This window comes from Microcoleus sp. B4-C2 (assembly GCF_036705265.1).
GTDB lineage: Bacteria > Cyanobacteriota > Cyanobacteriia > Cyanobacteriales > Microcoleaceae > Microcoleus.
Genome location: NZ_JAUBUB010000039.1, coordinates 1 through 52,748, shown reverse-complemented (window position 1 = coordinate 52,748; position 52,748 = coordinate 1). Strand labels below are relative to the sequence as shown.

General features: G+C 45.9%; 36 protein-coding genes and 1 tRNA gene. 14 read left to right on the top strand and 23 right to left on the bottom strand.

The window, feature by feature from the left end:
* Positions 1-106 precede the first annotated feature (106 nt).
* A complete protein-coding gene (locus QUB20_RS13705) occupies positions 107-724 on the bottom strand; it encodes a helix-turn-helix domain-containing protein (RefSeq protein ID WP_333153396.1) in 618 nt (205 codons plus the stop codon).
* A 311-nt stretch (positions 725-1,035) separates the two neighbouring features.
* Here QUB20_RS13705 and QUB20_RS13700 point away from each other — a divergent pair, with 311 nt between their 5' ends.
* Together QUB20_RS13700 and QUB20_RS13695 are read left to right on the top strand one after the other, a co-directional pair.
* A complete protein-coding gene (locus tag QUB20_RS13700) occupies positions 1,036-2,631 on the top strand; it encodes a pitrilysin family protein (protein ID WP_333246845.1) in 1,596 nt (531 codons plus the stop codon).
* Between the two features lie 308 nt (positions 2,632-2,939).
* Positions 2,940-4,421, top strand: a complete 1,482-nt coding sequence (locus QUB20_RS13695) for a pitrilysin family protein (RefSeq protein WP_333246843.1) — start codon at positions 2,940-2,942, stop codon at positions 4,419-4,421.
* A gap of 80 nt (positions 4,422-4,501) precedes the next feature.
* Here the strand turns inward: QUB20_RS13695 and asnS are convergent, their stop codons facing one another.
* Together asnS and QUB20_RS13685 are read right to left on the bottom strand one after the other, a co-directional pair.
* Positions 4,502-5,893, bottom strand: a complete 1,392-nt coding sequence (gene asnS, locus QUB20_RS13690; RefSeq protein WP_333246841.1) for an asparagine--tRNA ligase — start codon at positions 5,891-5,893, stop codon at positions 4,502-4,504.
* A 107-nt stretch (positions 5,894-6,000) separates the two neighbouring features.
* Entirely contained in the window at positions 6,001-6,366 is a 366-nt protein-coding gene (locus tag QUB20_RS13685) for a DUF2203 domain-containing protein (protein ID WP_333246839.1), read from the bottom strand.
* A 118-nt stretch (positions 6,367-6,484) separates the two neighbouring features.
* Between QUB20_RS13685 and QUB20_RS13680 the strand changes: the two genes are divergently transcribed.
* Positions 6,485-6,760 carry a DUF6439 family protein gene (locus QUB20_RS13680; RefSeq protein ID WP_333056391.1) on the top strand — a complete coding sequence of 92 codons (276 nt, stop codon included), beginning with the start codon at positions 6,485-6,487 and terminating at the stop codon, positions 6,758-6,760.
* 246 nt (positions 6,761-7,006) lie between these two features.
* Here the strand turns inward: QUB20_RS13680 and QUB20_RS13675 are convergent, their stop codons facing one another.
* Complete coding sequence (locus QUB20_RS13675) at positions 7,007-7,495, bottom strand: anti-sigma regulatory factor (protein WP_333056392.1); 489 nt, start codon at positions 7,493-7,495, stop codon at positions 7,007-7,009.
* A gap of 696 nt (positions 7,496-8,191) precedes the next feature.
* Between QUB20_RS13675 and QUB20_RS13670 the strand changes: the two genes are divergently transcribed.
* A complete protein-coding gene (locus QUB20_RS13670; RefSeq protein ID WP_333246837.1) occupies positions 8,192-9,103 on the top strand; it encodes an alpha/beta fold hydrolase in 912 nt (303 codons plus the stop codon).
* A gap of 181 nt (positions 9,104-9,284) precedes the next feature.
* The gene (locus QUB20_RS13665) at positions 9,285-10,271 is read left to right on the top strand and encodes an aldo/keto reductase (protein WP_333246835.1); all 987 of its coding nucleotides are present in this window, start codon (positions 9,285-9,287) and stop codon (positions 10,269-10,271) included.
* A gap of 351 nt (positions 10,272-10,622) precedes the next feature.
* On the opposite strand, the gene QUB20_RS13660 is transcribed toward QUB20_RS13665, so the two are convergent.
* Together QUB20_RS13660 and QUB20_RS13655 are read right to left on the bottom strand one after the other, a co-directional pair.
* On the bottom strand, positions 10,623-10,763 hold the full coding sequence (locus QUB20_RS13660; RefSeq protein ID WP_190736053.1) for a hypothetical protein: 141 nt from the start codon (positions 10,761-10,763) through the stop codon (positions 10,623-10,625).
* A gap of 108 nt (positions 10,764-10,871) precedes the next feature.
* Positions 10,872-12,563 (bottom strand): transglutaminase family protein, encoded by a 1,692-nt coding sequence (locus tag QUB20_RS13655; RefSeq protein ID WP_333246853.1) that lies wholly within the window; start codon positions 12,561-12,563, stop codon positions 10,872-10,874.
* Between the two features lie 407 nt (positions 12,564-12,970).
* Between QUB20_RS13655 and QUB20_RS13650 the strand changes: the two genes are divergently transcribed.
* From QUB20_RS13650 to QUB20_RS13635, 4 genes are all read left to right on the top strand, one after another.
* Positions 12,971-13,837: a DUF928 domain-containing protein gene (locus QUB20_RS13650; RefSeq protein WP_333246833.1), complete on the top strand. Its 867-nt coding sequence runs from the start codon at positions 12,971-12,973 to the stop codon at positions 13,835-13,837.
* A gap of 244 nt (positions 13,838-14,081) precedes the next feature.
* Positions 14,082-14,258 carry a hypothetical protein gene (locus QUB20_RS13645; protein ID WP_333246831.1) on the top strand — a complete coding sequence of 59 codons (177 nt, stop codon included), beginning with the start codon at positions 14,082-14,084 and terminating at the stop codon, positions 14,256-14,258.
* Positions 14,259-14,282: 24 nt separating this feature from the next.
* Positions 14,283-16,442: a ShlB/FhaC/HecB family hemolysin secretion/activation protein gene (locus tag QUB20_RS13640; protein ID WP_333246828.1), complete on the top strand. Its 2,160-nt coding sequence runs from the start codon at positions 14,283-14,285 to the stop codon at positions 16,440-16,442.
* A gap of 447 nt (positions 16,443-16,889) precedes the next feature.
* Positions 16,890-22,706: a CHAT domain-containing protein gene (locus QUB20_RS13635; RefSeq protein WP_333246826.1), complete on the top strand. Its 5,817-nt coding sequence runs from the start codon at positions 16,890-16,892 to the stop codon at positions 22,704-22,706.
* A 110-nt stretch (positions 22,707-22,816) separates the two neighbouring features.
* Here QUB20_RS13635 and QUB20_RS13630 read toward each other — a convergent pair whose 3' ends face one another.
* The 3 genes from QUB20_RS13630 to QUB20_RS13620 form a co-directional block, all read right to left on the bottom strand.
* A complete protein-coding gene (locus tag QUB20_RS13630; RefSeq protein WP_333225423.1) occupies positions 22,817-23,215 on the bottom strand; it encodes an alr0857 family protein in 399 nt (132 codons plus the stop codon).
* A 167-nt stretch (positions 23,216-23,382) separates the two neighbouring features.
* Entirely contained in the window at positions 23,383-23,898 is a 516-nt protein-coding gene (locus QUB20_RS13625) for an HNH endonuclease (RefSeq protein ID WP_333246824.1), read from the bottom strand.
* A 223-nt stretch (positions 23,899-24,121) separates the two neighbouring features.
* A complete protein-coding gene (locus QUB20_RS13620) occupies positions 24,122-24,376 on the bottom strand; it encodes a hypothetical protein (protein WP_333291408.1) in 255 nt (84 codons plus the stop codon).
* Between the two features lie 93 nt (positions 24,377-24,469).
* Between QUB20_RS13620 and QUB20_RS13615 the strand changes: the two genes are divergently transcribed.
* A complete protein-coding gene (locus QUB20_RS13615; RefSeq protein ID WP_039886507.1) occupies positions 24,470-24,805 on the top strand; it encodes a ribbon-helix-helix domain-containing protein in 336 nt (111 codons plus the stop codon).
* A 688-nt stretch (positions 24,806-25,493) separates the two neighbouring features.
* On the top strand, positions 25,494-26,828 hold the full coding sequence (locus QUB20_RS13610; protein ID WP_333246851.1) for a D-alanyl-D-alanine carboxypeptidase: 1,335 nt from the start codon (positions 25,494-25,496) through the stop codon (positions 26,826-26,828).
* 177 nt (positions 26,829-27,005) lie between these two features.
* On the opposite strand, the gene QUB20_RS13605 is transcribed toward QUB20_RS13610, so the two are convergent.
* Complete coding sequence (locus tag QUB20_RS13605) at positions 27,006-28,112, bottom strand: N-acetylmuramoyl-L-alanine amidase-like domain-containing protein (protein ID WP_333246822.1); 1,107 nt, start codon at positions 28,110-28,112, stop codon at positions 27,006-27,008.
* A gap of 179 nt (positions 28,113-28,291) precedes the next feature.
* Between QUB20_RS13605 and QUB20_RS13600 the strand changes: the two genes are divergently transcribed.
* Positions 28,292-29,569: a serine hydrolase gene (locus QUB20_RS13600; RefSeq protein ID WP_333246820.1), complete on the top strand. Its 1,278-nt coding sequence runs from the start codon at positions 28,292-28,294 to the stop codon at positions 29,567-29,569.
* 460 nt (positions 29,570-30,029) lie between these two features.
* Here the strand turns inward: QUB20_RS13600 and QUB20_RS13595 are convergent.
* A tRNA-Gln gene (locus tag QUB20_RS13595) sits at positions 30,030-30,101 on the bottom strand.
* A gap of 101 nt (positions 30,102-30,202) precedes the next feature.
* Positions 30,203-33,010 carry a GAF domain-containing protein gene (locus tag QUB20_RS13590; protein WP_333246818.1) on the bottom strand — a complete coding sequence of 936 codons (2,808 nt, stop codon included), beginning with the start codon at positions 33,008-33,010 and terminating at the stop codon, positions 30,203-30,205.
* A 741-nt stretch (positions 33,011-33,751) separates the two neighbouring features.
* On the opposite strand from QUB20_RS13590, the gene QUB20_RS13585 reads away from it, so the two are divergent.
* Positions 33,752-34,138 carry a response regulator gene (locus QUB20_RS13585; RefSeq protein WP_015175702.1) on the top strand — a complete coding sequence of 129 codons (387 nt, stop codon included), beginning with the start codon at positions 33,752-33,754 and terminating at the stop codon, positions 34,136-34,138.
* Between the two features lie 127 nt (positions 34,139-34,265).
* Here QUB20_RS13585 and cheB read toward each other — a convergent pair whose 3' ends face one another.
* The 11 genes from cheB to QUB20_RS13530 form a co-directional block, all read right to left on the bottom strand.
* The gene (gene cheB / locus QUB20_RS13580; RefSeq protein WP_333246849.1) at positions 34,266-35,351 is read right to left on the bottom strand and encodes a chemotaxis-specific protein-glutamate methyltransferase CheB; all 1,086 of its coding nucleotides are present in this window, start codon (positions 35,349-35,351) and stop codon (positions 34,266-34,268) included.
* A gap of 156 nt (positions 35,352-35,507) precedes the next feature.
* A complete protein-coding gene (locus QUB20_RS13575; protein ID WP_445299398.1) occupies positions 35,508-38,006 on the bottom strand; it encodes a hybrid sensor histidine kinase/response regulator in 2,499 nt (832 codons plus the stop codon).
* Between the two features lie 116 nt (positions 38,007-38,122).
* Complete coding sequence (locus QUB20_RS13570; RefSeq protein WP_333246816.1) at positions 38,123-40,006, bottom strand: methyl-accepting chemotaxis protein; 1,884 nt, start codon at positions 40,004-40,006, stop codon at positions 38,123-38,125.
* 323 nt (positions 40,007-40,329) lie between these two features.
* Complete coding sequence (locus tag QUB20_RS13565; RefSeq protein WP_333207810.1) at positions 40,330-41,790, bottom strand: methyl-accepting chemotaxis protein; 1,461 nt, start codon at positions 41,788-41,790, stop codon at positions 40,330-40,332.
* 445 nt (positions 41,791-42,235) lie between these two features.
* Entirely contained in the window at positions 42,236-43,363 is a 1,128-nt protein-coding gene (locus QUB20_RS13560; protein WP_333246814.1) for a chemotaxis protein CheW, read from the bottom strand.
* Between the two features lie 3 nt (positions 43,364-43,366).
* A complete protein-coding gene (locus QUB20_RS13555) occupies positions 43,367-45,043 on the bottom strand; it encodes a CheR family methyltransferase (RefSeq protein WP_333246813.1) in 1,677 nt (558 codons plus the stop codon).
* A 389-nt stretch (positions 45,044-45,432) separates the two neighbouring features.
* Positions 45,433-47,199: a R3H domain-containing nucleic acid-binding protein gene (locus QUB20_RS13550; RefSeq protein ID WP_333056412.1), complete on the bottom strand. Its 1,767-nt coding sequence runs from the start codon at positions 47,197-47,199 to the stop codon at positions 45,433-45,435.
* Positions 47,200-47,348: 149 nt separating this feature from the next.
* The gene (gene ldpA / locus QUB20_RS13545; RefSeq protein WP_333246810.1) at positions 47,349-48,500 is read right to left on the bottom strand and encodes a circadian clock protein LdpA; all 1,152 of its coding nucleotides are present in this window, start codon (positions 48,498-48,500) and stop codon (positions 47,349-47,351) included.
* 321 nt (positions 48,501-48,821) lie between these two features.
* Entirely contained in the window at positions 48,822-48,962 is a 141-nt protein-coding gene (locus QUB20_RS13540; protein WP_333291407.1) for a hypothetical protein, read from the bottom strand.
* A 106-nt stretch (positions 48,963-49,068) separates the two neighbouring features.
* Positions 49,069-50,391 (bottom strand): four-carbon acid sugar kinase family protein, encoded by a 1,323-nt coding sequence (locus QUB20_RS13535; protein ID WP_333246808.1) that lies wholly within the window; start codon positions 50,389-50,391, stop codon positions 49,069-49,071.
* Between the two features lie 233 nt (positions 50,392-50,624).
* Positions 50,625-51,275: a hypothetical protein gene (locus tag QUB20_RS13530; RefSeq protein ID WP_333246806.1), complete on the bottom strand. Its 651-nt coding sequence runs from the start codon at positions 51,273-51,275 to the stop codon at positions 50,625-50,627.
* A gap of 96 nt (positions 51,276-51,371) precedes the next feature.
* Between QUB20_RS13530 and QUB20_RS13525 the strand changes: the two genes are divergently transcribed.
* On the top strand, positions 51,372-52,541 hold the full coding sequence (locus tag QUB20_RS13525; RefSeq protein ID WP_333246804.1) for an IscS subfamily cysteine desulfurase: 1,170 nt from the start codon (positions 51,372-51,374) through the stop codon (positions 52,539-52,541).
* Positions 52,542-52,748: the final 207 nt, after the last annotated feature.

Here is a 52,748-nt window from a genome sequence, read left to right as displayed (position 1 = left end):
TTTTCCGTTTCAGCGTAAGGGTTCTAGCTGACGCACCCTACTAGCCTCGTTACTGGTTTAAATGCTCCACAGCTTAAATAACCAATAACTAATAACTAATGACTAATTATTGATCTTTCTGCAAAACCCCATTCAGAAAAATATCTGCGAGTCCTTCGGCCATTTCCTGCATTTCCTGGGGCGAAGCATTCGGCTCCATAATCGTATTTTGACTGAAACCCGCGACTGCAAACATTCCCAAAAATACCTGAGCGACAATCTTCGGATTCATCTTCCGATAAACTCCTTTTTCCATCGCCGTTTCAAAAAAAGCCTCAGCCACATCGCTCATTTTTCCGATGACTTCCAACTGAATTCTGTCGCGCAAATCCGGGTGAAATTGTGCCTCCAAAAAACACACCCGCATCATGTCGCTATTCTCGCGGATATTCAGCATCCGTCGCCGCATCACCTGAGCCACTGCTTTGTAACTGCCCATCTCGCTCAATTCTGTCAGCAAATCCGTCAGCAACTCCACCCATCCTTCCGTCGCCACCTCAATCAAAATCGCTTTTTTATTATCAAAATGCCGAAATAGCGTACCCTCGGCCACCCCAGCCGCTGCTGCTAAATCGCGAGTTGTCGTCCCGTCGTATCCGCTGCGGGCAAACAACCGCTGAGCGGCTTGTAAAATCCGCTTCTTGGTTTCTGTTTCAGAAGGAGGAGACTGATTAAAAATTCGCATGGCTTTGCAATGGGTAATTTGCTACTTGGAACTACGGGAGCTGGACTGAGGGACTAATTGATGTTAAGTTTTAAAAAGAATCTCTGGCATTGAGGGCAAACATTTTTTTGTTTGACAATCCAAAATCCAAAATCTAAAATCTAAAATCGAATGACCCTTTTTGAGATTTGCTGTATCAGCCTAACATCTGCGGCGCAACAGATCGCTTATGCCTCAAAAAATCTTTATCCTGAGAAAAGAATCTCTGGCCACCGAGCACAAACATTGTTTGTTTGACAATCCAAAATCTAAAATCTAAAATCTAAAATCGAATGACCCCGCAGTTCCAAAAACCCCGTGAAGCGAAGCTATCCCCTAGAGAATCGCCCGTGAGCCAAACTCGATTCATCGCCTCCCTGCTAGCCGCTGTACTGCTGTGGTGGGGACTTTCCCCCGAAATCGCCCTCGCCCGCCCCAACCCCGCTAGCGGCTCCCAAGCAGTCTCTGTTCAACCGTCGCTCGATCGAGTAATCAGCCAAGTCAGCGAATTTAAGCTCGACAACGGCATGAAATTCATCGTACTCGAAAGGCCCAGAGCGCCCGTAGCATCGTTTCTGATTCACGCCGATGTCGGCGGCGCAAACGAACCCGACGGCCAAACCGGAGTCGCTCACTATCTCGAACATTTAGCCTTCAAAGGCACGCCAAAAATCGGCACTACCGACTACCAAGCCGAAAAGCCGCTGCTAGAAAAACAAGACCAACTCTTCGAGCAAATGCAAGCAGCCAAGGCCAGCGGCAAAACTGAAGAAGTCGCCCAATTAAAAGCAGAATTTGACAAAGTTGAAGCCGAAGCTTCGCAATTTGTCAAGCGCAATGAACTGGGCAAAATAGTGGAACAAGCAGGCGGAGTCGGACTAAATGCCGCTACTTCCACCGACGCCACAATGTATTTTTACAGCCTTCCAGCTAATAAGTTAGAAATGTGGATGTCGCTGGAATCCGAGCGATTTCTAGAACCAGTATTTCGGGAATTTTACAAAGAAAAACAGGTAATTTTAGAAGAGCGCAGGCTACGAACCGAGAATTCTCCGATCGGACAAATGGTTGAAGCTTTTGCCAACAAAGCTTTCTCTGTTCATCCCTACCGTCGCCCCGTAATTGGCTACACTGAAGACATTAAAAACCTCACCCGCAGCGACGTGCAGAAGTTTTTCGATACTCACTATGTCCCCAGCAAGCTGACTGTGGCAGTGGTAGGAGACGTGAAAGCTTCGGAGGTGAAGCGACTCGCTCAAATTTATTTCGGTCGTTACAAGGCTTCACCAGAGCCTCCAGAATTGCAGATTGTCGAACCTCCCCAAACGCAAACTAAGGAAGTGACGCTGCAATTAAAAACTCAACCTTGGTATTTGGAAGGATACCACAAACCGGCGATGAATCATCCCGACAATGCGGTTTATGAAATGATTGGTTCTTTGCTCAGCGATGGCCGCACTTCTCGGCTCTATAAATCTTTGGTAGAACAACAGCAATTGGCGCTGGCTGCTCAAGGTTTCAGCGGTTATCCGGGGGAAAAGTATCCGAATTTGATGTTATTTTACGCTCAAACTGCTCCGGGCCGCACGGTTGATGAAGTAGCCTCCGCTTTGAGGAAGGAAATCGAGCGCCTGAAAACAGAGCCGGTTTCTGCTTTGGAATTGGAGCGCGTGAAAACTCAGGCGAGAGCCGATTTGTTGCGATCGCTCAATTCTAATATGGGCATGGCATTTTCGCTGGTGGACTATCAAGTAAACACCGGTTCGTGGCGAAATTTGTTTAAGGAATTGGATGCGATCGCGGCTGTTACTCCCGCTGACATTCAGCGTGTCGCTCAGGCAACTTTCCGCCCGGAAAATCGCACGATTGGTAAGCTTTTGCCACTGTAAGAAGAAGGAAGAAGGAAGAAAAACTCGTTTTCAGGCTCTGCCCCTTCCTGACAACTTAAGACTAAAACCCATAATAAATGTCGCTTTTAGTCGAATCTAGATCCCCCTAAATCCCCCTTAAGAAGGGGGACTTTGAGAACACTCTTGTCCCCCCCTTAATAAGGGGGGTTAGGGGGGATCTTGCAGTTCGCGACAAACAAGAGAGACGGTAGGTTTAACGTTAAGTTGTCACGCCTTGGGCAGAGCCGGGGAACGCAGATCCAGAGGCTCTGCCTCGCTATGTCACAATAGGAAACTTAGGAGAAAGAATGAAAAGGACTAAATTGAGACTGAAAAAAGTAAAGTTATTTCTGCTATCGCTGTGCTTTTTTACTGTTTCACTGGGCACGTTTAATTTGTTACCTTCCTTTGCTGCTGCACCGAAACACTACGACGAATTAACATTTCCCCCGCTGTCCGAAATTAAACTGCCTAAATATACTCGCTTCGAGCTGAAAAATGGCATCCGGGTGTATCTGATGGAAGACCGGGAACTCCCGTTAGTCGGGGGAACGGCGCTATTTCGCACGGGCGAGCGCTTTGAACCTGCCGATAAAATTGGACTGGGAAGTTTGACGGGAGAAGTGATGCGAACTGGCGGCACGAGCCGGCATACGGCTGATGAACTAAATCAGTTGCTAGAACAGCGAGCAGCTTCGGTAGAAACGGGGATTGATGTTAGTTCTGGTACCGCTAATTTTAGTGCTTTAGCTGAAGATTTGGAACCCGTGTTTGACTTATTTGCAGAAGTGATTCGGGAACCAATATTTGCTAAGGAAAAGTTAGATTTAGCGAAGAACCAAACTCAAGGTGCGATCGCCCGCCGCAATGACGATCCTGACGATATTACCGGCCGCGAGTTTCAAAAGTTAGTTTATGGCGATCGCAGTCCTTACGCGCGCACGGTAGAATACAAAACCCTCGCCAATATTTCCCGCGACGATGTGGTGAGTTTCTACCAGAAATATTTCCATCCCAAGAATATGATTTTGGGTATTGCTGGCGATTTTGATACAGCTAAAATGCTATCGCTCGTCGAGGAAAAATTTGGCAACTGGGAACCGAATCAAAGTGCAGAAGTGCCTGCTCTACCAACCGTATCGCCAGCAAAGGACGGCGGCATATTTTTGGTAAATCAGCCGCAATTAAGTCAAAGTTACGTGCAGATGGGACATTTGGGCGGAATGCTCAGCAGTCCAGATTACGGTGCTTTGGATGTGATGAATGGGGTTCTCAACGGTTTCGGCGGTCGTTTGTTTAATAACGTGCGATCGCGCCAAGGCTTAGCTTATTCAGTATACGCGGCTTGGAGTCCGAGATATGACTATCCGGGGGTGTTTGTCGCTGGAGGCCAAACGCGATCGGACGCAACAGTACCGTTTATCCAGTCAATTCGGGCAGAGATCGATCGTATCCGCACCGAACCAATTACCCAGGAAGAATTAGCTTTTGCTAAAGATTCCACCCTAAATTCATTCATCTTCAAATTTGAAAATCCCAGTCAAACTTTGTCGCGATTAATCCGCTACGAATACTACGGTTATCCCGAAGATTTCATTTTTCGCTACCGCCGCAGCATCGAAGCAGCAACAATTGCCGACGTGCAGCGCGTAGCTCAGACCTACTTGAAACCGGAGAATCTGGTAACATTAGTAGTGGGAAATACCGAGGCAATTCAACCGCCGTTATCGAGTTTGGGAACTTCGGTAAAAGTGCAATCTGTTGATATCACAATTCCCTCGGCGACTTAATTTATTTGTGATTAGGAGTCGCCGATCTGGGTAAGGACACGGCAATGCCGTGTCCCTCCTATTTGCCACACAATCCTACACTAAAAATCAATACTCAAAGGCGCTCTCGGAAACGGAATCACATCCCGAATATTCCCCATTCCAGTCATAAACTGCACTAACCGTTCAAATCCCAAACCAAACCCAGCGTGAGGCACAGTACCGTAGCGGCGCAAATCCAAATACCACCACAATTCCTCCTTATTCATACCCTGGGCTTCCATGCGCCGCTCCAACACATCCAGCCTTTCTTCCCGCTGCGAACCGCCGATAATTTCCCCAATATTAGGAGCCAAAACATCCATTGCTCGCACCGTTTTCTCGTCCTCATTTAAACGCATATAAAATGCTTTAATCCCGACGGGATAGTCGCTGACAATGGTCGGCTTTTTAAACAAATCCTCAGCCAAATAACGCTCGTGTTCCGACTGCAAATCCAAGCCCCAACTTACCGGAAAATCAAACTTTTTGTCGGCTTTTTCCAAAAGTGCGATCGCCTCAGTATAAGTAATCCGCTCGAACTGATTATTAATGATATTTTCAGCCGTAGCCAAAACCGTTTTGTCAATGCGCTCATTGAAAAACTCCATATCTTCCGGGCAATGATCCAAAACGTATTTAAAAATGTACTTTAAAAACGCCTCAGCCAAATCCATATCTCCCTGCAAATCACAGAAAGCCATCTCCGGTTCAATCATCCAAAACTCAGCCAAATGTCGCGAAGTATTAGAATTTTCCGCTCTAAAAGTCGGGCCAAAAGTGTAAACATTGCCGAAAGCCATCGCCATAACTTCCGCTTCCAACTGACCGCTAACTGTTAAATAGGCGCGCTTTCCAAAAAAGTCTTTAGCATAATCAACCTCTTGCGAATCAGTGCGCGGCACATTCTTTAAATCAAAATTAGTAACGGCGAACATTTCCCCCGCACCTTCGCAGTCGCTAGCAGCAATAATCGGAGTATGAACCCACAAAAAACCACGTTCTTGAAAAAATTGGTGTACGGCCGCCGAACAAGCATTGCGGACTCGAAAGACAGCACCGTGAGTGTTTGTGCGCGGCCGCAAATGCGCGATTGTCCGCAAAAATTCAAAGGAATGGCGCTTTTTTTGCAGGGGATAAGTTTGCGGGTCTGCATCGCCGTAAACTTGTACTTGTGAAGCTTTCAACTCAATTCGCTGTCCCTTCGCCGGAGATGCTACCAGCACTCCCGACACTTCTAGAGATGCACCTGTATTCAGTTGTTTCAGTACATTTTCAAAGTCTGGCAAATCTGAATTTATGACTACTTGCAAGTTAGCCATCGCCGAACCATCGTTGACTTCGACAAAGGCAAATTCTTTCAATTCGCGCTTAGTGCGAACCCAGCCTTGAACAGTTACAGTTTCGTCGGGTTCACCAGCGCGCAAAATTGCTGCTATTCGTTGAGTTGTCATATCCACTCCTGTTTATTTAATATTTTGCACCATATTTCTCTCTTTTCTCTTCCTCTGCGCCCTCTGCGCCCTCTGCGGTAAAAAAAAATCAAAAATCATAACATAATTCAACCGACATAGGATTTCAAAATCCAACCGATCAAAATGCCAAGCCCCCCAAACCGAACTGCTTGCCAAAAAGGTTGTTTTATGCTTCCCCACGAAAACAGGCTGCTTTCTAAATTCAACTCGATAGTTTCCAATTCTTGCTCAATTTCCCGCAATTCTTTTTTGAGTTGCGGCAATGGATTTTGGCGCTTGGACTGGCGGATTTCTTCGCGCCGATGACCGAGTTCGACTTGGCGCTGTCGATCGACCTGAATTTGAGTGTACCGTTCTTTGACTGCTGCGAGCGATCGCTCAACGGCTGCGATCGCTTGAACAAACTCACTTTCTTGCTCTTCGGGATTTAACTCTGACGGCTGTTGAGGCATTTCGATCTGCAAACCTGACAATAATAATAAAAAAAACCGATTTCCAATTAAGTTGTTATTATATGCAGTATATTTTTAAAATTCTGAAACGGCAGCCAAATCCGTATAATTGCCAATTATGCTTGAAACTACACAAACAACCCAAACTGTCAACCTCAACGAGCTGAGTACGGTAGAACTAGCCCAAGCTCTCGCCGCGCGCCTCGCCATCCCCGAAAAAGATTGGCATCGCCTCAAAGCCAACCGTTCCGCGCGCGCCTGCGAGCAAGCTGCGGCTGCTTTGGTCTTTTTGCTCAAAAAACAGCCCGAAGAAGCTCTCCCGCGCTTAAACCAAGCAGCAGGATGGCTGGATCGATCGATATCTGCTCCTCCCTGTCCCACCCACGGCAAATGATTTTGAGTTTTGATTCTGGAGTTTTGGCTTGAGTAGTTGCTCAAAACTTAGACAATCGCGCCGCTCGATCGAGCAGCGCGATTGTGAGTTCAAAAGATTTATACTTTTTTAACTCAAAACTCACATTTTGCATTATGATCAGCTATCAATAGCCATAGCGTTCAAATTCTCACTGCCAACTTCAGTCCGGGAACGAAAAAATTTCCAGGTCTAGCTGAGGTGAAAACTGCTGCTTTCATAGCGGTGCTAGCGCAACCCCGGCAGCCGATAGCGACTGGGAAGTTCTTTGCACAGCCGTAACTCGGTACCTTGAGAATTCCACTCTACCCGATCGAATATTTGGTAAAGAATAAACAACCCCCTACCACATTCCTGTTCCACATGGGGTAGTGCAGAGTTATCTGCAACCTCCTCTGCGAGGAGATTGTCGCAATCATCGGTATAAAGGTTGCAACTGCAAGGGGCCTTAAAGCCAGAACCTTCATCCGATATCACCCACCAATATTGGTTTTGGACGATCGAAAAACGGACTCCAACAGTTTTACCGGGATCTAATTTGTTTCCATGCTTAGCAGCATTTACCAAAGCTTCTTGAAGCCCCAACCGCAATTGGGCTTGCCAGATTTCTGGCACCTCTGCTAGGAGCAGATCCAAAATAGGACAAAGGTATAGAGTAGAAGCGAAGCTAATAGTAATCCAATTGCGTCCGACGGGACGAGGTGAAATAGCAATCACTCAGAAAACTCCCTAACTTTCAGGTGGATAAAGTTCACACCCTGCATAGTTGGCTCCCTAGTATTCAAAATGCTAATTAATTGAGCGGCGCAGCTCTACTTATATCTTAGAGTATCCAAGCAATTAAGAACAGCAAACCACGTCACAAAATATTCAGCGATTCTGAGAAACTTCTGCAGAGAACCATCAGTAATTTTACTTATAAGTTCTCCCAGCAGCGAAATTTTGAGCTCAGCTTTTGCCAGCTAGCAACCAAACCACTAGCTGCATCCTCGAAGCCGTCAACACCTCTTGAACAAACGATCCCCACCTAGAAAAGCTCTCCAATAACTATAAAAAAGTCGATCCCTTAACCCTCGCCAATCAGGTTCGACCCTCGCAGCCCCTAGGCAAGCGCCATCGCCCAGAACTTGATTTTGCCGCCAAACAGCAAAATCATCATACCTAGGTATGTTGCAGCCAAAACCCAATTTATTATCCAAAATGCGATCGGGTCAAATATCTCCCATTGCTGCGCCCCTCACAAAATCAATATTTGTTACAAAACTTATTAATTATGAGTGCGTGAGATCCCGATATCTCAACTCGCCCAAATTGACCAATCCTTTGCTGGCGCAACTCCGGCTCCTTGGTAAAACTATATAAATCTGAATGTCGCGATACAATAGTTAAAGTAAATAATTATTTCTTTACATTATGCAAGCAACCCCAGCCATAACCACAGCCCCCATAGCTGGAACTTACTGGCAGTGGCGAGGGCATTCAGTATACTACGTTCGATCCAGCGATCGGCATCCAGAACGCCCTCCCCTGCTGTTAATTCACGGTTTTGGAGCATCCACAGACCACTGGCGCAAAAATATAAGCGGCCTGAGCAAAGACTTTGAAGTGTGGGCGATCGACCTTTTGGGATTCGGGCGATCGGCAAAACCCGAATTACAGTACAGCGGCGACCTCTGGCGCGACCAACTCCACGACTTTATCACCAACATCATCGGCCGGCCCGCCGTACTAGCAGGCAACTCCCTCGGAGGCTACGCCGCCTTGTGTGTAGCAGCAGGGCGCCCCGAATCAGCAGCCGGACTCATATTAATCAACAGCGCCGGCCCCTTCAGCGAACCGCAGCCCGCACCCGAAGCCCCGCCCTTGCAAAAAGCCATATCTGCAGTAGCTAAAACCTTATTTCAGCAAGATTGGGCAAGTTTTCTGCTGTTCCAGTACGTGCGCCAGCGATCGACAATTCGGAAAACCCTAGAAAAAGTATATCTCGACCAAAGCGCCGTCACAGACCAATTAGTAGAAGAAATATACCTTCCCTCCTGCGATCCCGGTGCCCCCAAAGTATTCGCCTCCGTATTCCGAACACCCCAAGGCGAAAAAATTGACGTATTACTTAGTCAATTAACCTGCCCATTGCTAATGCTTTGGGGAGAAGGCGATCCGTGGATGAATTCCACAGAAAGAAGCGCCAAATTTCGCAAACACTATCCGCAGTTAACAGAACACTTTATCAAAGCCGGTCACTGTCCCCACGACGAAGTACCAGAACAGATAAACGAACTGATTCGCGCATGGATAATTGACAAGGGCATGGGGCATGGGGCATAGGGCATAGGGCATGGGGCATCGGGCATAGGGCATGGGTTACTGGTTATTGGTTATTAGAACGAATAACTAACAAGAAACATAGGACAAATAACCAATGACTAATGACTAATGACTAATGACTAATGACTTCATTTAACTTTCAGGTTAAATTATACTTACATATTCTGAGGAGACGGAAACAATGACCCGCAAAAAGACTCGCCGCCATTTTATATTGAGCAGTATAGCTGTTGCCAGCGGCATTGCAGGTGCTAAGGCGATCGAACAGCAGGATCGGGAAATCATAGCCGCACCCAATAACCAGGCGGCCGCCACAGTAAAAATGCCAGAACGACTTTTAGGCAACACCGGCGTGAAAGTGCCGATTTTCGGTTTGGGGGGGGCCGGACAAACACCGCTGTCGCAGCCGGGAAGAGAAGCAGAAGCAGCGGCGCAAATTGAACGGGCGATCGAACTAGGCATTCGCTATTTTGACACGGCGGCCGACTACGGGCCCAGCGAAGAAAACTTAGGCAAAGTTTTGCCACCATATCGAGATCGCCTATTCCTAGCCTCAAAAACCGCCGCCAGAGACAGAGACGGTGCGTGGAGAGACTTAGAGCAATCGCTCAAAAGATTGAAAACCGATCGGCTAGACTTGTGGCAACTCCACCACGTCTCATTCCAAACAGAATTAGACCAAATTTTCAGTACCAAAGGAGCAATAAAAGCGATCGAAGAAGCCAAACAGCAAAAAATAATTCGTTTTTCCGGCATCACCGGACACCACGAACCAGCCATCATTGCTGCAGGCTTGGAACGCTATCCTTTTGACACAACATTAATCTGCCTCAACGCCGCCGAAAAACATCACCCGCGCTCCTTTGTTACCAGCGCTTTACCAGTGGCCAAAGCCAAAAACATCGGCGTCATAGCCATGAAAATACCAGCTTACGGCAAATTATTTCAGAACGGTGTTTTAGATGGAATGCACCAAGCAATGGGCTACACGCTTTCACTTCCCGGCGTGCACTGCTGCGTCATCGCCGCCGAGTCAGTAAAGCAATTAGAAGAAAACTTAAAAGTCGCCCAAGCATTCAAACCCCTGAACCCAACAGAAATGGCAGCACTTGAAAAACGCACCGCCGCCGCTTGGCAAGAAAATACATTTTTCCGACAGTGGACTTAAGATATCAACTCCAAAATTCCCTTTTTCATCTGTGTTTATTTTAGTGTTTTTATTGTGTCGCGGGCGTCCCGCCCGCGGTCTCAACTCCACGCTTCATCAGAATTATTCATCTCTCTTATCTCCCTCTGTGTTCTCTGCGTTCTCTGTGGTTAAATCCTTCCGATCCAACCGGAAACGATATGAATCATAGTTTTGTATGAAAACTCAAGTCCTCACTACGAACCTACAACGTTTATGTTACCAAACTTGATATCATCTGCGGTGAAAATACCTCAAATCACAAAACAAGGCGAGCCAACCCGCTCGCCTTGCTTGTTATCATAAAAAATGCACTTTGTCAACAGCAAAGAGCTACTTTTTTTTCCGTTTAGCCTTATCTAACCGCCTACGATCGCGCCACTCAACAGAAGTCAAATAAGCCACCCCGCCAGTCACTGTCACTAGCAGTACAAAGGCCACTAAAACGAGAAAATTAGCAATCGAAAATTCCACAACCCCTCTTCCTCTGATTTTACATTTTCTACTTTCGATTTTAGATGAAAAATGTTAACAATTAACAGTTGAATTTAGACGGCTAACTGTTAACTGTTAACACTCCCTTCAAACTGCTGGCAACTCTGACAAAATGGTAAACCTAACATGATTAATTGCCAGACTTCCCACGGAAACCTCCTCCTTATTTAAAGGAAGACCGCCGCTAGTGAGACTTTGAAACCGAATTCCCTTGCCAATTTCTACGTGATACCAAGCCAAACCCATAAAAAATCGCAACGGATAAGGGCCTCTGTCTTGAATATCATCAGGATTAGATTCCATCGGCACCCAGCCAAAACCTGGAATGTAAAATTCCAGCCAAACGTGATTGAAATCCGGTTCCAGCGACACACCTTTTCTGTCACCAAAAGCGGGGCACTTGTAGCGGCCGATCGTGCGGCAAGCAATCCCGTTTAACCTAGCCAAAGCTAACAAAAGTCCCACGTATTCGCCGCAGGAACCGATACCACGGCGCAGCACAATATCGGGAGTGTCAATGTGAGGTCTAATTCCGTAAGAAAGTTGATCGTAAACAAAATTACGAATGCTCAGCAATTGCCTGAGAATGTTAGTTTCCGAGCCAATGGCAGCCACAGCAGCCGATCGCACAATTTCCGTATCCATCGCCAAGTTGTCATTATCCACCAAATACTTAGCTGCAAACTCCGGCGACAGCTTCGGAATCTTTTCCACATCCCTCGGTGACAACTGATACTTAATCGATCGAACTTCTAACAAAGCCTTCCAGCCAAAAATTCGGCGTTCCCCAGGGTGCAGCCGATCGAACTTAAACACCGCCACCCGTTCCCCTTCCTGAATTTCCTCAGTAAAAGGCATTCCAATCGGCGTAATTTTCCTAACCTTTTGCCGGTGAGTTTGCGAAGGCAAAGCAATCCGCCACTCCAAATTTTCGATGTCTACCTCATCGAGAGGAGACAGTTCCTCCACATAAGACATTTCCATCAAAAAACCGTTTGACAAAGCGTAGCGATCGGCTTCATTGTAGTGAAAAGACAAAGGCTGAATAAAAGTGCGATCGCGCTTCGTCAACTGAAAAGGATCTTCCGAATTCGGGTCATCCCGGATGTAAAGTTCATCCCCGGCATAAGCCACGTACAGAACCTCCTCCCCCGTTTCGGAATCCTTGTGAAAAGCCAAACCCGAAGGCGACTCAAAGGGAGTCAAAACACTAAATTTAATCTCCCCAGTTCCCCGTTCCAAACAGTAAACAGTTTGCTCAGTCTTGTCGCAAACCCAAATTTCCTCATCCCGGACTGTGATATTTTCTACCCCAATACCGGGGGCGTAAAACCGAGTAATTTCCCGACCACTTTTCAGGTCAAAAACCAGAATATAGCCCAATCTCTGGCAAGTCACATAAAGCGTAGATTTCCACACAGCAATCCCGTCAGCAGGATAAGAAAGCGAAACAAAATGTTCCGGTTTGAGTTCAGCGATCGCCCCGTCCAGAATTGCGCCCCGACAGCAACAAATATCCTCATCCCGCGCAAACCAGAGAGTATCTTCCGAAATAGCCAGCCCCGTTGCGCCGGCAAACTTAGCCGTTTGATAAGGATTCAAAACCGTAGTGTTGTCACTTTCTCGATCGATCTCCAATAGCAGCCCTTCGGCGCGATCGACAGCGAACAACCTATTTCCTAAAAAAGCAATGCCGTGCAGTGCCAAGACTCCGATGGGTCTGACCATCCGCAGCCCCGAAGGCTGTTTGTCCGAGAGAACAGGTGAATCGAGATTCATGCTAAATTTCTTGCCGGTATTGTACACAAAAACTGATTTGTAACTTGTAGCCGATCGCTTGAGGTTCACCAGCAAAATTGCCGAGTTTCCTGATATCCAGGACTGACGCATCAACCAGGTGTTTTTACCAAAAGACGCGTTGTAGCCTCTTGCTAGAGTTAAAACACCCCGAATATTAGGGTTTAACAAGCTCAACCCAACCTGCTGCAGTGAATGGAAGTAAGTATAACTACTAAGCTACCACTGACAAACGCGACAGAGAATTCTATGTTGAGCAGAGCGACCCAAATAATCGTATCTGCCTGAAGATATAAATTAAGTACAACAGATTACTATATCGGTCAAAACCTTGGATAGAATAAAACCGTGCGATAAAGTTCCTAGGTTCATCAGAAGGCAGGTTCGTCATGGCTTTGAAGTCTGCTCTAAATATCGGTGCTCTTTCCTTAATTCTGTCTTTAAAGGCACTGGCCGCCGGTAGTTTTTTAATACCAGCAGAGGCTCTCAACAGCCCCGCAAACATTGTCCAGCGCGCATCACCACCGCAGCTACCCCTCAACTGGCAAACAGTTCAACCCGCCCAAGCAAGCGGAAGTAGACCCAACGGCGAGCAATTGGGAGCCGCCTGGAATAGCTTTCAACCGCCACAGGACGGAGTACCCGGAAGGCGGGAAGGGGGAGGAACCCGCGGCTTAGAATGCCCCACGGCCACCACTGCCTTAACTGCCTTGATTCCCCAATCAACTATGGGGCAAACCATATCAGCAAAGCCAACATTTTTCTACTACCTTCCCGTAGCCCTAGACAAAACAGTTCAGTTTGAGTTAGCAGACGAAAGGGACAAAACACTATACAAAAAAAGTTTTCGCATGGTAACTAGCCGTGCAGGTGTAGTTAGCGTCAGCCTCGACTCCGACGACAACTCGCCAGCCTTGGAAGTTGGCAAAAACTATCAATGGTACTTTACTATCAAATGCAACCCCAAAAATACAACAGATGATGTTCTCGTTTCCGGGTGGATCAACCGCACCGCACTCCCCCCAACCGTGAAAACAGAGTTGGATCGATCGTCCGATCTCACCAAGCTCAGCATCTTCGCCCAACAAAATCTCTGGTACGAGTACCTGGCAACTCTAGCTCAATTGCGTATCCAGTCTCCCAGCGATGCCAGTTTAGCGAGCCAGTGGTCAGCAGTGCTCAACTCAGTCGAACTCGGCAAAATAGCCCAAGAACCCTTAGTCGCAAGTGAGTTAACACCTATCACAAGAAAATAATTCGACACCAGCTTCACGCAAAGAATGCAGCGGTAGGCCCGTACCCCAAACCCTGATACCCATAAGTCAGTCGATTTTAGATTTTAGATTTTAGATTTTAGATTTACTTGCTGCATTGAATCTGGGAGCAGGAACAGGAGTCTAAAATTTTAGGATCTACACTGATGAACATTCGGGGCACGGTATCCGTTTTTGGGCGAGTCATTGCCAATTCTAAAATCTAAAATCTAAAATCTAAAATAGTATGAGGGGTGCAGCAAGTACGAAAAGCTCGGTTTCGATCGCGGTATTTGGCAGCGCCCCAAATGATTTTTGCCTGTTGCGGGTTGTTTGGTCGATCGTCCTAAATAAATTAAAATTTTTGTACGGATCGGCAGTTCGGACTTTTGGCATCTGGAAAGGCGGGCGGTGGAAATTTTGATGGTCAAATTTCGCCTAATACTAAATGATAAACTGGCATAGTCAAGCAGCCGACAAACTTATTTTAGAGAAATTATTAATTATGCGCCCGAATGCAAATATTGCACTATTTCGGTTGGGGATTTCACTTCTAACTGCGCTGCCGATGGCTTGCTTGTATGCCAATAAAGCTATATCCCAAACAAAGGATATTTCTCTGTTGCCCGTCGCCGCTGACAACTCAGCAGATACGGGCAATCAAGTATTAGCACTGCAAAAACTAGAAATCAAGCAGGATGAAACAGCAACAAACTTAAATCAGCTTCCCGATGCGATCGAGACCAACCCTGAACCAGAAACACCATCGAACCGGGCACAGAACAGCCAAGAAGCCTGTTCCACAAGCAGTTTGATTGATTGTGGTACGGGCATCTTGCCCGTAGCAAAAAATCTCGTTGACAACGATCGCCAATGTCAGAACCCGCTAGATTGTAATTTTTTAGCCCAGAACCCGCAGACGCCACCGGGAAACCTCCCGCCCGACTTAAACCGCGATCTAGTACCAAATCCGCTGTTACCGTCGCCGCCGACTCAGCCAGATCCCAATCGCGATCGATTTCTGCAACCGGCCCCGCAGCCTTCCCCAGAACCTCCCCAAGTACCGCCCACAGTAGCGCCGCCGTCTCCGTCGCCAGTTCCCCCAACGCTGCCGAATACACCAATTGATGTGCAGAAAATTCAAGTAGTTGGCAGCACAATTTTAAGCCAAGACGAAATTAATGCCTTAGTCAACCCCTTAGAAGGCCGTTCTACCACCCTAGAACAGCTCAAACAAATCGCCGACAAAATTACCGAAATTTACCTCAATCGTGGCTACATCACTTCGAGAGCAGTCTTGCCGCCCCAAACTATCACCGCAGGGGTAGTCCAAATTCAAGTGATTGAAGGCAAGCTAGCCCGAATTGAGGTAGAAGGAACTAAAAGATTGAATCCAAGTTACATCCGCAGCCGGATTCGACTCGGTGCCGGAAGGCCTTTAAGCACAGCTTTATTAGAAGACCAACTCCGGCTGCTGCGAGTCGATCCTTTATTTGACAATGTAGAAGCCAGTCTGCGGGCCGGGGATAATGAAGCCGAGAGCATTCTGATCGTCCGAGTTTCGGAAGCTAATCCCTTTCAACCTACTTTCAGCATTGACAATTACTCGCCTCCCAGTGTCGGTTCCGAAAGATTGGGAGTTAGTTTGCGGCACCGCAATATAACAGGAAATGGCGACGAACTGGCAGCAGCTTATTATCGCTCGCTCGGCGATTCAGACGTGTTTGATTTTAGCTATCGCGTGCCGCTAAATGCGATGAATGGCACTTTGCAATTGAGGGCGGCACCGAATCGCAACAGTATCGTACAATCACCTTTTAACCGTTTTGACATTTCGGGAAAATCGCATTTATTTGAAGTTAGTTACCGCCAGCCGCTGCGGAGAACGCCGATCGAAGAATTTGCCTTATCTGCTGGTTTTACTTATCAGACAGGCAGAACTTTTCTCGAAGGCGAACCGTTTCCTTTTGGCACCGGCCCGGACTCCAATGGTGTCAGCACTACGAGTGCAATTAAGCTGGGACAGGACTACATTCGGCGCGACCCGCAGGGTGCTTGGGCCGTGCGATCGCAATTTACGATCGGCACTAGCTTGTTTGATGCTACTCAAAACGAAGGTTCCGATCCCGACGGACAATTTTTGAGTTGGCTGGGTCAAGTGCAGCGAGTACAGCGATTGAATGACAAACATTTATTAATTTTGCAGGCAGACTTACAGTTGTCAGCTAATAGTTTGTTGCCTTCCCAGCAATTTGTAATTGGCGGCGGACAATCTTTGCGCGGCTATCGCCAAAACGTCCGTTCTGGTGATAACGGCTTCAGAGTTTCCATCGAAGATCGGATTACTTTACAACGCGATGCTTCGGGAAATCCCAAACTTCAATTGGCTCCTTTTTTGGATGCGGGTACCGTATGGAACGTTGCGAACAATCCTAATACATTAACCAATCAGACATTTTTAGCAGGTCTGGGTTTGGGGGTAATCTGGGAACCAATACAGCGGGTGAACCTGCGAGTAGATTACGCTTTTCCTTTGGTGAGAATTAGCGATAAAGGCGACAATCTGCAAGATAACGGCATTTACTTCAACATAATTTATACGCCCTAAAGGGACTTACTGATATCTGGCATCATTGTCAGCAACAGGCAAGATGCCTGTTCCACAAAATATAAATTTTCTTGTGGAACAGGCATCTTGCCTGTTCATAAAACCCACATTCCGCAGATGTGGGTCAAAAGATAATAACATCGACGAGCCAACGCCCCGCCGATCGATTCAAGTTACATCCCTTAACGTCTTTTCCTCACCGTTGACGCAGCCAATGACAGACAAAGATTATAAAAAATGATAGAGTTTCTCTTTAACATAAATATTTTTTTTTGACAACTAACGCCCAGCGAATCTTAATTTTAATCACCTCGGTAAAAAATGAGCCAACGCTAAGCAGATTTGCCTATCCAAAAAGAAACTATAGCTTTTGGCTTTTACGGATTCGCTAGAGAAAGGTTTAGTTGACCCCCCTCTCCCAATTCTTAACTCTCCCAAAAAACAATTATGCTGCCAGATAAATACCGAAAAGTGCATCGCTGTCTCCCTCTGGTGATAGGAGTTGTATTCGCTACCACCTACAGCATCCCCATCAGCGGCCAACCCAGAACTACCAGAGTGTCTCAGTCATCAACAACAGAAAACCTTAACCCATCAGGAATAAAACAACCAGTACAAGCATTTGCTGGACAACTCGCCGTGTTTTTAGGACATGAGGCGGATGTCACCAGTGCTGTCTTTAGCCCCGATGGCAGTAAAATTTTGACGGCGAGTGAGGATGAAACTGCCCGTCTATGGGATCTTAATGGCAATCATTTAACGGTATTTCGAGGTCATGACAAAGAAGTCAGACGTGCTATCTTTAGCCCCGATAGCCAGCACATTCTGACCATTACTGAGTATGAAGCCATCCGCCTGTGGGATCTCAAAGGCAATCTCCTCAAAGAGTTCCGAGGGGTTGAGAATGGCGATAAAGTCATAAATGCCGTATTTAGTCCAGATAGCCGGCAAATTCTCACCATTAGTCGGTTTTCCGAGCGAGCCGGTTTTAGGGATAAATTTCATTTGTGGGATATCAACGGCAATCTCCTCGCTGAGTTCCAAGGTCATCAAAAGATAACAAGTGGCGGATTAGTCTCCTCAAAAGCTGTATTTAGCCCGGATGGTCGCCAAATCCTTTCTGTCGATTCCCATGGAATTGTTTACTTATGGGATAGCAAAGGTAATCTTCTCAAAGAGTTTCAGGAACATGAAGATAGTGTCATTAATGCAAAATTTAGTCCCGATGGTAGCCAAATCCTCACGGCTAGTGCAGATAAAACTGCCCGTCTGTGGGATACCCAAGGTAATGGGTTAGCCGTGTTTCAGGGGCATAAAGAGTCGGTTTACAGTGCAGAATTTAGTCCCGATGGTCGGCAAATCCTCACCGCTAGTAGCGATACAGCCAGGGTTTGGGATACTAAAGCCAATCTTTTAGCAGAATTCCAGGGACATAAAGTTTATCGCTGGGGTGTACAAGGATTTAGCCCCGATGGCCGGCATATTCTAACCAGTAGTCGAGATGGAACTGCTCAAATTTGGGATACCAAAGGCAATCTCAAAGCAAAGTTGCGGGGACATGAGAGTGCAGTGAGTGCAGTATTTAGTCCAGACGGTAAGCAAATCCTCACCTTTGGTTGGGATCAAGTGCCTCGTTTGTGGGACGTTTCAGCCTCAATTGCTGCTGAATCTGAGCAAATAGTGGCTAGGGAAACCCTTCTAGAAAGTGTGTCTGAAAATAATGCTCAACTGGCAATATTTCGGGGACATGAAAGTTTGGTTAGCAGTGCTGTCTTTAGTCCCGATAGCCGGCAAATTCTCACCGCCAGTCGAGATGAAACGGCACGATTATGGGATCTTAAAGGCAATATCCTGGCAGAGTTTAAAGGACATGAAGAAGGCGTCTATCGAGCAAGATTTAGCCCCGATGGGAGTCAAATCCTCACCACCAATGGTGAGAACATCCGTTTGTGGGATAACAAAGGCAATCTTCTCTCTGTATTGCAAGGGGGCAGTCACATCAATGCAGTATTTAGCCCGGATGGTAGCAAAATCCTCCCCAGCGATTGCCTGTGTTATCCGGTTAGTCTGTGGGATAGCCAAGGTAATCTCCTCACTGAGTTGCGGGTACCCAGGAAAGTTGAGGACATAGAAGAATTGCAGTGGATGGTTAACAGTGCAACATTTAGTCCCGATAGTAGCCAAATTCTCACCGCCAGTGAGGATAAAATTGCCCGATTGTGGGATACCAAAGGTAATCTCTTAGCCGAATTCCCACTCGGACATGAGAAGGCCGTCAAAAGTGTCGTTTTTAGCCCCGATGGTCGTCAATTTTTGACAGCAAGTGATGATGAAACTGCCCGTTTGTGGGATCTTAAAGGTAATCTCCTTGCCGAGTTCCGAGGGCATAAGGAAAGACTCGAAAGTGCTGTATTTAGTCCTGATGGAAGTCAAATTCTGACTGAGAGTTTACATGATACTGCTCGTCTGTGGGATCTCAAAGGCAATCTCTTAGCAGAGTTTCGGGCAGATGAAACACATCTTGGAAGTGCAATCTTTAGCCCCGATGGTCGGCAAATTCTCACGACTAGCAGTGAGACTTTCGGCCCTGGAATCGCCCGTCTGTGGGATACCAAAGGTAATCTCTTAGCAGAGTTCCGGGGACATGAAGGTGTCATTCACAGTGCAGTCTTTAGCCCAGATGGTCGGCAAATTCTCACTGCTGGTAATGAAGGCACTGCCCGGTTGTGGGATGTGTCAGTGGCAATTACTGCCCAAGCCGAGCAAATGGCTGCCCTACAAATTTTTCAGGAAAGCTTGTCCAAAAATAACGCTCAACTGGCAGAGTTACAGGAGAACAACGAAGTCCAGCGTGCCGTATTTAGCCCTGATGGTCGCCATATTCTTACCACGACCGAGAAAATGGTTCACCTGTGGGATACCAAAGGCAATCTTCTAACCGAGTTTCAAGTCCCTCAAGAAAGACTCTCCAGACCTGTATTTAGCCCCGATAGCCGACATATCCTTGCAGTGGGTGATGAAACTGCCTACTTGTGGGATATCAAAGGTAATATCCTGGCAAAATTCCAAGGACACAAGGGTTCTGTTACAAGGGCAGTATTTAGCCCAGATGGGAATCAAATTCTCACTGCTAGTATAGATAGTACCGCCCGTCTGTGGGATACCAAAGGAAATCTCCTGACTGAGTTTCGGGGGCATGAGTATCAAGTCAACACCCTAGTCTTTAGTCCAGATGGAACTCAAATCCTGACCAGCGGTTCGGATAAAACCGCCCGTCTGTGGGATACCCAAGGTAATCTCCTAGCAGAGTTTCGGGGGCATGAGTGGGTTGATAATGCCATCTTTACCCCCGATGGCCGGCAAATCCTTACCCTCGGCAATGATTCCCACGGGTATGCTCGTCTGTGGGATACCGAAGGCAATCTCCTAGCAGAGTTTCGGGGGCAGAAGGATGTAGAGAAAGGCTCTAGTTCTAGCAGCAGCGTCGTATTTAGCCCGGATGGTCGGCAAATTTTAATCACCAGTGGGGATAGACTCTCCCGGCTATGGGATATCAAAGGCAATCTGTTAGCCATATTCCGAGATCATGACAGTTCTGTCAACACCGCCGTATTTAGTCCTGATGGTCGCCAAATTCTCACCGCTAGTGAGGATAAAACCGCCCGCCTGTGGGATAACCAAGGCAATTTGTTAGCAATCTTCCGGGGACATGAGGATAGTGTCGAAAGTGCCGTATTTAGCCCAGATGGTCGCCAAATTCTGACGGCGAGTCGGGATAGAACCGCCCGTGTCTGGGATATTGCCACAGGAATCAAAGTTTCTGCGGCTGAAGTCGCATTTTTCAGAGGAAATCAACTGTCTAGCCAAGAAACCGCCGAATCAAGAAAACTCGCCCTTCAAAAATTAGAAGAAGCCCTCGAACTCTATCGTGCAGACCGAAACTATACTCAAGCTGCACAGACTCTCTTATCAATGGGTAAGATTTACGTCAATTTCGGACAATTTCAATCTGCCTTAGACTCGTACAATCAAGCGTTGCCATTATCAAAACAAGCAGGTGCTAAAACAGAACAAGCAGCCCTACTCAACAGTCTCGGTCAACTTTACACTGATTTAGCTGACCCGAAAACAGCCCTGGATTACTATAACCAAGCGTTGCCCTTATTTTATCAATTAAATGACCAAGCGACAGTCGCCAACACCCTCAACAACATTGGTAATATTCACGCTGCTACAGGAAACTGGAAAAATGCCCTAGACTCCTACAACAAAGCCCTAGTCATCTCTCGACCCGCAGGTAATTTAGCAGTAGAAGCTACTGCCTTAACTGGCATTGGTAGCACCTACATCGCTTCAAAAGAATGGTCAACTGCCCTGAATGCGTACAACCAAGCCCTGAGCATCTCCCGACACCTAAACGACAAAGTAAAAGAAACCACAGTCCTCAATCAAATGGGGAAAATACAAGCTGCTTTAGGGCAAAGTTCTACCGCCATTGAAAACTATAACCAAGCTTTATCTCTATCCCAACAACTCGGTTACAAAACAGAAGAAGCGCACATCATCTACAATCAAGCCATCTTAAACCGCCAACAAAATAACCTCACAGTTGCCCAAACCGAAATCGAAACCGCAATTAATATTATTGAAAACCTCCGCACTCAAATCGGTAGCCAAGAACTGCGGCAGTCTTACTTTGCCCGCAACCAAGATTATTACCAGTTTTACATCGATTTGTTGATGCAACTGCACCTGAAAAATCCCGATAAAGGTTACGACGCACAAGCCTTTCATGCTAGCGAACGTGCCCGTGCCCGCAGTCTGCTTGAACTCCTTAGCGAAGCCAGCGCAAATATTCGCCAAGGTGTTGACTCGCAACTGCTAGCCCAAGAACAAAATTTGCAACAACAACTTAGTGATTTTCAGACTCGCAAATACCAAATTGTCATCGCTAAATCTACCCAAGAAGCTGTGGATGAAATCCAACAAAAAATCGATACGATTCTCAAGGAACTTGCTCAAATAGAAGCTAAAATTCGCGCTAGCAGTCCTCGTTACGCTGCCCTCAAATATCCCGAACCTCTCAACTTGCCACAAATTCAACAACAGGTACTCGATGACAATACGCTACTTTTAGAATATTCTCTGGGTGAGGAGCGCAGTTATTTGTGGGCGGTGACGAAAACTTCTTTCACCAGTTACGAACTCCCTTCTCGCACCGAGATTGAAGCTACGGCTAAGAATTTCCGCGATACTTTAACCAAAGAGACCACGAGAACCTCTCCTCAAATGGTTGCTGAATCTGCTGCACTTCTGAGCCAAATTATCCTCGCTCCGGTTGCTTCTGAGTTGGGCAACAAGCGCTTGCTAATTGTTGCGGATGGAGCCTTGCAATACATTCCTTTTGGCGCCCTTACTCTGGAAAAATCTGAAGCGCCGCTAATAGTTAAGCATGAAATTGTTAATCTGCCTTCTGCTTCAACTTTAGCAATTCTGCGGCGGGATATGGCGACTCGTCAACCGGCTCCAAAGGCGATCGCCTTGTTTGCAGATCCAGTTTTTAGCACTGATGATGAACGGCTCAAAGGCACGAGTACATCGGCTGTAACCAAGAATCAAACTGTTGAAACTCTGCCAGTGGAAGCGCAACAATTACAGAGATCAGCCTCTGAGGCTAACATTTATTGGACTCGCCTACCTTTCTCGCGAACTGAAGCTGAGCAAATCTTGGCTTTGGTACCGGATGATTTGGAAAAACAAGCGTTTGACTTTAGCGCTAATCGTACTACGGCAACCAATCCCGATTTATCTCAATATCGCATTGTTCATTTCGCTACGCACGGATTTGCTAATAGCAAACATCCAGAATTATCGGGATTGGTGCTTTCTTTGGTTGATGAGAAAGGTACGTTACAAAATGGCTACTTGCGACTGAATGATATTTTTAATCTCAATTTACCGGCCGAATTGGTGGTGCTGAGTGCGTGTCAGACGGGTTTGGGAAAAGACGTTAAAGGAGAAGGGTTGGTGGGTTTGACGAGAGGGTTTATGTATGCGGGGGCGCCGCGTGTGGTGGTTTCTCTGTGGAGTGTTGAGGATCAAGTAACTTCTGAGTTGATGACACGATTTTACAAAAAAATGCTCCAAGATAAGTTGGCGCCTGCTGCGGCATTGCGATCGGCGCAAATCGAAGTGCTACAGCTTCCAGAATGGCAATCTCCTTATTATTGGGCTGCTTTTGGGCTGCAAGGAGAATGGAATTGAGTGCGCTTCTGGCGGGAGAGGGGGAAAAAGTGGGGGAGTGCGATATGAAGAAAATATTTCCTTGTTCCCTCTTCCCTATTCCTTGTTCCCTCTTCCTTCCACATCGGATATTAATCGCCGACTTCCCCGACAACCTCCGCAGCAGCCTGAGTTTCGAGCCAGAGTTTGAGCAACAATAGTTCTGCCCGATCGCCCAAAACAGTCGCAAACACGCCGTCAGCCCCCTCAGACGCCTCAGAAATCCACGTACCGCGCAGAGTCACTTCTACAAAGTCAGCATCAGCAACACAAAGCTCGATCGCATCATTGTCGTTTCGGCGCGCCTCAGATTCCAACAGAGACAGCGCCGGCAAATTCGCGGGCAGCAAAAATGCCGCAGTGCTCGGTTCGACGCTGATGCTTTGACCAACTCGCATAGCCAGCACAACTCGCAGCGCCACTAACTGTTCGGGAGATTGAGCCAAACGCTCGAGGTTAAAGCCCGTTTCAGTGTAAGTCAACTTCAGCATATTGACAGCCCTAAATTTGGAATTGAAAGTTAAAAATTGGTAATTGAAAATTGGCGATCGGGAATTGGGAATTGGGATTTAGGGCAGATTTTAGATGAGCATTACGCATCAATTTAAAATCTAAAATCTAAAATCTAAAATCTAAAATCTAAAATTCTTCCCATGCCCTATTCCCCTATTTGATATTCGTGCCAAAACAGTTCGGCAAAAGCAACAGTGGGGTGTATGGGGGCTTTCGGCTTAGTTCGCAGAGACATTCCAGCTTCTACGGGAGTTCGATCGCCCTTACGAGAGTTGCACCGTTCGCAAGCAGTCACCACGTTGTCCCAAGTATGCGGGCCACCCTTCGATCGAGGCATCACGTGATCTAGCGTCAAATGCCGATTGCTACCGCAGTATTGGCAAGAATGAGCGTCGCGGCGCAGAACTTCCCGGCGATTGACCGGGGGTAATTTCCACAGGCGTTCCCTGTTACCAAAAGTCAAGCGGATTTGTTCGGGTACGTGGATGCTGGTGCTGGGCGATCGTACCAGCCAGCCGTTGCCAATGCTAAAATCAAGAGGTTCAGCCTTGCCTGTTACCAACAGTACGATCGCCCGTTTGATGTTGACACGGCTCATTGGTAGGTAATTCTGAGAAAACACCACCACAGATTGCCTCAATACATCAGTTACTACGGTCACGGCTTGCTCCTCCTCATTTGGATTTTGGATTTTAGATTTTAGATTTTAGATTTTGAATCTTGCTTGCTTCGTCAGCATTGGCTACATCTGGTTTTTTCCCAGTTCCCCAAGCCGATCGAATTTCTCAAATATCCAATCAAAATGCCCCCGCTTCTCTTACTTAGAAGCGGGGGCTAGAAAAACTGCTTTCATGCAAATTTTCATCCTGTCTTGGTACAGTTGTTTAGCTGTACCTCCCGCTTCGCCTCTCTCGATCTGGCTGTGCCACTTGCAGACCGTCCCGGTCTACCTCGTTGTCATTAATTTCTGCAATTTGTCCTAATCCACTATAACCAGGTTTAATTAGGCCCAAGCCCGCCCACGAAGTCGCTGCAACAGTCGCAAAACCATTGCTAAAGACGTGCCGTGACGACTCTGAGCGACCCGTGGGGCGATCGCACTTCAGTTGATAGGTAGAGTAGGTGGGGAGAAATTTCAAAGTCGGCAGAAGGTGGTTAAGAGGCTTTCAATCTAGCTGTAAACATACTACACTGATATTACACATATGTCCACCCGTCACGGAGAAAAAATTATGCATACCCTACCTAGAACCTCAACCACCGAAATGGAAGTCACCAGCATTCGACTCGAAAGAGAGCTCAAGGAGAGACTTAAAGAGCTCGCGGGCAATCAAGGCTATCAAGCTTTGATTCGAGATTTGCTCTGGAATTACGTGCAGCAGAAGTCTGGAGAGTATCGGCAGATGTTTTCTCGATCGGATATTCGAGCCAGCATTAATGCCACAGCACAGCAGGAGGAACGCTGCGCGCTTACAGGAGAGTTGATTCGACCGGGCGGGCCGATGTTATTAGGCCTGACAATGCACGGCGAAATGGTGCCGCTAAGTATAGGGAGTATGGCTGGATAAACCAGTTTATCGAAAATTTGTGAGAGCGATCGGCCTGGGGCCTTCACCCCAGGCGCTGAAAATCGTACTATTTTAGATTTTAGATTTTAGATTTTAGATTTTAGATTTTAGATTTTAGATTTGGGAATGGCTTATCAGATAAGGGTTGGGAGCTTAGCTAGAGTTGCATTGTTTTTGGGAACTGGTATAACCATACTTTAAACAGTTTTTGATTACCAACCGTAAAATCAGGGTTGCAAGGATCTGCGGCAATCGAACTACCAACTGACATCTTGCACCATTTTCAATAAGCTTTTTATGGCCGGGCAGAATGCCCAACCCCTAATCCCCACAAGAAATTGCACTTGTTGTGGAACAGGCCGGACAGCCTGTTAAGCGAGAATAATCCAAGATGTGATCTACGAAAATTCAGGGTTTCAGATTACGAACTAAAAACAGTCCGGGCTATTGGTATAAAACCCCGCAGTATTTAAACAATATCTATTTAACGAACCACGAAGGCGGGTTCGGCGAAGCCGTTCCCCTAGGGTATAGCACGAAGAAAGATGGAGAAGTAGATAGCTAATGTTAGGGGTTCGCAATTCTGGTAACGCAGATGCGGATGCTCCAAAACGCGCGGGCTAATGCTAAACTTTCCATCGGGCGTGCTGAACAGACGATCGTACATTTGATGAAAAAAATTAAGGTAATGCTGAAAAACCGCTACTTGACTGCTGCGAGTTCGATCGCCCTTCTCACAATTATTGCCGGATGCGCCGCTACTGAATCAGCTCAACTTGCATCTCCCTCTCCTGTAGCTGAATCCTCCCCGCCACCAGTTAAACCAAGTCAGCCTCAGCAGCCATTAATAGTCTCTGCTACCAATCCCGAAACCCCCACAAATACCAAAATCCAGCAATATCTCAACGAGTTGGCCGCCCAAGGTTTTGCCAAAGAAAACCAAGGCGTCTGGATGCAATCTGGCAATACTTTGCTAGCCAATCATCAAGGTACCGTTCCTCTGTCAGCCGCTTCTATTACCAAAGTAGCAACATCTCTCGTAGCGCTGCAACAATTCGGGCCGGAACATCAATTTATTACCTTAATTGGTACAACTGGAAAAATTGAAAACGGCGTATTAAAAGGCGATTTAATTATACAGGGAAACGCCGATCCGTTGTTTGTCTGGGAAGAGGCGATCGCCCTTGGTAACGCCTTAAATCAAAAAGGTATCAAGCGAGTCAGTGGCAATTTGATAATTGTCGATAAGTTTTACATGAACTTTGAACTTGATCCCCAAAAATCGGGAGAATTGCTCAAACAAGGATTGAACAGTCAAATCTGGCCCAGCGAAGCCGCCGCCCAGTATCAAACCCTGCCTCCCAATACGCCGAAACCCCAAATAGCAATTGAGGGTACTGTAAAAGTTTTGTCAGCACCTCCCAATGACGTGCAGCCTTTAGTCAAACATTATTCTTTGCCCCTCGCTGAACTGATCAAAAAAATGAATCAGTACAGCAACAATCTCATGGCAGATATGCTAGCTGATACTGTCGGTGGCGCTAAAACAGTCGCGCAAAAAGCAGCAGCAGCAACCGGAGTTCCGCCTGCAGAAATTCAACTTGTCAACGGTTCGGGATTGAGCGAAGAAAATCTCATTTCTCCCCGGGCTGCTTGCGCGTTGTTTATAGCTTTAGAACGCTATCTTGAACCTTACAGCATGACAGTTGCTGATGTCTTAACTGTAGTTGGGAAAGATGAAGGAATACTATCAGAACGGCCGCTACCCCAATTAGCAGTGGTCAAGTCTGGCACGTTGGATAATGTTAGCGCTTTGGGCGGAGCTTTGCCAACTCAAAAACAAGAAACTGTGTGGTTTGTGATTATGAATGGAGGGGCAAATGTCGAGACATTTCGCACTCAGCAAGAGGTTTTGCTGAAAAGCTTTTTGAATGAGTGGGGAAGTGTTCAAGTTTCGCCGCCGGAATTAACCCCAAATCCTGCTAGAAAGAGTAAGGTATCTCGCAGCGAAATTGTCAATTGATTTGAGGCTTACGCATGGGCACCCAGAAACCGGGTTTTTTTACAAAAATACTTGGTTGCAGCGCGCAAATTCGGCAAAAAACCCGGTTTCTTTAGTTTGTAGGGTGCGTCAGCACAGAAATTTTAAATTTTTAGCTAAAATAATGCAAGCTGATTCACCCTAGGAGTACCAACTAATTTAATTAGGGGTTTTTGCCCTAGCGACTACTATGCCGATCGCACTTTCGACTCTGCTAATATATCTCTGCAAGTCGTAAGCAACTGTCACCTCCCCAGCCGGCGAAGCGTGAATTAAACCCATATTGCCGTCAGCATTGCGGTAGACTAAACCGGTGTGGGTGACATCCAATCCTTTAACATCCGTCGCTACCGCTACAATATCCCCCGGTTTTAACTGAGAATAAACTCTTTTTATCCGATTTGTCGGGATGTAATTAACAGTAGTTTTGGCTAAGTCTGTTTCTTGGCTGACTATGCACTGATAAGTCGCTTCGTCTTTGAGCATTTGCGGGTAACTGCTGCGGTGCTGACTCATGAAATTTAGTGTTTTATTCATGGGCACGCCGCCTAATTCAGCGGTAATATTTTCCACAGTTTGCCGTTTTTGATTGTCGTTAATCCAGTCGGAAAAATAGTGCAATCTGCTGCAATAACCGTTCATTTTACCGTTTAAATACCGCTGTTCTTCTATGCGATTTACAAAATTTTGATAGTTGTAATCTTGTACTGCTACGCCCCTGGCGATCGCCAAAACGGTTTCTACAAATAAAACGCAATCAAATTTATTCAAAGTTACGATCAACTTTTCTTCGCCGGATTTGTCCAGCAACCCAGCGGCGTAGGGCTTCCCTAGGAAGTTATCGGCGATCGCCTGGACGATTTCTCCCATCGAGCGATCGTGCAAATTTTGTTGTTTTGCATACTGTACAACCTGTTCAAAACGTGCTATGTCTTCAGGCTGTGCAACGGTTTCTCTCTCGGTATTATTGGAGTCCGATCGTCTCGCCAGCACTTTCAGCAATTCGGAATAGGAAATTTCCGCTAAATTGTTGAAGTCCCACAACATACTCGGAAAACTGGAAACAGTTTGCTTGTTTGTTATCTCCAGATTTTCGCTTTCTCCCGTCAAGGAAAACGCTAGATACGCGCCCTGTGCTGCTGTTTGTCGCTCAACAACATATCCGGTAGCAGATTGAGACTGAAATGCCCAAACATCAGGTATCAAAGAATTATTCACGCCGACGATCCCAAATCCCAAAACAGCCAGACTCCAAAAATTTCTCATGTTTTTCAAAGGATTTTGCTTCAACTCAGTGCTATCCTGAAAATTTTACAATTACTAGAAGTCTCAATCAGCCTAGTAGACCGATAAAATTGGCAACAGCGGACTAGATCGATACACTTGTCATTTAGATGCCGCCCTATTATAAACTGATCATGCGAGTTTGATAGCACAAAACTGTAATGCAAGTAGAACGCCGACGCCGCCCACGCCCAATTCAACCTCGACGCCCAATCGATCCGCGAGGCCCAATCGGGCCGCGACGCCAAAGCAGCCAGCCTCCTGTCCAATCCCGTCGTCGAGTCAGGACGAAATTTTCTGGCTTAAAATACCGTAACATCCTGTGCTTAATTGCCGGGGCGATCGCGATCGGTTGGATTGTCACAATACCGTTCAGAATTCGCCGTGCCCCAGAACCGCCAGTCATCTTGGCTCAACAGGCCATCTCGCCTCAAGAAACACTCTCGCCTCCGACAATTGAACCATCGGAAAATTTAGCCGATCGTCAAAGCGAGCCTACCTTTAGCTACAACATCAAAACACCTCCCAATCCAGTTTACTCTCAAGAATTGCAAGGGATTGTTGATGAAGCTGTGAAGATTGCAACCAGCAAAGGACTGCCTGCTGAACGGCTATCAATTAGCTTATTTGATGTCAGCAATTCCACAGCTCACACCTTTGCCGGATATCAAAATCAAACTCTCCGATTTCCCGCTAGCGTTGCCAAGTTATTTTGGATGGCAGCGTTTTACTCAGCCATAGAAAAAGGCATCATTACGCAAAGAGAATCTGCATTTAAAAACGACCTCGAACAAATGATTCGCGTCTCCAACAACGATGCGGCCAGCAGGCTTTTAGATAAAATCACAGATACAAAATCCGGCGGACGGCTCGCAGGAGAAGAGTTGCAAAGCTGGCTGAAAAAGCGCACTCAAATTAACACATTTTTCCAGTCAGCAGGCTACAATGATCTTCGTATAAGCACCAAAAATTATCCCATATACTATTTAAGACAAGAAGGGCCAATCGGTCGCGACTTGCAATTGCGGGGCGATCCTTCCCAGCCGATTCGCAATCAAGTAACTACCGACCAAGCTGCCAGATTAATATATGAAATCTATACTAGGCAAGCCGTTTCCAGCGTCGCCAGCCGTAAAATGGCTTACTTGCTAACGAGAGACTTAGACCCCAAGGCATGGAAAAATGACCCTAGCAATTCGATAAAAGGATTTCTCGGCGAATCTTTACCAACTAATATTTATTTTGGTTCCAAAGTAGGCTATACTTCCAAATCCCGCAGCGAAGCGGCATTTGTTAGAACTTTAGACGATCGCGCGATTTATATCTTAGTTGTTTTCGCAGACGATCCTGCTTATTCCAAGGACGAAACAACATTTCCGGCAATTTCCCGATACGTTTTCGATCGGCTAAATGCTCGTGGCCCCAGCACTTTGCAGTGATATGGAGTAGGGCCGGTTGAGTGTTGACTGTTGACTCGATTTTATAGCAACCGGCAAGACAGTTAGGACGTTGTTAATGGCTGAAACGATTGATTTTATTGCTTCTTCCTTCTTCCTTCTTCCGACTTCCATCGGACTTCTGCTATACAATTCCGGCGCAGTCAGAAGTGATATTACGCACAAACAACGGTTTCTGCGAAAAATGGGCAATGGCCACCAAAAAAACCAATTTCTTGACCACAAATCTAGGATTTTAGGTAAAACCCGCAGGAATAAACCCGGTTTCTGATATCCTATGATATTATTTCCGCTCGATTACCCCTAATACGGTAGGGGCGGGTTCACGAAAAATATCTGCCAACAATTGACAATCTCAAAAACCCGCCCTTTTAATCGCTCGTCGCCCTTGGTCAGAATAGAAACAATGAGTTCAACAATTGATTGACCGGACACAATTTAACTGGGGCGAAAGGATTCGAACCTCTGAATGGCGGGACCAAAACCCGCTGCCTTACCACTTGGCGACGCCCCAACGTCTTAACCTTCACTATCTTAGCATTCAAACACCGCAATCTGTCAAGCATTTTGACAAGAAAATTTTAAAAATCTTTTTGAGACCGATCGCCCGCAGGTTTATTCTTTGATCGCACGGGGGCGAGCTACCGGGATTTCAATCCTGAAATCTGCTCCCTGTCCTGGTTTCGAGATACAGTTCAAGCTTCCTCCGTGTTTTTCCACCACTATCTGGTAGCTGATAGACAAGCCGAGCCCCGTACCCTTGCCTACAGGTTTAGTGGTAAAGAAAGGGTCAAACAAGTGGCATTTAGCTTTTTCGGGCAATCCGGGCCCGCTGTCTTGAATCCGAATCACCACAACTTGACCCCTCGACTTTCCTGACTCATCAGCCTCCGAGTCTGGGTTCACCACCGCCGTCGAGATTTTGATCGTCTTGGGTGGAGGCTGATTTTCCAAAGAGTCGATCGCATTCGCCAAAATATTCATAAATACTTGGTTGAGCTGTCCGGGATAGCACTCTACCTTCGGCAAGTCGCCGTAGTCTTTAATTACCTCAATTCCCGGCACTAGCCCGTTTGACTTCAAGCGACTCTGCAAAATCAGCAGCGTGCTGTCAATCCCTTCGTGAATGTCCACCGGCTTCATCTCTGCTTCGTCGTGCCGCGCGAAGTTCCGCAGAGACAGGACAATTTGGCGGATGCGTTCAGTTCCCATCTCTATTGAAGACAGAATTTTCAGCAAATCCGGCACTATGAACTCAACATCGATTTCTTCGTTTTTGTCGAGAATTTCGGGGCAAGGCTCGGGGTAATGCTTTTGATACAAGTGCAGCAAATCCAGCAGATTTTTCATGTACTGCTTGCAATAAGTCAAGTTGCCGTAAATAAAATTAACCGGATTGTTAATTTCATGGGCGACGCCGGCGACCATTTGACCGAGAGAGGACATTTTTTCGTTTTGGATGAGCTGAGCTTCTTTCTGCTGCAACTGCTGCAAAGTTTCCGTCAGTTGGCGGGCTTGAGTTTGGGCGGCTAAGGCGGCAGCGCGGGTTTGGGCGTAGAGTTCGGCTTGGTCGATCGCGATCGCCAGTTGATCCACCACCGCTTGCAGCAATTCCACTTCGCTCGTCGCCCAGGAACGGTGGCTGCTGTAATGGTTGCAAACTACAGCACCCATTTGACCGGAGCGAGTCTTGAGCGGCAGCAGCAGGTTAGAAACAATCCCGATACTTCTCAAAAAAGCTCGCGTGGGCGGTTCGATGCACAGTGCTGTGGCAGCGTCGCCGATCCGAAGCGTTTGGCGGTGGCTAATTTTCTCGGCCAGCAGCGTTACTTGTTCGATCGGGTATTCTGTGAGCCGCTCTTTGAGTTCGGGATTTGCCGCCTCGTGGGTAATTGCAAAGCTGGGCTGACCGTCTCGCGAGATGGAGTACCACAAAAAGTAGCACTGGTCAACCTGCAACAAGCTGCGAATTTCGTTCACAGCCGTATCTAAAATTTTGTCGAGGTCTAGGGAATTCCGCATCTGGCTGGCGAGGCCGAAGAGCAGGCCTTCCCGGCGGCTCAACAATTCTTCTCGGGCTGCGTGGCGATCGATCGCCACGGCGATGGCGTTAGCAATGCAACCCAGAACTTCTAGCGCTCCCTCGCTTGCCAAAGCGCTACTGCACAGAGCCATCACTCCCACCAGCCGCTCTTCGACAATCAACGGATAGGTAATGGTACACAGAGACGGGTTCGACATTAGACACACAGGAGCCGTTTGGAGTTTTCCCGCTTCTGTTGGCACCCAATCTTCTATTTCTTTTGCCCAATCTTGGCTCCTAAGTCCTGAATTGGCCTGCAATTCTAACCGCTCTGTCTGCTGGTTGAAAGTCCAGATGCTCGCCCCTGTGGCGTCGAGGTACTCTACCATTGCCTCGGTGCAGCGATTGAGGATGACCGATATTTTCCCGCCTTGTCCGAGGGCTGCACCGACTTTAGCTTGCAGGGTTCCCAAGCGAGCTCGCTCTTGTAGGGACGCTGCCGTCAGTTGGCGATCAGATGTGTCGCCCGGGCCGGCAACGATTTCTCGGATTTGTTGGGTATCGTCCGCGCGCCCGATGCCCGCTGAAGCTTCCCACACATATTGAGATGTGCCTGTTTCCCCCAGCGTCGGGAGGTTTTTTGTGCCGTATATTGTCCTGCTACTCTGTGGCGTAGGTACCGCAGACAAGCTCGATCGGTTCGAGCCAGAAACTAACTCCGAGATTTGCGGGCTGTCCGAGGTGATATCTTCTACCTCTGGCAACTGTTTCTGGGCTTTGACTAATTGCCAGCGCAGCTCCACCAAACTCGCAACTTGCCGACTTAAAGCTTGCATAGCTTCTATAGTTTCTTTTGTCAAGTCTCGCGGCACCGAGTCCATGACGGATAGCACTCCCAGCACCTGCCCCTCAGAGCTGACAACTGGGATTCCGGCGTAAAATTTCACGAAGGGGTAGAAAACGATCAGCGGATGATCGCCAAATCTCATATCTGTGGAAGCGTCTCGAACAATGGCGGCAGGCAGTTCTTTAAAAGAATTTATAGGAAGTTCGATCGCAAATTCGGAAGCAACTGGCGGTTGTTGCAGGGAAATTGCCCGGTCAAATTCCGACTTTGAGTTTGAACTCTGGGCGAAATCTTCGGGAGTTGGGTCTAGGGCGCGAGCGCAAAAATTCAGGTAACGTTGGGTCAAAGTTCGATCGATACCTAACTGCGACTTCAACCAGTGGCGATTACCGTCAATCAAGCTCAAGAAAGCAATAGGAGTTCGGCCCATCTGAGCTGCCAAACCGACCAAACTGTCCAAGCAAGCCTCTGGATCAGAGCCAAGAAGCTGATACAAATCAATGTTATGGAGCTTGAACACTTTTTTACCAAGAGGCAAGGGTGCTTTCATCATGTGTAACTGCCCGTCTAGTTGCTGGCAACCGCCCTTCTCAATACTTCCCTTGAAAAACAAGCTATGAATTCTGTGCTGGGAGACTCGGGGCGCAAGTTCGGCGCAGGTTGCTTGCGCCGAATTCAGACTAACCTCTTGACTGATCTGAAAACTTTTGAGTTATCGGAGTTAGAGCACCCCATATCTAAGACTATATAAATTATACTTCCAGTTGACTATGCTTTTTAATACCTCGGACTCTCTAAATCTAAGAGCCTCTGTTGGGAGGAAGCAGCTTTCCAAAATATATGACTATTGCTTACCTAGAATTTTTTTATCAGTTTAATTGTATTTTAACAGACTTCTCTAATCGTGGGTAGCTGGCTTGCTGGTAGATTTAAATCAGGGGTTTGTGCCACAATACCAGTGTCCTTTACCGAGCTGTGCCTTAGCCGGGAGTTCAACTACAGTTAGGAGATGAATTACAAAAAATTGGTAAGATGTTAAACTTTGTAACAATAGTTGTTCAAACTCGACCTTTTAGGGTTTTTGGCCCCGGATGCACATTTTGCAACTGTTGTAATTGCCGATCGACCACTCTCCCAATCCCTTTTTTCGAGTTTGAGGTAAAAAAACAGGGGTAAAGTTTCAACTAACGCTCCAACGGAGTTGACAATTATTGGGTAGAGGCAACTCTCAAAAAATAACTGAACGAAGTATGTTTTGTATTTTCAAGAACTATAAATAAACAGGGAGAAGAATATGTCTGCAAGTAGCAGTCAAGTACCAACTATTTTGGCAGTTGATGATAGCGTCGTGATGCAAGGACTTGTTAAACAGGCCTTAAGCAAAGAGTTTCGAGTTCTCGTAACCGACAATGCAGTGGATGCTTTGTCAACGATTTATCACGAACAAATTTCGGTTTTGTTGCTGGATGTTTCGATGCCTGGTATTGACGGATTGGAACTCTGCCGCACGGTGCGGAGCTTGCCTCAGTTTCAGAATTTGCCGATCGTAATGCTGACAGCGCGAGATGGAGCCTTTGATAAGGTACAGGGGCGTTTGGCGGGAGCAACAGAGTATTTAACTAAGCCGTTTGATGCTGATAAGTTGCGCGAGGTAATTGGTAAGTTTATCAAAATCAAATAATCGGACTTAGGACAAAAATCAGTTTTGAGTAATTAATGAAGTAAAAAGTTGCGATCGCGCTCTCTGATCCTCGACTTCTTTAACAAGTCGAGGGGCGGGGCATTCTGCACTATTTGCGAGGTAAGTCCTAAATTTTTAATTTTGCCAGGAGTAGGGGAGCGATCGCACTGACAGGTAGAACATATTGGGCGGCACCGAGGGCGATCGCCTCCTTGGGCATTCCGAAGACAATGCAGCTAGCCTCGTCTTGGGCGATTGTCAACCCCCCTTGTCTAGCGATCTCCAACATTCCGTCAGCACCATCTCTACCCATTCCTGTCAGCAAAACCCCCGCTGCTGCCCGACTATAAAAATTAGCTACCGACTTAAATGTCACCGTTACAGAAGGGCAGTGTCCCGCAGCATGAGCAGCTTCTGAATAAATAAATCGCCCTTGAGAATCCAATTCTAAATGACGTTTTTCTGGAGGAAAATACACAGTCCCTGCTTGTGGCAATTCCCCAAAAGCAGCTATCTTAACAGGCAGTTTCGATTCATTACCTAGCCAATCAACTAATCCTTGCAAAAAACCTTCACTGATGTGCTGGACACAAATTATAGGCACGGGAAAACTAGCCGGAAGTTTAGAAATAATCGCGTACAGCGCTTGCGGGCCACCTGTCGAAGCCCCTATAGCCAATACTTTAATAGTTGGAGATTTAACATTTTCGTTGGAAAATTTGTAATTAGGAACTGGTGCTTGGTTGAGTTTTACAATTGGATTATTATCTTCAGTAGGTATCTTTTTTGGATGCCGTGTAAATACTTTAACTCCTGAGAGGATTTTAACCTTAGCTATTAATTGATTAGCTAGGCGATCGTAATCAGATACCAACCCACCCATCGGTTTCGGAAAAACATCCAATGCACCAGCCTTTAACACTTGAAATACATTCTGAGTATCATTCGCTTGCACTGAAGCACTAATTACTAAAATTGGTAGCGGATATTTCTTCATTACTTCTTCGGTAAATTCTAACCCGTTCATTGGTGCCATGTTCAAATCCGTACAGATTACTTGGGGCTGAAGTTTGGGAATTAATTCTAGTCCTTCTAATCCGTTGCAAGCAGTTCCTACAACTTGGATGTCTGGCGAGGACTCAAAAATTCGTTTGAGGACGATGGTAACTACTGGAGAATCTTCAACTAACAATAGTTTAATGGGCAACAACATCAGTTTGCTCGGAAATGGGGAATGGGGAATGGGAAATGATAAATTCGGCATCCATGCACGGGGAATTTTTCACTAGACACAGGGCATTGGGCCTTGCTAATTGGTAGTAAATAACAAATAGCTAATAACAAATAGCTAACAACAAATAGCTAATGACTAAACTAACCTTTTTAGTGTCTCTACCAACACATCTTGATTGAAAGTACCTTTAGGAATATAAGCATTGGCACCCGCATCAGCACCTCTTTTTTTATCTTCATCCGATGCCAAAGATGTCACTAAAATTATCGGCAACTCACTGTATTCTTTTTGCTCGCGAATCTTAATAGTCAGGGCCAAACCGTCTAAATTTGGCATTTGTATGTCAGAAATCACAGCATCAAAATCGCGAGTTTTCAATTTATGGAAAGCATCCAATCCGTCTACCGCAGTCACAACTTCGTAACCTGCAGCTTCCAGTATGCGCTTTTCTTGAGTGCGCGTGGCGATCGAATCTTCTGCTAATAGTATAACTTGTTTTCGGCTGGCAGTCTCAAGTTGCGATCGCGCACTCCCAACCCCACGAGACGAAACTTGCTGGCGTACAGATTTTATCAAATCGTGGGGATTGAGTACCATACAAACTTCCCCAGTACCGAGAATTGTGGCACCAGAAACATTTCGCACCCGTTTGAGCAATTGACTTTGAGGTTTCATCACCACATCCTGTTCGTCTATCAAAGCATCTACAAATAATCCCAATCTTTCCTCCCCAACTTTTAAAACAATACAAGGCATTTTTGAAGAACTTGAATTTCGGAAGTAGTTTTTATTCTCCTTCAGATTTTCTCTCCCGGTTTCCTGTCTCAAATACCGATTTTTTTGCCAGAGATTTTTATTATTTAATTCTAGTAAATCTGTCAGATGAGCAACTGACAAAGGCTGACCCTTTGAAAGTATAGTTTCCTTACCTTCTATAGCAAATATCTCAGACTGAGACACCTGTTGTGCCGTGTCTACAAACTCGACTGGCAGAGCATAAGGAATGTCTTCAACTATGACAATTAATACATTTGCTGTAGCTAAAGACGTGCTGATTTGCAGCCTCAAAGTGCATCCTTTTCCTGGTAAAGACTCTACTTGAATACTACCTTTTAGGGCTTCAACATTAGTGCGAACTACATCCAATCCGACCCCGCGCCCCGATACTTCGGTAACAAATTTTTTGGTCGAAAAACCCGGAGTAAAAATTAAAGATTGTACTTGATTTTCGGTCATTTCTGCCAGTTGTTCAAGCGTACAAATATTACGTTTTAGCGCCGTTTGTTTAATGCTCTCTAAATTTAGTCCCCGACCATCATCAGCAACTTCAATAATAATATTGCTAGCCATATTATAGCCTTTAATTCGGAGAGTAGCCACGGGAGGTTTACCTAGTTTTTTCCGCTCCTCAACAGTTTCAATGCCGTGGTCGATCGCATTTCTAATCATGTGCATTAAAGGGTCTTTCATTTCCTCTAAAATGCGTTTATCGGCTGTAGTTTCCCCTCCTTCAATCACTAAGGCAACTTCTTTACCTTCCCGTTTTGCTAAGTCTCGAACAGTTCGAGGAAATAAATTAAAAATAGTAGACAAAGGCAACAGTCTCAGAGTGCGAATTCCTGATTCTAATGCCTCAGCGATTAATTCGAGTCTGGCAGTATCTTCATAAACTCGATTTCTCAAGCAGTTTACTAAAGTTCCGAGACGTTCTAAACGTTCTTCTGTACGTTGATAGTAATCCTGCAATTGGCTAAATTTGCCGTTGGCTTTAATACCGTTTTCATCTATTTGCATCCGATCGACAGTCAAGCTAGTTACAAAATATTCTCGGCTCCACTCTTCCCACAAAGTTGTAATTTTTTCGATCTCTGCAACTCGGTGTCCTAGTCGAGTTTTTGTGACAGTAAGTTCCCCTGCTTGAGTCATTAAATCGTCTAAATTTTGAGTCGCAACGCGAATGGTTTCAATGCGGTAAGATGAGGTAGAGGATGCAGTAACTGCCGACTGCGACGCCGACGCAGGGGCGGAATCAGAAGGTGCAGGCAAGTTTTGAGCTTGCAGTGGAAATTCTGGCTGGGATTGTAGGGGTAAAAAAGAGGAATTCTTCTCTAAGTTAACGACTTCTGAATTTTCAACGTTGGTTTCTGGTTGTTGGGTAGGAGGCTCAGTAAATTGCGGTTCTACCAACGGTTGTTCTGGTACTTGTGAAGATGAGGAATCTACTATTGAGGCGGCCGCCTGTGGCTGTAACTGACTAGAAGCACCCATCATGCTAGCGAGGATGTAAAAAGTATTAATGCCGGAATCTTCGCCGGTAACTGCTTCGTTAACGAGTTGGCGGATGGCGTCTAAACCTTGCGAAAGTCGATCGCTAATATCGGAATTGAGTTGAGTTTCTCCCCGCTTGACAGAACCCAAAATATGCTCCATTTGATGAGCTAAAGATGCTACATTTTTTACGCCTAGCATCCCAGCATCACCTTTAAGAGAATGGGTTTCGCGCAACAATTGTTCTAACTTAGCTAAGTCGCTTGGATGTTGTTCTAAGTACAGCAATCCGTCGTCTAGTTTTTGTAAGTGTTCTTGACTAGCAACTTTAAATACATCTCGAAGTTCTTGATCTTCAATCATCATATATGTTTTTTAGTAATAAGTAATTGAGCATTGCTCATGGGTAATGGGTAATGATAATTATGTTGAATACTCAGTCGATTGCTAATGACTAATGACTAATGAATAATGACTAATGACTACACTACTTCTTTAAGATTAAATGCAGCTTCTGTCAGTTGTTGAGTACCGATTTTAACTTGAGTAATGCCGCTGACTGTTTGAGACGCTGATTCCTTCATAGAACTCATCGCATCACCTACTTGCTGAATCGCGATCGCCTGCTGTTTCACATTAAATGAAATTTGCTGGTTGCTAGCAAACACCAGATTGCAAGCTTCCCTCACACCCATAAAAGCTTCTGCCGTATCTTGTGCTGTTTTTACCCCTTCTGCAACCGTTTTGCGACTATCTTCAGTTGCTTTCACCGTGGAGTCGATCGCGCCCTTAATTTCTGGAACAATACCATTAATCTTTTGTGCTGCTTGTTGGCTTTCATCTGCTAACTTACGAATTTCGCTTGCTACCACCGCAAAACCTTTACCGTACTCGCCGGCTCTGACTGCTTCAACAGCAGCGTTGAGAGCCAGCATATTAGTTTGGCTGGCTAAATCGCTAACCAAACTTGCGAGAGTCGATATATTGCCAATCTGACTCGTGCTGTCGTCTAGTCGATGATTTTGCTTAGAAATTGCCACCACAGCTTCTCTAAGATTCAGCATTTGATTGAGAGTTTGATCTACCTTTGTAGTACCTTCTTCTGCTAGATTTAAAGCTTGGCGAGCAGCAACGGCAACAGACTCAGCTTGCTCGGCTGTTTGCTGAGAAGAGCGGCCTAAATTTTCGAGAGTTATAGTTGTTTGGTTAACCGAAACAAATTGCCTATCTGCTATTTGTTCTTGCCTGTTCATATTAGATTCTATTTGCATTGAAAATGACGAAATTTGGTAAATCAGCCCCCGAATGAGAGCAACAATTTGTTGCAGAAAAAACCATCCAAATCCCAGCACCACAGCCAGGGAAACAATAGCTATCGTCGCTGCTATTTTTTGAAGAGAATCGATGGAATAAAATAACAATTTTTTGGGTGAAGTATCCACAATTACTAAAAACTTATTGGTATTTTGTTTGCTGGGGAAAACTGTATTATAGCTAATCACTAGCTCCCGATTTTCAATATTTCCCTGACCACCTGAGAGTATTTTAGCAACAAGGTCTCCTGAATAATCATTTTTGACATTTTCCTTAGTTTTGAGTTCAAGTCCCCAGGCTTTTTTAGGATTGGGATGAGCCAGATAATACCCATCTTGGTTTAAGATAAAAGATTTGTCTGATAGTTCAGGATTGAACTTTTTAACCATATCGAGCAGAGTGTTACCCAGGGCATTAGTAATGATAAAGCCTTGTCTTTCTCCTTTAGGATCAAAAATTGGAGTTGCGTAGCGAATTGTTGGCTTGTAAGGAATTTCTATTTTCCCCATTTCCTGATTCAGATTTAAGGAAGACACATAGACTTCTCCTTGTTTTAGCTTCATAGTTGCCGAAAAGTAATCTGTGTCTGCTTTATTTTGTAGTTGAGAATCTGGAATAACTTGGAGATTTGTGCCGTCATAATCTACGCGGACTATCTCCTTACCGCTGTTATCTATGTAACGCAATTGCACATAATATGGCTTAGCTTCCATCATGGATAAGAATGTGAGCTGCATTCGATAAACCCAATCTTTATAAGTTGAATTAGTTTGTTTGTCTACTCCATTTCCTGCCCTGGCTCTAATCATTCCCTGAACAGGGGGAGTTTTGCGGAGAAACAAAATATCTGCTCTCAGATTTTCAAACTTGTTAATCATTTGATTGGCGGTAGAATTAACACTGTCACTAAGGGTTATCAATGCTAACTTTTGCAGTGCTTCTGTTGAAGAATAAATTCCATACCAACCAACAATAGATACTGGAATCAAGGTACTTAAAATTAGGAGTAGCAACAGTCGGTGCTGCATTTTTTGGAAAAATTTGTTAATCATTGGTTACTGGGAATCGGTTACTGGTAACTTGTACGCTCGCATAGTCTAAGTATAGGGAATTGGAAAACTGTAGGATCTGGTAGCCGAAGTATTGGGAATTGGGAAGTGGTAGTAAAGAAAAAATAACAACCCCCTAATAATAACTCACAACTCACTACACTGCTGATTTGATATTAGGTTTTTATTTGCATTTGCCCATAAACAAGTTATTACTCCGGTTAATATGGCTGGAATGGTAGGGAAATCGATCGCCCAAGCAATTGCTTTCATTCTTAAGGATATATTTGGCATTTTTTGGGGACTACTCATAATTCATATATCTCCTACAAAACTGCTTTCAAATCTAAGGCTGCTTCATTCAACTTTTGAGTACCAACTTTAGTTTGACTGATACCGCAAGCGGTTTGGGCTGCGGCTTGATTGAGAGAGTTCATAGCTTGCACTACCTGTTCGATCGCGATCGATTGCTGTTTGGCATTCAGCGAAATTTGCTGAGAGCTCAAAACCACATTGTTAATGGCATTGGCAACTCCTGCAAATGCCGCCGCGGTTTCTGAGGCAATATTCACGCCCGATTCCACTGTTTTAGTTCCTTCATCTGTCACCATTACTGTTGAGTTAATTGCCTTTTGAATATCAGCAACTAATAGATTAATTTGTGCTCCTGACTTTTTACTGCGATCGGCAAGTTTGCGAATTTCTGACGCCACCACGCCAAACCCCTTGCCGTGCTCTCCCGCCCGCACTGCTTCAACAGCAGCGTTGAGTGCTAACATATTAGTTTGATTCGCCAAATCGCTAACTACAGTTGAGATATTACCAATGTGATCTGTTTGTTCGCTCAACTCTATAATTTGTCCTTGGATATCCTGAACTTTAGTTTTCAGAGTTGCCATTGCTTCTAAAGTTTGTTCTACAGCTTTTGTGCCACCTCCAGCTAAATTCAAAGCTTGCATTGCTTGAACCACCGCTGTTTCTATCTGCTGTGATGTCGCCCTGGAAGATGCTCCCAATTCGTCCATTGTAGTAGTAGTTTGATTTACGGAAGCTGCTTGCTGACTTGCCATGCGTTCCTGTTCTTCTACGGTGGCTGCAATCTCAGTGGAAGAAGCGGCGATCGAGCTAATTGCGCGATCGATAGTTTGGGCAATTCCTGACGAAATCAGCCAAGCTATAACCGCACCTAACACCAATAAAAACACGGAACCAAATACCAAGGCCGAGATTAAAAAAACTAAAGATTGCTTCGTTTTTTCAGTAGCTTGCTTAATCGCTTTTACTTCTATGTCGCGAAATTGCTTATTTATTTCCACAAATTCATCCACAAATTGTGTCTGTTTTCCGGTATTAAAGAGAGCCAAGGCAGCAGTTCTATTATTTTTTTGTAATAAAGCAACTATTTCGCTAGAACCGTCATAATATTCGTTGCAGAGTTCTAGCATCTTCTCTAAACGCATCCTCTGTTCAGGATTTTCCATCTTCAACTCCGCACTATTTCCCGACTCACGAGCTAATTCTCCACCAGTCTTAAAATCATTTAAAAACTGCGGATTTTTATTAATTAAATACCCGCGCATCCCCCTTACCATTTGTTCAGCACCTGCGGACATATCATTTGTATGTCTGAGCACATTTTCGATCCTTTCTACTTCTGCAAAATTATTCAACACCTGATTAGTAGTTGTATAAACTAGCAGGGGAAAACCCAAGTATATAGTGGCAGGGGCTACATAAGCCAGCAACATTCTATTTCTAATATTTAATTTTATTAACTTAGCAAACATATTTTTCTCCTTAATTTAAGCACGTGAATATACGAATTAGATTGCTTCGTCAAATCTGGCTTGAAAAGCAGATTTGGTATAACTGAATACGCTTTGGTTAAAACTATTTATTCCTCAGAGATTCCTTGCAGCATCCCCCGCATCGTTGCGAGGACTTTGAGTAAGTTCTTGTCCACCCCCTACTCCCCCTTTGTAGGGGCGGTGCGACCCCTACTCCCCGTGCCCGCCCTTGGCGCCGGGAGATCGAGCTTAACTCAACCGTATTGTGGTATAACTAACTTCTTTAGTGGTGGACGCATTTCAAGATAATTCTCTCATGCTAAGTCCCGCTTGTTACCAGTTCTGATCTCTGCGTTGGATCGGGATTGCGAAGGAAATGAAGTATCAAGCCAGGTGCTTCACTGAACTCATGATAGAGATGCTTTGCGTAAGTCCTGTTCTGGATTCAAACCTCTTCATCAACAACTACTCCTCCTTTTGTCAGCAGTTTTTGCAAGTTCAGAATAGCCATCATTTTTTCCCCGTAAATAGCTGTCCCCCGTAGATATTCGCGGTTGGCAGAATGCAGGGCTGCCGGAACAGCCGCAATTTCCGACACATTTAAGTATATAATATCTAATATTTCGTCAACAACTATACCAGCGACCAAATCTGTCACTTCAACAACGATCGCCTTAGAGATATAATTTGCAGTCTCCGACATATTTAAAGACATATTTAAAACACTGCGAATATCAATTAAAGTCACAATTTCTCCCCGTAAATTTATATTGCCCACTATGCGATCGGGAGTGCAAGGAACCGGAGTTACTTGGTTGATATCAGTAAATTCCCGAACTAAATCTAAATGAATACCAAAGTATTCGCCATTCAAAACAAACACCGCCAGGGACATATTAGTGGCTGCATCATTTTCTCCCTCGTTTCGCCGCCTCAAATGATTAGCGCGCGATTGAAAAATTGCTTTTTCTTCGGGGGTAGCCTGCGGGCAAAAAACGTGACGGTTGCTCAAAATTTGAGGATTTTTTCCTAACAATTTTGCACTTATTAGCCCGTGTAAATTTTCCGTCTCTGCCTCACCTGCTGCTTCACTACCTGCATGGCTTGGAGAAACAGGCCAGCTTTCCTCTGACTTTTCGGGAGAATATCGAATTAATTGATCGAGATTGAGCAGCATGATAATATCGGCTTCGCTGCGGGCTAGTCCAGCTACAAAATAATGAGAGGCTTCTGAATTCTCTCGCCCATAAGATAGCTGCGGAGTGATGGCCTCTTCTGAGAGTTCCTTAACTTCGCGAACTTGATTGACAATTATACCGATTTTCGATTCTTGCCACTCTATGACGATCGTACTATCTGTCACAGCATACCCTTGCCAAACGTATCCAAAACGGAGATTCAGATCCATCACGGGCAGAATTTCGCCCCGAAGGTCGATCGCCCCAACAATATCTTGAGGTGCTTCTGCAATTGCTGTCAACTCCGGCAGAAAGAAAATTTCCCGAACGTAGCAGGCTTCTATACCGCAGAGAAAACCGTTCTGTTCAAAGATAAGATACGGTTTAGTTTCCATATTTTAGTGTACAGTTTCTTTACTGTATAATTTTAACAATTTTTTTTTAACATTCATCAGCACTTGACTAGCTGTCATTTTTCCCTGGGAATCTATGGGAGTGTTTGGCGGTAGTGCTTTCAGGATTTCACAAGATGAATTGTACATTTTAAGAGCTCTTTTTACTTGACCTTCTTTATGGTATATATTCCCTAGTTCTATATAAGCTGAAACAAAAGATGGACACATATAAATAGTCCTCTTTAATAAATTTTTTGCTGTTTCTAATTGCCCCTGTTCTTCAGCAATTTGAGCTTGTAAATAATCAGTATATACTGATCCAGGCTCTACTTTTCTCGCTCTATTGCAGTAATCTATTGCCTGAGAATAATTGCCGGCATTTGCCTGAACTTGAGCGATTAAAAAATAAGCATCAAAATTAGGGCCCTGCAACTCTATTGCCTCTTGTGCCTTGTTGATTGCCTCAGCATAATCTTGATTTTTAAATAACTTTTTAGCCTCTAAAATTAGCATTTGATGCGTTTGATTTTGAGTATTTTCTGCTATTGTTTTTTCTGTAACTGACACGGCATTGTTCGGCAAGCCGTCCTCCAGATAGCGATAGGGCAGCATATTCCCCAGCGGATTACTTATTTTTAATACCGGAGGCATCTCTATCTCTGAAAAATTGCTGTTAGTAGTAAAACTAGGTGGCATAGTTTCCCCTGTTAGCAACTCACCACTATCATCGTCCATAATATCTGCTTTCGGGAATTCCCGAAATGCCGAGTTGGCTTCTCCTACAGTCGCAACCCTAGACTCTATTTGACAGCCTTCCTCCGGTACTGCATTCCGACGCTGATACACCACCGACTCAGGGAAAATCTTGGCTTCAAACTCGTTCATAATTTGACCGTAAACTTCAGCATGACCGGTCATTAAATATCCTCCAGGTTTCAGGGTATTGGAAAATTTTTTCAGTACCAGTGAAATATACTTATGTTCAAAATACACAAAAACGTTTCTGCATAAAATTAAGTCTATGTTATAAAGATTTTGGTAAATATTAGGAAAGTCATCTGTGATTAAATTTACACAACTAAAGTTGACACTTTCGCGCAATTCTAGATTAATTTCCCAATCATTTTGCCTCTGATGAAAATACTGCTTTTGTATCTGCGGGTCAACCAAGCGAAACGACCAATGACTGTAAACTCCCTGGGGCGCTTTTTTGATTACTTTTTCATTGATATCTGTACCTAAAATTAAGATTTTCCATTGCTCCCAATCGGGAATCAATTCTTTTAAAACAATAGCTAAAGAATAAGGTTCTTCACCGGTGGAGCAGCCCGCACTCCATATTCGCAGTGTCGGCTGCATTCCCAAGGTCTTGTGCAAGTTTCTTTTCTGCTCTATCAATTCAGGAAAAATTACTCTTTTCAACAGAGCGAACTGTCCTTTATCTCGCATAAAATAACTTTCAGTTGTTGTTAATAGCAATACTAATTTCGCCCATTCATTTTTACTTTCAAAAGTTTTGGCGGTTAAAAGTTTATAATACTTTTCTGGGTCTGCAATTTTTTTTTCTCTCATCCTACTCATGATTTTATGAGACAAACCAGCTCTATCTTGAGACCTAATTCGCACACCCATCTCAGTAGTAATTAAGTTTATAAATAGCTGAATTATGGAATCATTCATGTCCACTGAGGTAGATTAATTTAATAATTTGGGAAGTGGCAACTTTTACTGAGCTGCTGCTGAGTTTGGGCTGAGCATAGCTGCTAGCCTGCGGCTCGTCGGTTCGCAAAGCCGCAGGGAGCCGAAGGGAAGTGCGTAGCTGAACTATTGGGAATTGGGTAACTTGTAAGCTCGTGTAGTAGAAGTATTGATAATTGGAAATTGGGGAATTTGGAATTAGAAATCTGGAATTTAGCCGATCGCCTGAACAAGAACAGTGTCACACCATATCATATCAGAAACTTGCCAGATACTTAAAGGAAAAAGGCAAAAGGTCAAAGACAGAACCCAGGAAAAAATTATCCCTTCTGCCTTCCACCTTCTGCCTTCAAAGGCACTAATCTCCCACTTTAAGCTGGATATATCCGCAGGCGGCGATTAGGTTCTTCCCCAAAACTGTGGGATTTCAGGTGATAGTGTTCCACAAGTTCGTGCTGCATTTTGCGGACGTTGGGAGAACGGGGCAGGAGTTCCACCGGCTGTCCCTTGGGAATGACAATTTGCTCGACTGCTAAGCGCGTTTCTTCGAGAGCTTCGAGCTCGTCAGAAGAACCGCTGCGGGCAAATAAGGCGAGGTCTGCCACTTCCGGGGTACCTGGGTCATCCATGTCCAACAGGCGCCGCAAAGCTCTCGCTACGTGGGGAATAGTGGCGGCCTTAATTGTGTGCAGGGGAACTTGGCGAGTTTTGGCCAAGTGCCTCAATTTCGACTGGTTCCGAACGTTCGATCGCAAAGCCAAAACCACGTCAGCACTCTCAATATCCTTCGTCAGCAGCACCGGCAGGTTCAGCGTCGAAATCACCTGTTCGAGCTGGTGACGAGGTATGCCGTAAGGATAAACGTGGAGGGGCAAATCTTCGCCGTTAGGGCCGACATTCTGGGAAAAACGTCCGGGCTTAGGTACCGGCTCGACGGACAGGGATTCTTCGAGCAGTTGCTCGAAATACCGAGTCTCAGAAACCGGCGCGCTTTTAGGAGCCAAGTTCTCGCCTGGAGCGGGCATCGGCACCATTTTGCCAGCACTCCGCCAGCCAGAGAGCGGTGTGACGGGCCGGATTGCTGATACCGCAGCCGTGCTGCTGGAAGCGGCCATCCCCGGAAACCGCGCGGGGGGAGCGGCTGACTCGCGCTCGATAATTACTTCTCCTGTCTCGCTGACGCTTCTGATTTGCTGGCTCGGTTCGCGTCCCCGCAGCAGAGTGTCGATCGAATCTGCAACTCGCTCGTGGATTACCCAGCGCTGGCGTTCCAGCATTTCGATGGCAATTTCAAAAGTTGGCGGTGCTTTGCGCTCCAAAACCGTCTTTTGAGAACCGCGCCGTCTTGCTTCGTCATCTCCCAGCGTCACCGCTTGGATGCCCCCAATTAAATCTGCCAGAGTCGGGTTTTTCATCAAGTTTTCGATCCGGTTCCCGTGGGCGGTACCGACCAACTGCACGCCCCTTTCGGCGATCGTCCGAGCCGCCAAAGCTTCGAGCTCCGTGCCGATTTCGTCAATCACGATCACTTGCGGCATATGGTTTTCCACTGCTTCGATCATGACTTGGTGCTGGAGTTCGGGGCGGGAAACTTGCATTCTGCGAGCTCTGCCGATCGCCGGGTGCGGGATATCTCCATCTCCGGCAATTTCGTTGGAGGTGTCGATAATTACCACCCGTTTTTCCAAGTCATCGGCGAGCACGCGGGCAATTTCCCGCAGGGCCGTGGTTTTGCCGACTCCGGGGCGGCCGAGCATCAAAATTGACTGACCGGTTTCCACCAAATCGCGGATAATGCCGATCGTCCCGAACACAGCGCGGCCCACCCTCAAAGTCAAGCCGATAATCTCGCCGCTGCGGTTGCGAAGGGCGCTAATTCGGTGCAGGGTTTGCTCGATACCGGCTCGGTTGTCGCCGCCGAAGTGGCCGACTCGCTCGATGCAATAGTTGAGGTGTGCTTTGGTAATCGGAGTTTGGGAAAGAGGTTCGGCCAAGGATGGAAAACGAGCTTCTGGTTGGCGGCCCAAATCCATGACAATCTCAATGAGATTGTTGCGCTGCGGGTGCTGCTCTAAGGGCTGCCGGATCTCATCTGGCACGATGTCTAATAATTTGTTGAGGTCGTCTGTAATCTGCATTCGCCTCGATGTGTTCGGTGACGTTTTCAACTTTTTAGTCAGTTGTCAGTTGTCAGTTGTCAGTTGCCAGTTTTTATGTGTCAGTTGCCAGTTGTTGTTGGAATTAACTACTAACCACTAACTAATGACTAATGACTACTGACTACTGACTAAAATTCTTTGAGCGGGGAAACTAGAGAACTAGCTAAACTCACGGCCTCTGAGAGAAGTTCTGGGACGGCTTCGAGCTGAGGTAGCCGAGATGTTTGAACTCCGGCTCCTGGCTGCGCGACTGCCACCGGAACGGCATAAGCTCGATCGGTCTGCATTGTTTCTAACTGTTCTAAAATTGGCGATAGCAAAACCCTGGCATAGCTGCCGTAAGCTACACCTGCAATGTATGGGACAGGGGGAACTGACAAATTTTTCCCGGCATCCTTCATCAGTCCCTCGGCTCTCAGCTTGCTGACAGTGTGAGCATTAGTGCCGCCTGCAAGTTGCACGTATCCCGGCAACTGGGCAGCCAAAACTTTTTGACCGAGTTTGACTGCGGCTCTAGTAGTTCCTGTTCCGATATCTCCGCTCATTGGTCTACCGTCGGTTTGCCAAATTAGGGGACAAGGAAGGGGGGAAATTATTTGATAGAGTGTCCGCAAATAATCAATCAAACCGTCTCCATCGGGGCAACTAATTGCTATTACCTTGAGTTGAGCGACCCAGGGAGCTATGCTCGACCAAAGTCGCGCAAAATCTGCCTCTCTGCCTACTTGCGTGTGGATTTCTAGGGCGTCCGCACCGGATTGCAGGATTAAAGGTGCGATCGCGGCGGAAGCAGACACGTAAGAACGAGTATAAATCAGTTGGCTCGGACAAATCGGCAGACAGCGACCGCAGCCATAGCATTGCTGGTCTATCACCCCGGAAAAACCACTGCCAGCACTCTGAAAAACTATTGCTTCGGCTGGACATATTTTTTCGCACGGCCGCCAGCAGTCCGCCGGACAATCGGCTGGGTTGAATTCGGCTTTGCGAAAATGCGGGTCTTCCCCATCGTTTAAACTCACCATCAGCAACGGCAACCCTTTGCCGCCAAACCTGCGGTTTTGAGTTCTTGCCTGTAAGTCGCTGGCCACTTGTAGGGCTTCTTTCGCTGCGGCGACGGCGGCGGGATCTGCCGCGACATCGATACAGTCAGCGCCTGCTAGGGTGTAAGCCAAGGTGAGATTCCGTACAGCCGGTAGGTGCTGAAAGCTCGCCCCACAGATCAGCTTGAACCAATGGCCATCTTTTAATGAGTTTAGGGGATGATAATGTTCTGTCACCCTTATATGCTAATCCTTTGAGCTGAAAATTACTATGTGGAAATTTCTACTTAATTTTAAAATTTAGGCGGGTACAAGCTGGAAACGCTACTGATAGCAGTAGCTGTTGCGCTGTTGGCTCTATATGTAGAGTTCTGCCTTAATTTTTTTTCCTAAATTTGATTTTTTTGAGAGCGACTGCTGAGGGGGGATTTGGAGATGGGGCGATCGGCTTGAGTGACACGTTGACTTACAGACAGACTTTCTATGATATCATATTTGGGTGGATTTGGCAAGGAAAAAGTAGACTAGAGATTTTTTGTGGAAGTGGCCGTGCAGTGGTCATTGCCATAAAGTTCGATCGAGCATGGAAACCCAGCGACGAAACGCAGATGAACATTCTCCTCCCTGAGTAGAAGCTACATTCATCTGGGTTAATCGGCGATTCAACTCACATCTTGCACCATTCTCAAGAACAGGCAAGATGCCTGTTCCACAAAGAGTGAATTTTCTTGTGGAACAGGCCGAAAAGCCTGTTCCTAAACAAGTAATTGAGAATGGTGCAACATCTCAGATTCAACGAGCTCTACTACTTGCTCAGCCGCTTATAAACCGTAGCCAAAGCATGGCTATCCCCCACATTTCCCGGAAACAAAACAACTGGTAAATTGGAAAACAGAGGATGATTAGCCTCGGTTTTCACCACCGAACAACCTGCGATAATTTGACCGATTTGCCTGACACTTTTCAGCGACAAACCTGTACTCAAAACATCATTAGAAGTAATGCCGCCCTTGCTAATCAAAAACCCGATATCCGCAGGCAGTCCCCGCACGATATCCATCAATAAAGCAGAAACCGCCTCTCCAAATTTTAACCGGATTTCCGCATTTTCAAATTCGAGTTCCTTGCGGCTGGTATAAATTACAGGCGTTTTACCATCGGCATGAGAAGTGCGGACTTGTTCGAGAATTTCATCGAGCATTTGGGTGCGATACTCGGGTGAATCTTCTAACAAGTGAGAGACATCTATTTCAATGCTAACTATATTGGGTTCTTTTAACAAGCGCTCCAATTGTTCAGTAGTTTTCTTAACGTGGGAACCAACTATTACGGCACCGGGTTTGCCGCCCCTGACGTATTTTGCCATTTCGTCGGCTGCTACTGGCTGCGGGCCGAGGTCAGCTAAGGATGTTAAAATACTCGCTGCGCTGCGGAATAAAAACTTTTTGCCTTGACTGACTGCATTGAGAATGTGTGTGGCAAATTTGTCTAAATCACCTTGGCTTTGGCCGTCAACAACTGCACATTGGTTGTCTGTCATGTCCATCAGTCGATCTAAACTTCCGTAGCGAATGTCTCCGAGTAAAATGCGATCGACTGCATCAGCGGGGATGCGACCTTTGGTTTTTTCTTCTACATAGTCTGGCAGGTAACTGTGACTGTACCCGAAGACTGAATCTTTGGCAAATTCGGTTTCGTGTACTGGTGTCGGGACACTGTTAACTATTAGGTAGTGCACGCTGTGGCGGGTAATTCGGCCTCCTTCAAAAAAGGCGGGAATTAGAAAATGGGCGTCGAAGGGGCCGAGTTCTTCGGCGATCGCGTCGGTTTCGATGGGATAGTGACCGCGCAGGGTAGAATCGGAACGGCTAACTATTAGGAAGTCTTCGATTTTTTCGCTGGCGATCGCCTTTTTTAAATTTTGGCACACTTCGCGGGTGACGGAGGCTGCTTTTTCGGGAGTTAGCGATCGAGTATTTGTCAGTATGAAGAAAATCGGGCACTTGTCCCGCAGCCCCAAACGCAGGGTGTCTTCGTCCCAACGTGTCAGCAGCAAGCAACTGTGCACGGTTTGAGAACCTGTCGGATCGTCGTCGAGAACTATAATCTTGGGTTTGGCAGAAGACATACTGACCTGGTTGTTAACGTCACCTTTCCAAGATATCCTTACCTGTTACGTAACAGGAAAAAATTTACAATAATTATGATATTTTTTTAACTATTCTCCTCATTCATAATTTTAAAAATGTCTTTGAGTTCGAGTGGAACAGGCATCCTGCCTGTTGCGGTTCAGTAAGCTGTATATTGCTAATGGGTAAGAGGCGCCCTCCGCCGTGTACGCTACTAACTTCTGCCATTTTTTTAATTAGCAGCCTTTCGATCTTGCAACTTTTTCATTTCTGCTTGAACCCCCACGGCTATCTGCAAAGCTTCGTTTAGCAATCGCCCTTGTTCTGTGGCTCGATCGCTAATTTGCAGGGAATTCAAACTTTTCAAATTATTGGTAAACAATTCGGAGTTAGTAGCGACAAATTTTTTGTTTTCCCTGAGAATTCTTTCGGTTTTCAAAGCTCGAACTAAATCCTCTCTGATTAGCTGCAAGGCTGCAATAACTTTTGCTCGATCGCCGATTTTGACTGCCGCATTGCCGGCATCTTCTATCCTATCGTTAATTTCTATCGCTTCGATTATACCATTATAGCGATCGACATCATCAAAAAGATTAATTAAATGTTTGTTTTGGCGGCTGCACTGAATTTTCCACGCATCCTCAAGGATTAAACCGACGATCGCAGCGAAGTGGAGGGCGAACCACAACAAATAAGCTCTAGGAAATATCGCAACCAGCAGCCAACAACTGATTAGAACCAAAACAATTAAACCGACAGTTTTCAAAGCTTCGCGGGCAAACTTAGTCGCTGTCGGCGGTCGGTATACGCGATCGGGCCCCGCGCCGGTGAGGTGCTTGAGTTCACCGACAGTAATTTCTAATCCCTGAATGTCAGCTCGCATAAATCTTCACAAATATTTGTTAATTATAAAGTTTTGTAGTATAACAAGGGGCTCGTCTACAATAAACCTAACATTTTTTTCAACCAAAACTGCACTATGTCCGCACGTCCTATATACCTCGACAACCACGCCACAACCCCCGTAGACCAACGGGTACTTGAGGCGATGCTGCCGTATTTTACCGAACAGTTCGGCAACGCAGCCAGCATCAGCCACGTCTACGGCTGGGAAGCAGAAGCAGCGGTTAAACAGTCACGACAAATTTTAGCAGAAGCGATCAATGCTTCCCCCGAAGAAATTGTTTTTACCAGCGGTGCAACAGAAGCAAATAACTTAGCGATCAAAGGTATCGCCGAAGCTTATTTCAGCAAAGGAAAGCACATTATCACAGTAAAAACCGAACATAATGCTATTCTCGACCCCTGTACCTATTTGCAAAAATTGGGGTTTGACATTACTGTTTTACCAGTGAAAAGCGACGGGCTGATTGATATAGGCGATTTGATCAAAGCGATTCGGGCAGAGACAATTTTGGTTTCAGTGATGACGGCAAATAATGAGATTGGCGTCATTCAGCCGATCGCAGAAATTGCTGCAATTTGTCGGGGAAATGACATTCTTTTTCACACAGATGCGGCACAGGCGATCGGCAAAATTCCCCTGGATGTAGAGGAGATGAATATCGATCTAATGTCCTTGACAGCCCACAAAATTTACGGGCCAAAAGGCATCGGTGCTCTCTACGTGCGCCGCAACAAACCGAGAGTGCAGCTAGCGCCGCAAATGCACGGAGGAGGTCACGAAAGGGGAATGCGATCGGGAACTCTCTACCCACCGCAAATAGTTGGGTTTGCTAAAGCAGTAGAATTGGCAATTGCGGAAATGCCATCGGAAACAGAACGAGTGGTTAATTTGCGGCAGCGTTTGTGGGAAAATTTGAGTGAATTAGGCGATGTTGTTCTCAACGGTCACGCTACGAAGAGATTGCCGGGGAATCTCAATATTAGTGTAGGTGGCGTTGACGGTCAAGCGTTGATGTTGGGTTTGCAATCGGCGGCGGCAGTTTCTTCGGGCTCTGCTTGCACTTCGGCGAAAATATCGCCATCTCATGTTTTAGCAGCGATCGGGCGATCGGACAAATTAGCTTATGCTTCAATTCGGTTTGGTATTGGTCGGTTCAATACCGAAGCAGAAATAGATGCAGTTTCCCAACACGCGATCGCAACTATTACATCTCTCCGACAAGCTCAAAAAGTGATGAGTTAGACAGTATTGGTGTCAAATTAAGCCTAAAACCCAGTGTCTCTCTCATTTTTATCAAAGTCTCGATCCCCCTAAATCCCCCTTAATAAGGGGAGTAGGGGTTGACTATGAACATACTCTTGTCCCCCCCTTATTAAGGGGGGCTAGGCAGGGTGGATTAATTGTCCCCAAGTAAATTATAATAGTCGAGCGCGAGCGGCTCGAGTCCGC

What these genes read in the sequence shown, in the direction of transcription:
- QUB20_RS13705 (WP_333153396.1), bottom strand. Translation starts at nt 724, where the DNA reads ATGCGAATTTTTAATCAGTCTCCTCCTTCTGAAACAGAAACCAAGAAG.
- QUB20_RS13700 (WP_333246845.1), top strand. Translation starts at nt 1,036, where the DNA reads ATGACCCCGCAGTTCCAAAAACCCCGTGAAGCGAAGCTATCCCCTAGA.
- QUB20_RS13695 (WP_333246843.1), top strand. Translation starts at nt 2,940, where the DNA reads ATGAAAAGGACTAAATTGAGACTGAAAAAAGTAAAGTTATTTCTGCTA.
- asnS (WP_333246841.1), bottom strand. Translation starts at nt 5,893, where the DNA reads ATGACAACTCAACGAATAGCAGCAATTTTGCGCGCTGGTGAACCCGAC.
- QUB20_RS13685 (WP_333246839.1), bottom strand. Translation starts at nt 6,366, where the DNA reads ATGCCTCAACAGCCGTCAGAGTTAAATCCCGAAGAGCAAGAAAGTGAG.
- QUB20_RS13680 (WP_333056391.1), top strand. Translation starts at nt 6,485, where the DNA reads ATGCTTGAAACTACACAAACAACCCAAACTGTCAACCTCAACGAGCTG.
- QUB20_RS13670 (WP_333246837.1), top strand. Translation starts at nt 8,192, where the DNA reads ATGCAAGCAACCCCAGCCATAACCACAGCCCCCATAGCTGGAACTTAC.
- QUB20_RS13665 (WP_333246835.1), top strand. Translation starts at nt 9,285, where the DNA reads ATGACCCGCAAAAAGACTCGCCGCCATTTTATATTGAGCAGTATAGCT.
- QUB20_RS13655 (WP_333246853.1), bottom strand. Translation starts at nt 12,563, where the DNA reads ATGAATCTCGATTCACCTGTTCTCTCGGACAAACAGCCTTCGGGGCTG.
- QUB20_RS13650 (WP_333246833.1), top strand. Translation starts at nt 12,971, where the DNA reads ATGGCTTTGAAGTCTGCTCTAAATATCGGTGCTCTTTCCTTAATTCTG.
- QUB20_RS13645 (WP_333246831.1), top strand. Translation starts at nt 14,082, where the DNA reads ATGAGGGGTGCAGCAAGTACGAAAAGCTCGGTTTCGATCGCGGTATTT.
- QUB20_RS13640 (WP_333246828.1), top strand. Translation starts at nt 14,283, where the DNA reads ATGATAAACTGGCATAGTCAAGCAGCCGACAAACTTATTTTAGAGAAA.
- QUB20_RS13635 (WP_333246826.1), top strand. Translation starts at nt 16,890, where the DNA reads ATGCTGCCAGATAAATACCGAAAAGTGCATCGCTGTCTCCCTCTGGTG.
- QUB20_RS13630 (WP_333225423.1), bottom strand. Translation starts at nt 23,215, where the DNA reads ATGCTGAAGTTGACTTACACTGAAACGGGCTTTAACCTCGAGCGTTTG.
- QUB20_RS13615 (WP_039886507.1), top strand. Translation starts at nt 24,470, where the DNA reads ATGCATACCCTACCTAGAACCTCAACCACCGAAATGGAAGTCACCAGC.
- QUB20_RS13610 (WP_333246851.1), top strand. Translation starts at nt 25,494, where the DNA reads ATGCTGAAAAACCGCTACTTGACTGCTGCGAGTTCGATCGCCCTTCTC.
- QUB20_RS13605 (WP_333246822.1), bottom strand. Translation starts at nt 28,112, where the DNA reads ATGAGAAATTTTTGGAGTCTGGCTGTTTTGGGATTTGGGATCGTCGGC.
- QUB20_RS13600 (WP_333246820.1), top strand. Translation starts at nt 28,292, where the DNA reads ATGCAAGTAGAACGCCGACGCCGCCCACGCCCAATTCAACCTCGACGC.
- QUB20_RS13590 (WP_333246818.1), bottom strand. Translation starts at nt 33,010, where the DNA reads ATGATGAAAGCACCCTTGCCTCTTGGTAAAAAAGTGTTCAAGCTCCAT.
- QUB20_RS13585 (WP_015175702.1), top strand. Translation starts at nt 33,752, where the DNA reads ATGTCTGCAAGTAGCAGTCAAGTACCAACTATTTTGGCAGTTGATGAT.
- cheB (WP_333246849.1), bottom strand. Translation starts at nt 35,351, where the DNA reads ATGTTGTTGCCCATTAAACTATTGTTAGTTGAAGATTCTCCAGTAGTT.
- QUB20_RS13575 (WP_445299398.1), bottom strand. Translation starts at nt 38,006, where the DNA reads ATGATGATTGAAGATCAAGAACTTCGAGATGTATTTAAAGTTGCTAGT.
- QUB20_RS13570 (WP_333246816.1), bottom strand. Translation starts at nt 40,006, where the DNA reads ATGATTAACAAATTTTTCCAAAAAATGCAGCACCGACTGTTGCTACTC.
- QUB20_RS13565 (WP_333207810.1), bottom strand. Translation starts at nt 41,790, where the DNA reads ATGTTTGCTAAGTTAATAAAATTAAATATTAGAAATAGAATGTTGCTG.
- QUB20_RS13560 (WP_333246814.1), bottom strand. Translation starts at nt 43,363, where the DNA reads ATGGAAACTAAACCGTATCTTATCTTTGAACAGAACGGTTTTCTCTGC.
- QUB20_RS13555 (WP_333246813.1), bottom strand. Translation starts at nt 45,043, where the DNA reads ATGAATGATTCCATAATTCAGCTATTTATAAACTTAATTACTACTGAG.
- QUB20_RS13550 (WP_333056412.1), bottom strand. Translation starts at nt 47,199, where the DNA reads ATGCAGATTACAGACGACCTCAACAAATTATTAGACATCGTGCCAGAT.
- QUB20_RS13535 (WP_333246808.1), bottom strand. Translation starts at nt 50,391, where the DNA reads ATGTCTTCTGCCAAACCCAAGATTATAGTTCTCGACGACGATCCGACA.
- QUB20_RS13530 (WP_333246806.1), bottom strand. Translation starts at nt 51,275, where the DNA reads ATGCGAGCTGACATTCAGGGATTAGAAATTACTGTCGGTGAACTCAAG.
- QUB20_RS13525 (WP_333246804.1), top strand. Translation starts at nt 51,372, where the DNA reads ATGTCCGCACGTCCTATATACCTCGACAACCACGCCACAACCCCCGTA.